Origin of the sequence: Pseudomonas zhanjiangensis (genome assembly GCF_041027545.1) — a bacterium.
GTDB lineage: Bacteria > Pseudomonadota > Gammaproteobacteria > Pseudomonadales > Pseudomonadaceae > Aquipseudomonas > Aquipseudomonas zhanjiangensis.
Window position 1 is genome coordinate 1 of record NZ_JBFTEG010000005.1, and the last position, 55,816, is coordinate 55,816.

General features: G+C 65.1%; 47 protein-coding genes, 3 tRNA genes, 1 rRNA gene and 2 pseudogenes. 39 read left to right on the forward strand and 14 right to left on the reverse strand.

Annotation, left to right across the window (positions count from 1 at the left end; translation table 11 throughout):
* Window positions 1-96: ribosomal RNA gene (gene rrf / locus AB5S05_RS08270) — 5S ribosomal RNA — on the forward strand; the annotation flags it as partial.
* A gap of 223 nt (window positions 97-319) precedes the next feature.
* On the opposite strand, the gene AB5S05_RS08275 is transcribed toward rrf, so the two are convergent.
* The 3 genes from AB5S05_RS08275 to AB5S05_RS08285 are packed head-to-tail and all read right to left on the reverse strand — an operon-like array spanning window position 320 to window position 3,516.
* Complete coding sequence (locus tag AB5S05_RS08275; protein ID WP_369287031.1) at window positions 320-664, reverse strand: YdbL family probable chaperone protein; 345 nt, start codon at window positions 662-664, stop codon at window positions 320-322.
* A gap of 11 nt (window positions 665-675) precedes the next feature.
* The gene (locus tag AB5S05_RS08280) at window positions 676-867 is read right to left on the reverse strand and encodes a YnbE family lipoprotein (protein ID WP_369287032.1); all 192 of its coding nucleotides are present in this window, start codon (window positions 865-867) and stop codon (window positions 676-678) included.
* A gap of 12 nt (window positions 868-879) precedes the next feature.
* On the reverse strand, window positions 880-3,516 hold the full coding sequence (locus AB5S05_RS08285; RefSeq protein WP_369287033.1) for an intermembrane phospholipid transport YdbH family protein: 2,637 nt from the start codon (window positions 3,514-3,516) through the stop codon (window positions 880-882).
* A gap of 131 nt (window positions 3,517-3,647) precedes the next feature.
* On the opposite strand from AB5S05_RS08285, the gene AB5S05_RS08290 reads away from it, so the two are divergent.
* The 4 genes and pseudogenes from AB5S05_RS08290 (at window position 3,648) to AB5S05_RS08305 (ending at window position 7,286) form a co-directional block, all read left to right on the forward strand.
* A complete protein-coding gene (locus AB5S05_RS08290) occupies window positions 3,648-4,016 on the forward strand; it encodes an MbcA/ParS/Xre antitoxin family protein (RefSeq protein WP_369287034.1) in 369 nt (122 codons plus the stop codon).
* 121 nt (window positions 4,017-4,137) lie between these two features.
* Window positions 4,138-4,890 (forward strand): RES family NAD+ phosphorylase, encoded by a 753-nt coding sequence (locus AB5S05_RS08295; protein ID WP_369287035.1) that lies wholly within the window; start codon window positions 4,138-4,140, stop codon window positions 4,888-4,890.
* Window positions 4,891-5,428: 538 nt separating this feature from the next.
* Window positions 5,429-5,671, forward strand: a pseudogene (locus AB5S05_RS08300) (sel1 repeat family protein); the annotation flags it as partial.
* Window positions 5,672-5,924: 253 nt separating this feature from the next.
* Window positions 5,925-7,286 (forward strand): DNA recombination protein RmuC, encoded by a 1,362-nt coding sequence (locus tag AB5S05_RS08305; protein WP_369287219.1) that lies wholly within the window; start codon window positions 5,925-5,927, stop codon window positions 7,284-7,286.
* Here the strand turns inward: AB5S05_RS08305 and AB5S05_RS08310 are convergent.
* A complete protein-coding gene (locus tag AB5S05_RS08310) occupies window positions 7,283-8,548 on the reverse strand; it encodes an MgtC/SapB family protein (RefSeq protein WP_369287036.1) in 1,266 nt (421 codons plus the stop codon). The two genes, AB5S05_RS08305 and AB5S05_RS08310, sit on opposite strands and share 4 nt — an antisense overlap.
* A gap of 103 nt (window positions 8,549-8,651) precedes the next feature.
* The gene (locus tag AB5S05_RS08315; RefSeq protein ID WP_369287037.1) at window positions 8,652-12,134 is read right to left on the reverse strand and encodes a hybrid sensor histidine kinase/response regulator; all 3,483 of its coding nucleotides are present in this window, start codon (window positions 12,132-12,134) and stop codon (window positions 8,652-8,654) included.
* 232 nt (window positions 12,135-12,366) lie between these two features.
* On the opposite strand from AB5S05_RS08315, the gene AB5S05_RS08320 reads away from it, so the two are divergent.
* The 6 genes and pseudogenes from AB5S05_RS08320 to AB5S05_RS08345 form a co-directional block, all read left to right on the forward strand.
* Window positions 12,367-12,936: a GNAT family N-acetyltransferase gene (locus AB5S05_RS08320; protein WP_369287038.1), complete on the forward strand. Its 570-nt coding sequence runs from the start codon at window positions 12,367-12,369 to the stop codon at window positions 12,934-12,936.
* Between the two features lie 3 nt (window positions 12,937-12,939).
* A complete protein-coding gene (locus AB5S05_RS08325; protein WP_369287039.1) occupies window positions 12,940-13,770 on the forward strand; it encodes an AraC family transcriptional regulator in 831 nt (276 codons plus the stop codon).
* A gap of 138 nt (window positions 13,771-13,908) precedes the next feature.
* Entirely contained in the window at window positions 13,909-14,622 is a 714-nt protein-coding gene (locus tag AB5S05_RS08330; protein WP_369287040.1) for an AzlC family ABC transporter permease, read from the forward strand.
* Complete coding sequence (locus AB5S05_RS08335; RefSeq protein ID WP_369287041.1) at window positions 14,622-14,951, forward strand: AzlD domain-containing protein; 330 nt, start codon at window positions 14,622-14,624, stop codon at window positions 14,949-14,951. The genes AB5S05_RS08330 and AB5S05_RS08335 overlap by 1 nt, the downstream gene beginning before the upstream one ends.
* 113 nt (window positions 14,952-15,064) lie before the next feature.
* Entirely contained in the window at window positions 15,065-16,942 is a 1,878-nt protein-coding gene (locus AB5S05_RS08340; protein ID WP_369287042.1) for an MFS transporter, read from the forward strand.
* Window positions 16,943-16,961: 19 nt separating this feature from the next.
* A pseudogene (locus AB5S05_RS08345) lies at window positions 16,962-17,159 on the forward strand (hypothetical protein); the annotation flags it as partial.
* On the opposite strand, the gene gspD reads toward AB5S05_RS08345, so the two are convergent.
* Both gspD and AB5S05_RS08355 read right to left on the reverse strand, forming a co-directional pair.
* Window positions 17,153-19,081, reverse strand: coding sequence for a type II secretion system secretin GspD (gene gspD / locus AB5S05_RS08350; protein ID WP_369287043.1), 1,929 nt, complete (start codon window positions 19,079-19,081; stop codon window positions 17,153-17,155). The pseudogene AB5S05_RS08345 and the gene gspD sit on opposite strands and share 7 nt — an antisense overlap.
* Window positions 19,082-19,085: 4 nt before the next feature.
* Window positions 19,086-19,730, reverse strand: a complete 645-nt coding sequence (locus AB5S05_RS08355; RefSeq protein WP_369287044.1) for a type II secretion system protein N — start codon at window positions 19,728-19,730, stop codon at window positions 19,086-19,088.
* Window positions 19,731-19,974: 244 nt separating this feature from the next.
* On the opposite strand from AB5S05_RS08355, the gene gspE reads away from it, so the two are divergent.
* The 13 genes from gspE to AB5S05_RS08420 all read left to right on the forward strand — a co-directional run bounded on the left by gspE (window position 19,975) and on the right by AB5S05_RS08420 (window position 28,094).
* Window positions 19,975-21,462, forward strand: a complete 1,488-nt coding sequence (gspE, locus tag AB5S05_RS08360; protein WP_369287045.1) for a type II secretion system ATPase GspE — start codon at window positions 19,975-19,977, stop codon at window positions 21,460-21,462.
* A gap of 12 nt (window positions 21,463-21,474) precedes the next feature.
* Window positions 21,475-22,692, forward strand: a complete 1,218-nt coding sequence (gene xcpS, locus AB5S05_RS08365; protein WP_369287046.1) for a GspF family T2SS innner membrane protein variant XcpS — start codon at window positions 21,475-21,477, stop codon at window positions 22,690-22,692.
* Between the two features lie 4 nt (window positions 22,693-22,696).
* Window positions 22,697-23,122, forward strand: coding sequence for a type II secretion system major pseudopilin GspG (gspG, locus tag AB5S05_RS08370; protein ID WP_369287047.1), 426 nt, complete (start codon window positions 22,697-22,699; stop codon window positions 23,120-23,122).
* Window positions 23,123-23,128: 6 nt separating this feature from the next.
* The gene (gene gspH, locus AB5S05_RS08375) at window positions 23,129-23,647 is read left to right on the forward strand and encodes a type II secretion system minor pseudopilin GspH (protein ID WP_369287048.1); all 519 of its coding nucleotides are present in this window, start codon (window positions 23,129-23,131) and stop codon (window positions 23,645-23,647) included.
* Window positions 23,644-24,033 carry a type II secretion system minor pseudopilin GspI gene (gene gspI, locus AB5S05_RS08380; protein ID WP_369287049.1) on the forward strand — a complete coding sequence of 130 codons (390 nt, stop codon included), beginning with the start codon at window positions 23,644-23,646 and terminating at the stop codon, window positions 24,031-24,033. Before gspH ends, gspI begins: the two co-directional genes overlap by 4 nt.
* Entirely contained in the window at window positions 24,030-24,707 is a 678-nt protein-coding gene (gene gspJ / locus AB5S05_RS08385; RefSeq protein WP_369287050.1) for a type II secretion system minor pseudopilin GspJ, read from the forward strand. The genes gspI and gspJ overlap by 4 nt, the downstream gene beginning before the upstream one ends.
* Window positions 24,704-25,672, forward strand: a complete 969-nt coding sequence (gspK, locus tag AB5S05_RS08390; RefSeq protein ID WP_369287051.1) for a type II secretion system minor pseudopilin GspK — start codon at window positions 24,704-24,706, stop codon at window positions 25,670-25,672. Before gspJ ends, gspK begins: the two co-directional genes overlap by 4 nt.
* On the forward strand, window positions 25,669-26,802 hold the full coding sequence (gspL, locus tag AB5S05_RS08395) for a type II secretion system protein GspL (protein ID WP_369287052.1): 1,134 nt from the start codon (window positions 25,669-25,671) through the stop codon (window positions 26,800-26,802). The genes gspK and gspL overlap by 4 nt, the downstream gene beginning before the upstream one ends.
* Window positions 26,803-26,804: 2 nt before the next feature.
* A complete protein-coding gene (locus tag AB5S05_RS08400; protein WP_369287053.1) occupies window positions 26,805-27,329 on the forward strand; it encodes a type II secretion system protein M in 525 nt (174 codons plus the stop codon).
* Window positions 27,330-27,476: 147 nt separating this feature from the next.
* Window positions 27,477-27,552: transfer RNA gene (locus tag AB5S05_RS08405), tRNA-Val, on the forward strand.
* Between the two features lie 35 nt (window positions 27,553-27,587).
* A tRNA-Asp gene (locus AB5S05_RS08410) sits at window positions 27,588-27,664 on the forward strand.
* Window positions 27,665-27,762: 98 nt separating this feature from the next.
* Window positions 27,763-27,839 (forward strand) — tRNA-Asp (locus AB5S05_RS08415).
* A 123-nt stretch (window positions 27,840-27,962) separates the two neighbouring features.
* Complete coding sequence (locus AB5S05_RS08420) at window positions 27,963-28,094, forward strand: hypothetical protein (RefSeq protein ID WP_369287054.1); 132 nt, start codon at window positions 27,963-27,965, stop codon at window positions 28,092-28,094.
* Here the strand turns inward: AB5S05_RS08420 and AB5S05_RS08425 are convergent.
* The gene (locus AB5S05_RS08425) at window positions 28,091-29,128 is read right to left on the reverse strand and encodes an AraC family transcriptional regulator (protein ID WP_369287055.1); all 1,038 of its coding nucleotides are present in this window, start codon (window positions 29,126-29,128) and stop codon (window positions 28,091-28,093) included. The genes AB5S05_RS08420 and AB5S05_RS08425 overlap by 4 nt on opposite strands.
* Window positions 29,125-30,069: a carbon-nitrogen hydrolase family protein gene (locus AB5S05_RS08430; protein ID WP_369287056.1), complete on the reverse strand. Its 945-nt coding sequence runs from the start codon at window positions 30,067-30,069 to the stop codon at window positions 29,125-29,127. The genes AB5S05_RS08425 and AB5S05_RS08430 overlap by 4 nt, the downstream gene beginning before the upstream one ends.
* Window positions 30,070-30,253: 184 nt before the next feature.
* Here AB5S05_RS08430 and AB5S05_RS08435 point away from each other — a divergent pair, with 184 nt between their 5' ends.
* The 5 genes from AB5S05_RS08435 to AB5S05_RS08455 all read left to right on the forward strand — a co-directional run bounded on the left by AB5S05_RS08435 (window position 30,254) and on the right by AB5S05_RS08455 (window position 36,504).
* Entirely contained in the window at window positions 30,254-32,287 is a 2,034-nt protein-coding gene (locus AB5S05_RS08435; RefSeq protein ID WP_369287057.1) for an oxidoreductase, read from the forward strand.
* Between the two features lie 63 nt (window positions 32,288-32,350).
* Window positions 32,351-32,782 carry a nuclear transport factor 2 family protein gene (locus AB5S05_RS08440; protein ID WP_369287058.1) on the forward strand — a complete coding sequence of 144 codons (432 nt, stop codon included), beginning with the start codon at window positions 32,351-32,353 and terminating at the stop codon, window positions 32,780-32,782.
* A gap of 255 nt (window positions 32,783-33,037) precedes the next feature.
* The gene (locus AB5S05_RS08445) at window positions 33,038-34,408 is read left to right on the forward strand and encodes a chromosome partitioning protein ParA (RefSeq protein ID WP_369287059.1); all 1,371 of its coding nucleotides are present in this window, start codon (window positions 33,038-33,040) and stop codon (window positions 34,406-34,408) included.
* Window positions 34,409-34,462: 54 nt separating this feature from the next.
* Window positions 34,463-35,398 carry a 1-aminocyclopropane-1-carboxylate deaminase/D-cysteine desulfhydrase gene (locus AB5S05_RS08450; protein WP_369287220.1) on the forward strand — a complete coding sequence of 312 codons (936 nt, stop codon included), beginning with the start codon at window positions 34,463-34,465 and terminating at the stop codon, window positions 35,396-35,398.
* Window positions 35,395-36,504, forward strand: coding sequence for a cyclic nucleotide-binding domain-containing protein (locus AB5S05_RS08455; RefSeq protein WP_369287060.1), 1,110 nt, complete (start codon window positions 35,395-35,397; stop codon window positions 36,502-36,504). Before AB5S05_RS08450 ends, AB5S05_RS08455 begins: the two co-directional genes overlap by 4 nt.
* Before the next feature lie 46 nt (window positions 36,505-36,550).
* Here the strand turns inward: AB5S05_RS08455 and AB5S05_RS08460 are convergent, their stop codons facing one another.
* Entirely contained in the window at window positions 36,551-37,510 is a 960-nt protein-coding gene (locus tag AB5S05_RS08460; protein WP_369287061.1) for a DUF1853 family protein, read from the reverse strand.
* A 148-nt stretch (window positions 37,511-37,658) separates the two neighbouring features.
* Here AB5S05_RS08460 and AB5S05_RS08465 point away from each other — a divergent pair, with 148 nt between their 5' ends.
* The 10 genes from AB5S05_RS08465 (at window position 37,659) to AB5S05_RS08510 (ending at window position 51,965) form a co-directional block, all read left to right on the forward strand.
* The gene (locus AB5S05_RS08465; RefSeq protein ID WP_369287062.1) at window positions 37,659-38,549 is read left to right on the forward strand and encodes an NAD(+) kinase; all 891 of its coding nucleotides are present in this window, start codon (window positions 37,659-37,661) and stop codon (window positions 38,547-38,549) included.
* A complete protein-coding gene (locus AB5S05_RS08470) occupies window positions 38,549-39,523 on the forward strand; it encodes a metallophosphoesterase (RefSeq protein ID WP_369287063.1) in 975 nt (324 codons plus the stop codon). Before AB5S05_RS08465 ends, AB5S05_RS08470 begins: the two co-directional genes overlap by 1 nt.
* Window positions 39,520-40,377, forward strand: a complete 858-nt coding sequence (locus AB5S05_RS08475) for a rhomboid family intramembrane serine protease (RefSeq protein WP_369287064.1) — start codon at window positions 39,520-39,522, stop codon at window positions 40,375-40,377. The genes AB5S05_RS08470 and AB5S05_RS08475 overlap by 4 nt, the downstream gene beginning before the upstream one ends.
* Window positions 40,378-40,416: 39 nt before the next feature.
* A complete protein-coding gene (locus AB5S05_RS08480; RefSeq protein WP_369287065.1) occupies window positions 40,417-40,683 on the forward strand; it encodes a YeaC family protein in 267 nt (88 codons plus the stop codon).
* Window positions 40,683-41,510, forward strand: a complete 828-nt coding sequence (locus AB5S05_RS08485; protein WP_369287066.1) for a DUF2797 domain-containing protein — start codon at window positions 40,683-40,685, stop codon at window positions 41,508-41,510. Before AB5S05_RS08480 ends, AB5S05_RS08485 begins: the two co-directional genes overlap by 1 nt.
* Window positions 41,511-41,586: 76 nt before the next feature.
* The gene (pepN, locus tag AB5S05_RS08490) at window positions 41,587-44,259 is read left to right on the forward strand and encodes an aminopeptidase N (protein ID WP_369287067.1); all 2,673 of its coding nucleotides are present in this window, start codon (window positions 41,587-41,589) and stop codon (window positions 44,257-44,259) included.
* A 502-nt stretch (window positions 44,260-44,761) separates the two neighbouring features.
* Window positions 44,762-46,864: a DUF1302 domain-containing protein gene (locus tag AB5S05_RS08495; protein WP_369287068.1), complete on the forward strand. Its 2,103-nt coding sequence runs from the start codon at window positions 44,762-44,764 to the stop codon at window positions 46,862-46,864.
* A gap of 69 nt (window positions 46,865-46,933) precedes the next feature.
* Window positions 46,934-48,304: a DUF1329 domain-containing protein gene (locus AB5S05_RS08500; RefSeq protein WP_369287069.1), complete on the forward strand. Its 1,371-nt coding sequence runs from the start codon at window positions 46,934-46,936 to the stop codon at window positions 48,302-48,304.
* Between the two features lie 196 nt (window positions 48,305-48,500).
* Window positions 48,501-49,592 carry a WD40/YVTN/BNR-like repeat-containing protein gene (locus AB5S05_RS08505; RefSeq protein WP_438943558.1) on the forward strand — a complete coding sequence of 364 codons (1,092 nt, stop codon included), beginning with the start codon at window positions 48,501-48,503 and terminating at the stop codon, window positions 49,590-49,592.
* A gap of 18 nt (window positions 49,593-49,610) precedes the next feature.
* Window positions 49,611-51,965: an efflux RND transporter permease subunit gene (locus AB5S05_RS08510; RefSeq protein WP_369287070.1), complete on the forward strand. Its 2,355-nt coding sequence runs from the start codon at window positions 49,611-49,613 to the stop codon at window positions 51,963-51,965.
* Between the two features lie 79 nt (window positions 51,966-52,044).
* Here AB5S05_RS08510 and lapD read toward each other — a convergent pair whose 3' ends face one another.
* Genes lapD through AB5S05_RS08530 form a run of 4 tightly spaced genes read right to left on the reverse strand, consistent with a single transcriptional unit; the run spans window position 52,045 to window position 55,779 of the window.
* On the reverse strand, window positions 52,045-53,988 hold the full coding sequence (lapD, locus tag AB5S05_RS08515) for a cyclic di-GMP receptor LapD (protein WP_369287071.1): 1,944 nt from the start codon (window positions 53,986-53,988) through the stop codon (window positions 52,045-52,047).
* 32 nt (window positions 53,989-54,020) lie between these two features.
* Window positions 54,021-54,731: a cysteine protease LapG gene (gene lapG, locus AB5S05_RS08520; protein WP_369287072.1), complete on the reverse strand. Its 711-nt coding sequence runs from the start codon at window positions 54,729-54,731 to the stop codon at window positions 54,021-54,023.
* 52 nt (window positions 54,732-54,783) lie between these two features.
* The gene (locus AB5S05_RS08525) at window positions 54,784-55,176 is read right to left on the reverse strand and encodes a YbaN family protein (protein WP_369287073.1); all 393 of its coding nucleotides are present in this window, start codon (window positions 55,174-55,176) and stop codon (window positions 54,784-54,786) included.
* Between the two features lie 15 nt (window positions 55,177-55,191).
* Window positions 55,192-55,779, reverse strand: a complete 588-nt coding sequence (locus AB5S05_RS08530) for a YecA/YgfB family protein (protein WP_369287074.1) — start codon at window positions 55,777-55,779, stop codon at window positions 55,192-55,194.
* Window positions 55,780-55,816 lie beyond the last annotated feature (37 nt).

The window sequence follows — 55,816 nt, forward strand, 5'->3', positions numbered from 1 at the left end:
GGAACCACCTGATCCCATCCCGAACTCAGTAGTGAAACGATTCATCGCCGATGGTAGTGTGGGGTCTCCCCATGTGAGAGTAGGTCATCGTCAAGCTTCTAAAACCAAACCCCCCAGCCGCTAACGCGGCTGGGGGGTTTGTCTTTGTGCCCTGAAAAATGGGTTTACCTAAAGGGTTTCGGGGCCAACCAAGCGTGGCGTTGGCAATGACCTGCATCATTTGGCTATCTCTGGGTCCGGTCAGGCGCCTCGGATGAGACATATCCGCTGGACTGCAGGGGGATTAAGGGGCGAGAGGGCCACCTTTGAAAAGGTCTCGTTACTTTCGGCGCCACTGTCCCTGCCATTGGATATATTGCCCGGGCGGAGTTTTCTCGATGGCTTTCTTACCGGCTATAGCTTCCACGTCGCTGAGTTTGATGCCGTTTTGCTCGGCCAGTCGTTGATACTCGGCGCGTCGGGCCTGGTTGATCAGGCGTGCAATCTCATCGACATTGGCTCCAGCTCTGACGACGCCGACATACCCATTGGACATTTCGCCGATTTGGCCGCTGGCCTTGGCATCCCCCAGAGCGGACATGGCTTCGTTGAGGTTAAGGGCGAGGGCTGGGAGGCTCAGGCTTAGCAGCAGTAGCAAGCTGGCGATGCTTCTATGCAGGGTCATTGTCTTGCTCCTCAAAACAGTCCGCTGGACTCACTGAACATGCTGTCCAGCGCCTTGTCCACCTTGATATAGATTTCGTGCTCGATCTTCACGTTGAGGTTGATGTTGATCGGCTCTTTGGGGGCTGCCATTTGTATTGTTGGGGTGCAGGCAGTGCTCAGCAAGGCCAGCATTAGAGCAGCTAAACAGCGTTGTGAGCACATAGGGCATCCTCCTTAGGGCTCCTCGGGCGCGGCCGGGGTGGAGCGTTGCAGCAGGCGCTGCTGGACTCGCAGCTTGATTGTCTCATTCACCTTATCGGTCAATTGCAGGCTGGCCAATAGGCTGGGGATGTCTTCCTCAAGATTGACGTTGAGATGAATGGGGCGGCCTTGTTCGATTGTTGGATTCTGGCCTTCCAGGCGAAGCGCTAGGTTCAGTTTTCCTTCTGGATGGTAGTCGACTTGGCTGCTGAGTGTCGCAAAGCGGAAGTCCTGGAGAGATTGGGCAACCAGTCGCATGGTCGGGTTGCTTTGGCCTAGTGCACGGATGCGCTCTGAGTCGAAGCGAAGCCTCCCGCCGGGAGGGCGTGCGTATACCTGGCCGTGGTCAATGGCAATCCCGTTTGCACTCAGTCGCAACGGTAGGCGACCGTCGAGGGTGCCGCTGCCGGCCAGCCCTTCGGCCGGGTAGATGTTGAAAAGTCGCGTGAGTTGAAGACCTTGCAGTTCCAGTGGAAAGAGCAGAATGGGCTCGGCGAGATCCCATTGCTTTGCGCCGAGACGGACTTTGCCGCCCAATACGGCGGCCTCGGCTTGCCGCACCAGCAACCTGCCCAGGCGCGGTCGTATAGTCGAGGCCTGATAGCGGCCATTCAGCTGTAGCGGGCCAAAGGGAATGCCGGGGTTGGCTTGTTCGAGGTCGAGTTGGGCGAGCTCAACACTCAGCCGCCTCTGATCCAGGCTGAGTCGTAGCTGAGTATTCAGGCCGCTAAATTCGGTGCGGTCATAGATCCCGCTGATGCCCTTGCCGGTTAGGTCCAGTTGGATCGCTGGCGGTTGGCCAATGGCTGCCAGATCCAAGCGAGCACTGGCGTTTAGGCGGCCATTGCTGAGGTCGAGCAGTGCTGGCCAGTTGGTGAAGGTTTGGCGCAAAGGATTGCCGGCGCGGAGGAACAGCTCTTCCAGGCGAGCGGTCACGTGCAGGCGCTGATCCATTCTCAGGTGGGCCTGCACCATCAGTTGCAGCGACGTGTCCGTCGACAGGCGACCGTCAAGCGCTACATGGTCCTGGTCAGCGTCGAACTTGCCGCGCCACTTCCAGCCTTGGGGCTGCAGCGCGGCATGTTCCAGGCGTTCAGTTCTGATGCCGGTCTGGCCCGCCGCTTGCCAGGCAATCGCGCTGCCCTCCGGCCATTGTGCGATCAGGTGAGTGCCTTGCAGTTCACCGCTCAGTCCTAGCAGGTGCAGGTCGCCGTTTTGCAGGTCGCCAGCTTCCAGCGTGGACCCCGTGGCGAGATCCAGTCTGAGTTGCTCGCTGTCCAGATGGGCACTCAGTCGCAGCTTCGCCTTCAGGTCGTGGGCTTTCCAGTCATATAGCGTTAGCTGCTCGCTGGTCGCGGTTAGCGTGGCATCCTCCAGCTCTACGGCCCAGGGGGGGGCGTTCGCCACGGCAGCTTTGCCCTGAAGATCGAAGCGGACTGGGCCAAGGCTGCTCAACTCAATGGCCAGGGGTAGGGCGCGCCCAGTGAGGCTGCTTGGTACTGCAGTGAGCGGGCCGCTCGACTGCATGCGCAACCTCAGGACGTCCGCTCGCAAGGGCGGAGGTAGGGCATTCAGCCAGGCCGTAGAAGTCGGCTGCAGCTGCAGGTCGCCTTCTAGCCGTTCCGCGAACCATTCTCCGGCGGTCGCGTGGACGGCAAGCGCCAGTTGGCCTTGCACCCGGCCAATGCCAGGGATTGACCAGGGCTCGGAAAGTGAGACGCGGGCTTCAATATCGCCGCTGGCGTTCTGCAGGTTGCCCAGGTCCAGTGAGCCGGGGGCTAGTCGCAATCGCCAGGTGGCTGCCACCGTTGCCGCGCTCGGGGCGGGGGGCGGCGGAGGACTGGTGGAGGGTAGCCATTGCTCGAGCCAGCGGTGCAGAGCCATGGCTTGGCTCAAGTCGGGGGCTGCCAGCTCTGCGAGCCACAGGGTTTCCTTCGCGCTGCTTATCAAGCTGCTGTCTAGGCGCAGTTGCTGTTGGCCATTGACGGCCAGCGTCATCTGTACAGCCAGTGCGTCTGGCGGGCCCTGAACCTGAGCGCGCCAACTCAGCTGGTCATCACCCTCCAGGTCGAGCTGCGCCTCAAGGCCTGCTGGCGTGCGGGCGTTACCGAGCATCCGCAGTGTGCCTTGCAGGGAGCAGCGACCCCTTGCGCAGGGCAACTCGGCGAGCAATTGGTCAATCTGCAGGCGTTGCGGCAGCATGCTCAGGTAGCTGCTCAGGTAGCTGCTCAGGGCCTGTAGGTCTGCCGAGATGTTGGAGGGGGCGGCAGGCTGACGTTCGGCAACGGGGCGCCAGTCCAGAGCGAGTCGAGCAATCTGCATGTCCTGCCAGAACGGCGGGGACGGCCCGAATGCGCGCCAGCCCAGCTGCAGGCCTTCGGCCTCGAGGCGCAGGCTGCCTTGAGCGTCTTGTCTCAGCAGGCTCAGGTGGGCCAGGCGAATACCATTGAGCGCGATACTCGCACCTTGCCAATCGATTTGGCGGATATGCTGCTGGGCCACTAGCCGAGTCCAGCTGAAGTAGCCGTATCCACCTAGCAGTAGCAGCAGTGCCAGCAAGCCGAGGGTTCGCAGCCAGGTTCGCCGGCCGTTCATGATGGGCGCGTCCATTGCAGGGCTTTGGGTTGTTGTTGGGACGTTACCCCATGAGCCTCCAGCTGCCAATCTGGATATTCGCTGATTTGTGTGAATGCATCGTATGGATGTATATTTGATGCAAAATCACGCTGAGGGCGCCCGTCATGAGTGCACTTGTTCGACCGCTTGCCGACGCCGATGCGGTGCTGGCCAAGGCCCTGCTCAACACCCGCGAACAGCTCGGGCTGACGCAGCAGGAACTGGCGGACATCGTCGGTGTGCATCGCACGGCGATTAGTCGCTGGGCCGACAGCGGCTTGCGTCCGCAGAGCAAGACCGGTGAGTTGGCGTTGCTGCTGATTCGCATCTATCGCGCGTTGTTCGCCTTGTTTGGCGGCAACCTGCAGGACATGCGGCATTTCTTGCGCACGGAAAACCAGCATCTGGCCGGCGTGCCATTGGTGATGATGGGGCAGGTGCAGGGCTTGGTCCATGTGCTGGAATATCTGGATGCGATCCGTGGCAAGAGCTAAGCACCGACCGGTTTTGGCCCTGACGGCTCGGGGGCAGGTTTGCATTTCGGGCGTTTTTATGGGGCGCGCGGATATTTTCCGGGCGACGACGGACGACTCAGAATAAGAAGGAGCAGCCGCCATGGATATCTGGCAAGAGTGCTGCGGTTCGCAACAGATCAAGCCGCTGCGTGGGCGCCTGGTGCGGGTGGTCGAGAGCCAGGAGCAGGTCGCCACCCTGCAGTTGGTGGATAACCTTGCCGAGCAGTCGCTGTTGGAGGAATTGCTGGAGACCAGCAAGCCGCCATTGCCGCAGAGCGCCGAGCCTCTGCATTACCTATTGAAGACCCCGTTTCGCTACCCGCCGCTGCGCTGGGGCTCGCGTTTCGGCACGCGCCTGGAGCCCAGTCTGTTCTATGCCGCCCTGCATCTGGACACGGCGATGGCAGAAGCGGCCTACTACCGTTTCGTGCTCTGGAGCGGCATGCTCAGCCCGCCGCCGAGCGGGCGCATCGTGTCCGAGCATGCGTCCTTCGAGGCGCGTTACCAGGTCGCCCGCGGCATCCAGTTGCACGCCGCACCGTTCAGCAGGTTCGAGCAGGTGTTGAGTCACCTCAGTGACTATCGGCCGACTCAGGCGCTGGGTGCGGCGATGCGCCGGGACGGGGTGGAGGCCTTCGAGTACCGCTCAGCCCGGTGCCCGCAAGGCGGCAGCAACGTGGCCCTGTATACCCCGCAGGCGCTGACGGAGAAGCGCCCGCGCAACCTGGTCCACTGGCTGTGCGAGACAACGGCCGCTTACGTGGCATTCAAGAATGCCCAGGCGCCGGACAAGCTACGGGTTTTCCATTGGGAAGCATTTCTGCAGGAAGGACAGCTGCCGCTGCCGGCCTGAGCGAGTCCGTTACCGGGTGCGTTTTGTTGTCGCAGTCGTTGTGGTAGCAGTCTCTGGCCTGCACAGCCAGGGCGGTGCAATCGCGCTTGTAAACGCTATCTGAGGCCTGTTAGACGGGGTAAATGCCCGCAATTAGGGCGATGCGGGCAGCAAGCGTGCAGACTTGTGCACAATTGCGATGCGTCATGTCAAGGCGGAATTTGTGATTGCCCTAAGCGCTTGATTCTCCGTGGTGATTTTTTAAGTCAATGAAAAATATGGTTTTTTTTAGATGGTGAAAAAAGCACCAGTTTAACTGCAGGCCCCATACCATCGACGCTAGGGCGTGTTTGACTCAGGTTGTCCACTGAGTTATCCACAGCTTCTGTGGATTGTCTCGGGCACCGCCTCTAGCTCGCCGGTGGCGGCTGGTTTCAGGGCTTTACCTGGCAAATAAAAAGAGTACAGTGGCGCGCTTTTCCGCATATCCCTATTGCTCATGCCCCGCGCCTACTCGTCCTTGTCGACCCCAAGCTCATCCCAGCAATCTCGCCTGCCGATGCGCATCGCCCTCTGGTTGCTGGATAGCCCGCGCCTGGGCCGCGCCTCCAGCGTCAAGCGCTTTGCCGGTCGCTTGCTCAAGCAGCCTGCTCGTCGCGGCGTGGTCTTGGCGCAGAGCCGCCTGGGTCAATTGCTTTGCCGCGATTGTGGCAATAATCGCGACAGGCGTATCGGTCATGAGTTGCTCCGCCAAGCTGCCCGTGCCGGCGACAGTCGGGCACAGCTGGAGTTGGCCCGGTTGGACGGCCCGGCAGGCCGCAAGCAACGCCCTCGGGCGTGACAGCAGCAGCTGCCCTGTAGCCGGCTCAGGCGTCCGCCTGGGCGGCGCCTGTCGCTATACTGGCCGCCAAAGGCCCGCGGAGCTGTTTATGCCATTTGATCTGCCTTCTTTGCTGCCAGCATTGCTGCTGGGGTTTGCTGCCTCGGGTGTCCCTCTGTCGCTGCTGGCCTGGTCTCAGCAGCGGCGTGTCGCCAGGCTGCGCCTGGAGGCCGGCCTGTTGCAGGAGCGCCTTAACGGTGCGTATCAGATGCAGACCGGTGTCGCCGAACAACTCGAGTCTTGCCGCCTGGAGCTTGCCGACATCAGCGAGATCAAGGCCGACCAGCAGGCCGAGCTGGCCGCGCTGCGGCGCGAGGCCGAGCTGCTTCAGCATGAGCGGCAGATCGCTCGCGAATCGGCGCAGGCCTGGCAGCTGCAGCGCGACCAGCAGGAGGCCGAATTGCGCCGACTGGGGGCGGAAAAGGCGGCACTGAGCGCCGAGTTGCGTGAGCAACAAGACAGTCATCAGCAACGCCTGCAAGACCTGCAAGGTTCGCGTGATGAATTGCGTGCGCAGTTCGCCGAGCTGGCCGGGAAGATCTTCGACGAGCGCGAGCAGCGATTCGCCGAAACCAGTCAGCAGCAACTCGGCCAGTTGCTCGATCCACTCAAGGAACGCATCCAGGCATTCGAGAAGCGTGTCGAGGACAGCTATCAGCAGGAGGCGCGCGAGCGCTTCTCGCTGGGCAAGGAACTGCAGCGTCTGCAGCAGCTCAACCAGCGCCTGGGCGACGAGGCGACCAACCTGACCCGCGCCCTCAAAGGCCAGAAAACCCAGGGCAACTGGGGGGAACTGGTGCTGGAACGGGTGCTGGAGCATGCCGGGCTGGAGAAAGGCCGCGAGTACCAGACCCAGGTCAGCCTGAAAAGCGCCGATGGCGAGCGATTCCAGCCGGACGTACTGATCCAGTTACCGGGGGACAAGCAGGTGGTGGTCGACGCCAAGGTCAGCCTGACCGCCTACCAGCAGTTCATCGCCGCCGAGGACGAGGCAAGCCGTCAGCAGGCCCTCAAGCAGCACGTGCTATCGCTGCGTGGTCATCTCAAGGGCTTGTCGCGCAAGGACTACCAGCGTCTGGAGGGGCTGCACAGCCTGGATTTCGTCCTGCTCTTCGTGCCGATCGAGGCGGCATTCGCCGCCGCTCTGCAAGCCGATCCGAGCCTGTTTCAGGAGGCCTTCGAGCAGCACATCGTGATTGTCAGTCCAACGACCCTGCTTGCCACGCTGCGGGTCATCGACAGCCTCTGGCGTCAGGAGCGGCAGAGCCAGAATGCGCGCGAGATCGCCGAGCGCGCCGGGGCCTTGTATGACAAGTTCGTGGCCTTCATTCAGGACCTCGACGAGGTCGGCGCGCGGCTGCAGCAGCTGGACAAGGCCTATGCCGGCGCGCGCAACAAGCTCTGCGACGGCCGCGGCAATATCGTCGGCCGGGTGGAGAATCTCAAGCTGCTCGGTGCCCGGGCCAGCAAGAGTCTGCCGGCGGACCTGCTGGAGCGGGCCGCCGGTCTGCCGGTGTTGGACGAAACGACGCCTTAGCCCGCCTGGACCAGCAGCAGGGCCGCCAGCCCGGCCAGCAGGCCCGCGACCATCACCGGCAGGGTGCGTACTGCCAGCTGACGGCCGCCGATAACCGCGATCAGCAGGCCCTTGACCAGGCTGTTGCTCAAGGCCGCGATGACGATGCCGCGCACCGCCACCTGGGCATCCATCTCGCGCTGGGCGCTGTGTGCCAGCGACAGGGTGATGGCATCGACATCGGCAAGTCCGGAAACCAGCGCCACCAGGTAGACGCCGACATCGCCCAGCCCGCGGCGTGCCGCCTCGACGACGAACAGGATGAACACCAGCAGGGCCGCGAAGCGCAGTGCCGGGCTCAGTTCGAACGGGTTTTTCAGCGGTGGCTCGGCGGCCTCCTCGGCCTTGCTGTCGGCCAGTCGCAGATACACCAGGGCCCCGCCGGCATACACCAGGGCGGCCATGCCCAGCGGCCAGAGCAGCGGTGGCAGCAGCGTGCGGTTGACCAGGCCGACCTCCAGCAGCACGCGCGGGAACATCAGCGCGGAGGTGCTCAGCAGGCCACAGGCCAGCAGATCCTGCAGCTGGTGGCGTCGACCGAGGCGGGCGAGGGTGATGGTCGTGGCCGTGGAGGAGACGATACCGCCCAGTAGCGCGGTGATCAGCAAACCGTGGCGGGTGCCGACCAGGCGAATCGCCATATAGGCGGCGAAGCCGAGGCCGGCGATCAGTACCACCATCCACCAAGTGATATAGGGATTGAATACCTGCCAGGGACCATAGGCCTGGTTGGGCAGGGCCGGCAGCATGACCAGGGAGATGAACAGCAGCTTGAGCGCGCCCAACAGTTCGCGCTCGCTGAGCTGTTGCAGCGAGCCGTGCATCGCTCGCTTGAGGCTCAGCAGCAGCGCCACCGCCACGGCGCCGGCGGCGGCCAGCGGGGTATACCCGGCCACTGCCAGGCTGCCAAGCAGGAAGGTGATCAACTGGGCCACCTTGCTGGTCATGCCCAGGTCGTTGTGCTGTTCCAGTTCGATCACATAGGAGGTGATCACCAGTGCGGCGAAGCCGGCGAAGACCACCGCCCAGGCCGTCACGCCGAAGTGCTCGCCGAGCAGTTCGGCGAAGCCGCCCAGCAGGCCGCTGAGGGCGAAGGTGCGTATGCCGGCGGCGCGGCCGCCCTCCTCGAGGTTGCGCTGCTGCCAACCGCGCTCGGTGCCGATCAGCAGGCCGACTGCCAGGGCGCTGGCGAAATTCAACAGGGTATCCAGGGCCTCGGGCATGGCACATCCTTGAGGGTAACTACTCAGCCAGTCTAGCCAGCTATGACGCCATGGCCTTGCGCCCGGTCAGCAGTTGCGGCGAATAGGCCGCTGCGCTGCCCGCTCAGCGCAGCCTCAGGTGACGGCTGAGCAGGGCGCGCAAGGCCGCGGGCTTGACCGGTTTGGCCAGGTAGTCGAGGCCGGCGGCGTGCACGGCGTCGATCAGTTCGGGGCGGCCATCGGCGCTGATTACCACGCCCGGCACCGGCTCACCCAGGCGGGTACGCAGCCAGGCCATCAGCTCGGTACCGGTTTCGCCCTCGTCCAGGTGATAGTCGACCAGGGCGACATGCGGGCGCACGTCCTCGCTGAGCAGGTGCTCGCACTCCAGCCGGTTGCGCGCGGTCCACACCTGGCAGCCCCAGCGCGACAGCAGGCTGTGCATGCCGGTGAGAATGCTGTCCTCGTTGTCGATGCACAGCACCTGGCTGCCGGCCAGCAGCTGGCCATTGAGCTCGGCAGCGGCCGCCGCGGGCTTGGCTTGCGGCGTGCGAGCCAGGGGCACGGTGACGCTGAAGACGCTGCCCTTGCCCGGCCAGGAACGTACTTCCAGCTTGTGCTCGAGCACCCGGCACAGACCGTCGGCGATCGCCAGGCCCAGCCCGAGCCCCTTTTCGGCGCGGGTCTGGTGGCTGTCCAGGCGCTTGAACTCCTCGAAGATGACCTTGCGCTTGTCCTCCGCAATGCCGGGGCCGCGGTCCCATACCTCCAGGCGCAACTGGCCGGCCTGGCGGCGCACGCCGAGCAGCACGCGGCCCTTGGCGTAGCGGAAGGCGTTGGTGAGGAAGTTCTGCAGCACCCGACGCAGCAGCTTGATGTCGCTGTCCACGCGCAGGCGGCTGCCGCGCAGGCGGAAGTCGACGCCCTGCTGGGCCGCCAGCACCTTGAACTCGGCGCCCAGGGTGTCGAACAGGCTGTCGAGGACGAAGGCGTTGCGATCCGGGGTGATGCGCCCGTTCTCCAGGCGCGAGATATCCAGCAGGTCGCTGATCAGGTCTTCCGCCGAGCGCAGCGAGCTGTCCAGGTGACGCACCAACTCCCGGGCCTCGCGCGGCAGGGCGTCGTCCTGGTGGGAGAGGGCGGCGGAGAACAGCCGGGCGGCGTTGAGCGGCTGCATCAGGTCGTGGCTGACCGCGGCGAGGAAGCGGGTCTTCGACTGGTTGGCCGCCTCGGCCACGGCCTTGGCCTCGCTCAGGGCCTGGTTCAGTTGCGACAGTTCGCGGGTGCGTTCGGCCACCCGCTGTTCCAGGCCCTCGTTGACGTCCTTGAGTGCCTGCTCGGCTTCGCGGAACTCGGTGATGTCGGTGAAACTCATGACGAAGCCGCCGCCGGGCATGGGGTTGCCGATCAGCTCGATTACCCGGCCGTTGGGAAAGGTGCGCTCGTAGGTGTGCGGCGTGCCCTGACGCATCCAGTGCAGGCGCCGGGCGACGCTCTCTTCGATATCTATATCGCCCGCACCGAGCAGGCCGCGCTGGGCATTGAAGCGGATCAGCTCGGCAATCGGCCGGCCGACGTAGATGGTGCCTTCGGGGTAGTCGAACAGTTCGACGTAACGACGGTTCCAGGCCACCAGGCGCAGCGACTGGTCGACCACGCTGATGCCCTGGGTGATGTTCTCGATCGCGCCCTGCAGCAGGGCGCGGTTGAATTGCAGCACCTCGCTGGCCTCGTCGACGATGCGCACCACATCCTCGACCTGCATCTCCCGTCCCTCGATGGCCGCCTTGACCACCACCCGGGTCGAGGAGGCGCCGAGGACGCCGGCGAGCAGGCGCTCGGTGTGGGCGATCCACTCGCTGTTGGCCGGCTGATCGGGGTCGAAGCGTTGTCCCTGGCGGGCGGCGCAACGCAGAAAGCTCTGCCGCGCGCGCTCCTCGCCGACGAAGCGGCTGGCCAGCAGCAGCAGGTCCTCGACCTGCACCGCCAGCAGGCTGCGGCTGCTCGGCTTGGCGCCGAAATCGTGGCCGATGAAGCGTCCGGCCTGCCAGTGCTCGGAGACCCGCGTGCGCGAGAAGTAGGAGACCCAGGCGAACAGGATGAAGTTGCCGGCCAGCGACAGCACCACGCCACGGGTCAGGGCGTCGACCTCGACGCCGATGGGCAGGTAGAGCAGGCCCTGCAAGCCGGGAAAGCGCTCCAGCGGCCAGCCCAGGCTGCGCGCCACCAGCGGCAGTACCAGGCTGTAGAACCACAGCAGCGAACCGACGGCAAGGCCGGCGAACACCCCGCGGCGGTTGGCCTGCTTCCACATCAGGGCGCCGAACATCGCCGGCGCCAGCTGGGCGATGGCGGCGAAGGAGACCTGGCCGATGGTCGCCAGGCTGGCGTTGGAGCCGAGCAGGCGGTAGCACACATAGGCCAGCAGCAGGATCAGCACGATGCTCACCCGGCGCGCGGTGAGCATCCAGTAACGGAACGCCTCGAACGGCCGCTCGGTGTTCTTCCGGTGGAGCAGCCAGGGCAGCAGCATGTCGTTGGAGATCATGGTCGACAGCGCCACCGAGGCGACGATGACCATGCCGGTGGCCGCCGAGGCGCCGCCGATGAAGGCCGCCAGGGCCAGCGCCGGGTGGGCCTCGGCCAGCGGCAGGCTGATGACGAAGGAGTCCGGACTGATGCCGCTCGGCAGCAGCATCTGCCCGGCCAGGGCGATGGGCACCACGAACAGGGCGGCCAGCACCAGATACAGGGGGAAGACCCAGCGCGCCAGGCGCAGGTCCTGCGGCTCGATGTTTTCCACCACGGTCACGTGGAACTGCCGCGGCAGGCAGATGATGGCGATCATGGCCATGCCGGTCAGCGCCATCATCGCCGGCCAGTTGACCGTCTGCGCCCAAAACGCCTCGAGCTGGGGAGTCTGGCGGGCCTGTTCGAACAGGTCGCCGAAGCCGTTGTACAGGCCATAGGTGACGAAGGTGCCGATGGCGAGGAAGGCCAGCAGCTTGACCAGCGACTCGAAGGCGATCGCCAGGACCATGCCGCGGTGGTGCTCGGTGACATCCAGATTGCGGGTACCGAACAGGATGCTGAACAGGGCCAGCACCAGCGACACGATCAGCGCGGTGTCCTGGGCGCGAATGCCGTTGGCGTCGGCCCCGGCACCGATCAGCAGGTTGACCCCGAGGACGATACCCTTGAGCTGCAGGGCGATATAGGGCAGCACCCCGACCAGGCAGATCAGCGCCACCACGATGGCCAGGGCCTGGGACTTGCCGTAACGCGCGGCGATGAAGTCGGCGATGGAGGTGATGTTCTCCTCCTTGCTGATCATCACCATCTTCTGCAGCACCCAGGGGGCGAACAGCATCAGCAGGATCGGGCCCAGGTAAATCGGCAGGAACGACCAGAGCTGCTCGGCGGCCTGGCCGACCGCGCCGAAGAAGGTCCAACTGGTGCAGTAGACCGCCAGCGACAGGCTGTAGACCCAGGCGCGCATGCGCGGCGGCATGGGTGTGCGACGCCGGTCGCCATAGAAGGCGATGGCAAACAGGATGGCCATATAGATCAGGGCGACCGCCGCGATCAGCCCGCTGGACAACGACATGCACACTCCGACAGCAAAACAAATGGGGCCGCTGCGCTCCCGCCCCAAGGCCGGTCGGGCGCCCGGACAGAATCCTACGATACGCCATTAGTGTCGCAGCAAAGTAGGGCGCCGTCAGGCGCGACCAAGGTCGCAAAGGCCCTGCTGGCTCGGCCCGGGCCCTCGGGAATTGAGAACGCGACCTGGCCCTGTTAGCGTGGCACTTCTGCGTTCATGTCCGAAGAGGGGCTCCATGTTCAAGCCGCAACTGATCACCCTGCAACGCGGCGCGCTGCGCCTCGAGCCGATGCTCGATGGCGATATCCCGGCGTTGGTGGCCTTGGCCGAGGCCAACCGGCAGGAGTTGCGCTATATGAACGGTACCCTGCGCCTGGACTGGTACCGCCAGGGCTTGCTCGAGCAGCGTGAGGGCAAGGCGCTGCCCTTCGTCATCCGTCTCGGCGAGCAGCTGGTCGGCACCACCCGCTTCGGCGACTTCCTGCCGGCTCTGCCGGCCACCGAGATTGGCTGGACCTGGTTGGACCGTGCCCAGCACGGCACCGGGCTGAATACCATGGTCAAGTACCTGATGCTGCGGCACGCCTTCGAGAGTTGGCGGATGGTGCGCGTGCAGCTGAAGACCGCCGCCAGCAACGAGCGCTCGCAGCGCGCCATCGAGCGGCTCGGCGCGCGGCGCGAAGGGGTGTTGCGCAACCACCGCCGGCTGGCCGACGGGCGCCTGGATGACAGCGTGCTGTACAGCATCACCGACCAGGAATGGCCCGCGATCAAGCGGCAACTGGAGGCGCGCTTCAGCGCTTGAACCATGGCCCAGGATAGCGGTGATCAGACGCGCTTCTGGCAGTCCCGCGAGCTCGGCGGGGTCGAGTTGCTGCATGCTCATTATGTGGAACAGCGCTTCTCGCCGCATAGGCACGACAGCTTCGTCCTCGCGGTGATCGAGCAGGGCGCCCATCGCTTCCGTCATCTGGGCTGCGAGCATGTGGCCAGCACCGGCGGGATGATCCTGATCAACCCGGACGAGGTGCATTCCTGCTCCAGGGCCGGCGATGCCGGCTGGCACTATCGGGCCTTCTACCCACAGGTGGCGCAGGTCAAGGGCGCGCTGTCCGAGCTGGAGCTGGACGTGGACGGCCTGCCCGGTTTCTCCAGCAGCGTGCTGCAGGATCAGCAGCTGCACCAGATGTTCTCTCATCTGCATCGCCTGCTCGAAGGCCAGGCGAGCGCCTTGCAGCAGCAGACCGCCTGGCGCGAGGCGATGCTCCTGCTGTTCCAGCGTCATGCGCGGATTCCCCGGGCGCCGGCTCCGGGCCGAGAGCCACGCGCGGTGGCCCAGGCCAAGGAGCTGCTCAGCAGCCGGCTGGGCGAGCCGCCATCGCTGGAGCAACTGGCGGCGGCGGTCAACCTCTCGCCGTTTCACTTCGCCCGGGTGTTTCGCCGCGCCACCGGCCTGCCGCCGCACGCCTGGTTGCAGCAGCGCCGCCTGGAGCAGGCGCGCAGCTTGTTGCGGGGCGGCTGTACGCCGCTGAACGTCGCCATGCAGCTGGGCTTCGCCGACCAGAGCCACCTGACTCGCCAGTTCAAGCAGGTCTATGGGGTTGGCCCCGGCGAGTACCGCAAGGCCTGTGTAGGCTGATCGGTTGGCCGCTGAAGCTGGCCCGGGGCCGTCGCGAACGCTTGCGTGCGCCTGCTGGGCCGGGCGTGGACTGCGCAAGATCGTTCAAGACCGGTCGTCGAGGCGGCGCTAGGCTGTCGGGTCAGGAGGAGACTGTTCATGACCCGTTCACAAGAATTCACCCAGGGCGCCCGCGACATGTTGCCGATGCTGCTCGGCGCCATCCCGTTCGGCATCATCTTCGGCAGCCTGGCCGGGGCGGCCGGCCTGAGTACCTGGCAGACCCTCGGCATGTCGCTGCTGGTGTTCGCCGGCTCGGCCCAGTTCATCGCCATCAGCCTGCTCGGTATCGGCACCGGTCTCACGGTGTTGCTGCTGACCACCTTCGTCGTCAACCTGCGCCATGCCCTGTACAGCGCCAGCCTGCAACCCCATGTCCGCCATCTGCCCAAGCGCTGGCGCCTGCCGCTGGCCTTCTGGCTGACCGACGAGGCCTATGCGGTGGTCCAGCACCGTTATCTCGATACGGATATCTCGTCGAACAAACACTGGTATTACCTGGGCGCGGCGCTGGCCATGTACCTCAACTGGCAGCTGTGCACTTTGGTCGGTGTGCTGTTCGGTCAGAGCGTGCCGAATCTGGCGGCCTGGGGGCTGGATTTCGCCATGCTGGCGACCTTTATCGGCATAGTCGTGCCCATGCTGCGCAGCAGTCCGCAGGTCGCCGCGGCCCTGGTGGCCGGCGCGGTGGCGCTGGCCTGCCACGGGCTGCCGTACAAGCTCGGCCTGCTCGCCGCCGCCTTCAGTGGCATCCTGGTCGGGGTGCTGCTGGAGCGCCGCCAGCTCGAGGAACTGAGCGAGGAGGTGGCCTGATGAACAACTGGATTCTGATCCTGGGCATGCTGGCGATCACCTTTGCCATTCGCTACAGCTTCTTCGCCTTCCCCCATCTGCGCTTTCCGCCCCTGGCGCGCCAGGGCCTGCACTACGTACCGACCGCGGTGCTGACCGCCATCGTGGTGCCTGGCATGGTCATGCCCGATGGCCAGGACTGGGCCCTGCGCCTGGATAACGCCTACCTGCTGGCTGGGCTGGCGGCGATCGCCATCGCCGCGCTCAGCCGCCATCTGCTGGCCACCATCGGTGGCGGCCTGTTGGCGTTCTTCGTGCTGCGCTGGGCGTTGGGCCAGCTTCCCCTGTAGCGTTTTTTTGCATGAGGTGGGGCAAATTTCGTCCGTTACTGTGGCTTTGCCAGGGCGTCTTGCAGTCCAATGCTGGACGGCCCGCTCGGTCACAGCAGACAGGTACACGGACGATGACCCCACACTCGCAATTCACCCTGCTCGGTAAAAAGCGTTTTCTGCCGTTCTTTCTCACCCAGTTGCTCGGCGCCTTCAACGACAACATCTTCAAGCAGTCGCTGATCCTGGCGATTCTCTACAAGCTCAGCTCGGACACGGACAAGAGCCTGCTGGTCAACCTCTGCGCGCTGCTGTTCATCCTGCCGTTCTTCCTGTTCTCGGCGCTCGGCGGCCAGTTCGGCGAGAAGTTCGCCAAGGACGCGCTGATCCGCGCGATCAAGTTCGCCGAGATCCTGATCATGCTCGCCGGCGCCGCCGGGGTACTGCTCGACAGCTTGCCGTTGATGCTCGCGGTGCTGTTCTGCATGGGCACCCAGTCGGCGCTGTTCGGCCCGGTGAAGTACTCGATCCTGCCGCAGCACCTGCAGGAAGATGAGCTGATCGGCGGCAACGCCCTGGTGGAGATGGGCACCTTCCTGGCCATCCTCGCCGGCACCATCGGCGCCGGAGTGATCATGGCCAGCAGCGACTACGCGCACATCGTTGCCGGTTCGGTGGTCGTGGTGGCGGTCCTTGGCTACCTGGCCAGCCGCGCCATTCCCCGCGCCCACGCGGCCGTGCCGGAGCTGCCGCTGGACTGGAACATCTTCCGTCAGTCCTGGCGGATCATGCGCCTGGGCCTGAAGGAGCAGCCGCTTTCGGTGTCCCGTTCGCTGCTCGGCAACTCCTGGTTCTGGTTCCTCGGCGCGGTCTACCTGACCCAGATCCCGGCTTATGCCAAGGAGTGGCTGCACGGTGACGAAAGCGTGGTGACCCTGATCCTCACGGTGTTCTCGCTGGGCATCGGGCTCGGTTCGATGCTGTGCGAGCGACTCAGCGGGCACAAGGTGGAGATCGGCCTGGTGCCGTTCGGCTCGCTCGGCCTGACCCTGTTCGGCGTGCTGCTCTGGTGGCACTCCGGCGGCTTCGTCGAAGGCGCCGCGCCGCACGACTGGCTGGCGGTGCTGGGGCATGGCCAGGCCTGGTGGATCCTCGGCTCGATCCTCGGCATCGGCCTGTTCGGTGGCTTCTACATCGTGCCCCTGTACGCGCTGATCCAGGCGCGCACCGTGGAGACGGAGCGGGCGCGGGTGATCGCCGCCAACAACATCCTCAACGCGCTGTTCATGGTGATCTCGGCGATCGCCTCGATCCTCTTTCTCAGCGTCGCCGGACTGTCGATCCCGCAGCTGTTCCTGGTCGTCTCGCTGATGAACGTCGCGGTCAACAGCTACATCTTCAAGATCGTCCCCGAGTTCAGCATGCGCTTCCTAATCTGGTTGCTCGGTCACTCGATGTACCGGGTCGAACACAAGGGGCTGGACGCCATCCCCGAGCAGGGCGCGGCAGTGCTGGTGTGCAACCACGTGTCCTTCGTCGATGCCCTGCTGATCGGCGGCGCGGTACGCCGGCCGGTACGCTTCGTCATGTACTACAAGATCTACCGGCTGCCGGTGCTCAATTTCATCTTCCGCACCGCCGGGACAGTGCCGATTGCCGGGCGCAACGAGGACCTGCTGGTCTACGACGCGGCCTTCAAGAAGATCGCCGAGTACCTGCGCAACGGCGAGCTGGTGTGCATCTTCCCGGAGGGCAAGCTGACCACCGATGGCGAGATCAACGAGTTCAAGAATGGCATCGAGCGCATCCTCAAGGAAAACCCGGTGCCGGTGATTCCCATGGCGCTGCAGGGGTTGTGGGGCAGCTTCTTCAGTCGCGACCCGAACAAGGGGCTGTTCCGCCGGCTATGGTCGCGGATCGAGTTGGTGGCCGGGCAGCCGCTGAATCCTGAATGCGCCGATCGCCACGCCCTGCAGGCGCAGGTCGCCGAGCTGCGCGGCGACTGCCGCTGAAAGCGGCTGCAGCCGATTTCCAGCAACAGGAAGACGATTGTCGGAGTAGAGAAGCGCAATCGCCAGGTTGTTTCTGGATCACCGTCCAAGGCCATCAAGACCGAGGACGGTGAAGATCTCAACGACCTGCCACCCAGTGGATCGCAAGGCCGCTTCATCTAAGTGGACAGTAGTACGGCGCATGCCGGGGCTTTTTAGTTTCTCCCCTGGCTACTGACGCAGATCCACGGCCGGCGCCGCGGCGCGATCGAACAGATCGAGCGGCTCGCGCGGCAGGATGCCGGGGCGGTGGTCGTCGCCGGCGTCGCCGAGACGGCGGATATCGCTGTATTTCCTGCCCGACAGGACCGCCAGCCCAGCGCCGTCGCGAACCACGGTGGGGCGCAGGAAGACCATCAGGTTGCGCTTGATGTGGCTGTCCTTGCTCGAGCGGAACAGGCGACCAAGCAGGGGGATATCGCCGAGCAGCGGCACCTTGGAATCGGTCTGGGTGACATCGTCCTGGATCAGGCCGCCGAGCACGATGACCTGGCCGTCCTCGGCGAGAATGGTGCTCTTGATCGAGCGCTTGTTGGTGATCAGGTCGACCGCATTGACCCCCTGGCTGGTGGGGGCGATGGAGGATATCTCCTGCTCGATTTCCAGGCGCAGGCTGGCGCCCTCGTTGATATGCGGGGTGACCTTGAGGGTGACGCCGATGTCCTTGCGTTCGATGGTGGTGAAGGGGTTGTCGGCGCCCGAGGCGCTGGTGGTGAAGGAGCCGGTCTGGAAGGGCACGTTCTGGCCCACCAGAATTTCGGCTTTCTGGTTGTCCAGGGTCAGCAGACTGGGGGTCGACAGCAGGTTGCTGCGGGTGTTGGCCGACAGGGCGGTGATCAGCATGCCGAAGCTGTCGCTGCCCAGGCCGATGATGGCGCCGTCGGGCAGGCTGGCGGGCAGTTTGTCGTCCTGGATGGCCTGCAGCACCGTGCCGACCGACAGGCCGGTGCCGGCGAAATTGACTCCGCCGGCGCCACCCTTGCCGCCGCGGGCATCGATCGCCCACTGCACCCCCAGGGCGTCGCTGATGTCACCGGAAACTTCGACGATGGCGGCCTCGACCATGACCTGCGCGCGCGGCACATCGAGCTGGCGGACGATGTCTTCCAGGGTCGCCACCAGATCGGGTTCGGCCAGCAGCACCAGGGCGTTGAGGCTCTCGTCGGCGCGGATCAGGATGTTCTGCGGCTTGCCACTGGCCTCGCCGCCTTCCTGGGTCTTCAAGCCTTCGGAGATTTCCCCGAGGGTCTCGGCCAGGGCCTTGGCATCGTTATGGCGCAGGCGGATCACCCGGGTGTTGGCCGAGCGGCTGGTGGGGGTGTCCAGTGACTTGGCCAGGGCCATCAAGCGGGCGCGGGCCGCAGCCGGGCCGAGCAGAATCAGGCGATTGGTGCGCGCGTCGGCGATCACCTGGGTGCCGCTGCTGCCTTTGGCCTGGCCGCGGGTCTGGGCGCTGTTGAGAACTTCGGCGGCGTCCATGACCCAGGCGTGCTGCAGGTCGAGCACGCTGTAGTCGCGCTCGCCCTTCTGGTCGAGCTGGCGCAGCAGATCTTCGATACGCGCGATATTGGCACTGCGGTCGCTGATGATGATGGCGTTGGCCGAGGCCACGGCGGCCAGGTGGCCGTACTGCGGCACCAGTGGCCGGATCAGCGGGATCAGTTCGTTGGCCGAACCGTGCTGCACCTGGATCAGGCGGGTTTCCAGGCGATCGCCGCCTTGGCCCTGGCCGGCTTCGGCCTTGGCCTCGGCATTGGGCACGATGCGCGCCTGTTCGCCCTGGGTGATGACGCTGAAGCCGTGGGTGGCCATCACCGAGAGAAACAGCTGATAGACCTCGCTCAGGCTCAGTGGCGTGCTCGACACCACGCTAACCTGGCCCTTGACCCGCGGATCGACGACGAAGGTTTCGCCGGTGATCTGCGCGATTTGGTCGATGAAGTCGCGGATCTCCGCGCCCTTGAGGTTGATGGTCCAGCTTGCCTCCTGCTGCTGGGCGCTGGCGGCGGGGCTCGAGGGGGTGGCGTTGACAGGCAGCGGACCCAAGGTCAGGCCGGCTGCAAGCAGGGCGAGCGTGAAGCGCGAGAGGATCGGGGGCATTGGTTCAGTTGCTTTCCGTGAGCGGTTCGGTGGGCTCGGCGTCTGTCGGCAAGGCACCGACGGAGGCCATCTGGTCGCGCAGCGCTGCCATGCGCTCGCGCAGTTGCGCGAGGTTGTCGGCGTGCGCTTCGCCCTGGGTGTTCAGGGCGTCCGGGGTGAGGGTGGCGTCGGTATAGCTCGTGGCCTGAGCCTGGCTGGCGTTGTGCGCAAAGCCCAGGCTCAGGCGTTGTCCATTGCGTCGCAGTTCCACGTGATCGGCATAAACCGCCTCCAGGCGGATGGCGCCGGCCAGGGAGCTGCCGACCGGGTAGCGCTGGGCCTTGTGCTCCTGGCTGCGGATGATTGCGCTGGACTGAGCGGGATCGGCATGCACGAAGCTGCCCAGCAGCAGCAGGCCAAGATCGTCGGCAGGCGCCAACCGTTGTTCGGCGTGACTATCGCTTCCAAACAGGGTGGCCAGATGCTGGCCGGAGGTCGTTGGCAGCGACTGCGGGCTGTCTACCTGATCGATGCTGGCAGGGGCGCGCAGCAGGCGTAGCCAGTCTGCCGTTTGCCAGGCCAGGCTGAGGCTCATCGCCAGCAGCAGTGCGGCCCCGAGCAGGGCGATGGCGTATTGCTGCATCCAGCGTCGAACTGGCGAAAGGGGCACAGGCGTCACTCCAGTTCTTCTTGTTCTGCGGTGTGGGTCGCGCGCCGATCATAGGGGCTCGTTCGGCGTTTGCCAGTCACCCATTAGGGTGGTGCCCCTGCCTCGCCGCCGTGCTAAAGATGGCGCCGCTATTGCGAACGATGGCGGCACGCCGGTCTCCGGCAAGCGCGACTGCCATGGACAAGAAACGAGGCCGGACAGGCCTGCGTGCATGCGCCAACCCACTGTTTCAGGGCCAACCGGAATGAACGCTCCACTGCTGCAATTGCCATCGCGGCGCTTGCCCTTCGGCTTTGCCAAGCGCCACGGCGTGGTCTTGTTGAGCGACGCCGTGCCGCCCTGCCTGGCCCATCGGCCGTCGGTGGAGCTGGTGGCTTTGGCCGAGGCCCAGCGCTTTCTCGGTCAGCGCCTGGCGCTGCAGGAGTTGTCCCTGGAAGCTTTCGAGCAGGCCCTGGCCAAGGCCTATCAGCATGAGTCGGGGGCAATGCAGTTGGCCGAAGGCCTGGGCGGCAGCCTGGATCTGGCGGCCCTGGCCGAGCAGGTACCGGAAACCGAAGACCTGCTGGAGCAGGAGGACGACGCGCCTATCATTCGCCTGATCAACGCCATTCTTGGCGAGGCGATCAAGGAGGATGCCTCGGACATCCACCTGGAAACCTTCGAGAAGCGCCTGGTCGTGCGCTTTCGCGTCGACGGCATCTTGCGCGAGGTGCTCGAGCCCAAGCGCGAGCTGGCGGCGCTGCTGGTGTCGCGGATCAAGGTCATGGCGCGTCTGGACATCGCCGAGAAGCGCGTGCCCCAGGATGGGCGCATTTCCCTCAAGGTCGGCGGTCGCGAGGTGGACGTGCGGGTTTCCACCTTGCCCTCGGCCAACGGCGAGCGGGTGGTGCTACGCCTGCTCGACAAGCAGGCCGGGCGCCTGTCGCTGCAGCATCTGGGCATGTGCGCCCGCGACCGCCAGCTGATGGAGGCGACCGTGCGCAAGCCGCACGGCATCCTGCTGGTCACCGGCCCCACCGGTTCGGGCAAGACCACCACGCTGTACGCCAGCCTGGTCAGCCTCAACGACCGCACTCGCAATATCCTCACCGTCGAGGACCCGATCGAATACCACCTCGAGGGTATCGGCCAGACCCAGGTCAACCCCAAGGTCGACATGACCTTCGCCCGCGGCCTGCGCGCCATCCTGCGCCAGGACCCGGACGTGGTGATGGTCGGCGAGATCCGCGACAAGGAAACCGCCGAGATCGCCGTGCAGGCTTCCCTGACCGGCCACCTGGTGCTCTCGACCCTGCATACCAACAGTGCCATCGGTGCCATCACCCGCCTGGTCGACATGGGTGTCGAGCCCTTTCTGCTGTCGTCCTCCCTGCTCGGGGTGCTGGCCCAGCGCCTGGTGCGGGTGCTTTGCCCGAAGTGCAAGGAGGCCTACCGCGCCGATGCGGCCGAATGCGCCTTGCTCGGCGTGCCCCTCGCGCAGGCGCCGACCCTCTACCACGCGCGTGGTTGTGCCGAGTGCCATCAGCAGGGCTATCGCGGTCGCACCGGCATCTACGAGCTGGTGGTGTTCGATGAGCCGATGCGCGGCCTGATCCACAATGCCGCCTCCGAGCAGGAACTGACCCGCCATGCCCGCTCGCTCGGCCCCGGAATCCGCGCCGATGGCATGCGCAAGGTGCTGGAAGGCGCGACAACCGTCGAAGAAGTGCTGCGCGTGACCCGGGAAGAGTGAGTTAGGACGATCATGGCCGCCTTCGAATACCTTGCCCTCGATACCAAGGGCCGCCAGTGCAAAGGCGCGCTCGAGGCCGACAGCGCCCGTCAGGTCCGCCAGTTGCTGCGCGAGAGGCAACTGGCGCCGCTCGCGGTCAAGGCCACGCGCAGCCGTGAGCAGGCCGGCACCGACGGTCGCCTGGGGTTCGTTCGCGGGCTCGGCGCGCGCGACCTGGCACTGCTCACCCGGCAACTGGCGACCCTGATCCAGGCGGCCCTGCCGATCGAGGAGGCGCTGCGTGCGGCGGCGGCCCAGGCGCGCCTGCCACGCATCCAGAGCATGCTCCTGGCGGTGCGCGCGCGGGTGCTCGAGGGGCATGGCCTGGCCAGCAGCCTGCAGGCCTTTCCCGCCGCCTTTCCCGAGCTGTACCGCGCCACGGTAGCCGCCGGCGAGCATGCCGGGCACCTGGGGCCGGTGCTGGAGCAACTGGCCGACTACACCGAGCAGCGTCAGCAGTCGCGGCAGAAGATCCAGCTGGCGCTGCTCTATCCGCTGATCCTGATGTGCGCGTCCTTGCTGATCGTCGGCTTTCTCCTCGGCTATGTGGTGCCGGATGTGGTGCGGGTGTTCGTCGACTCCGGGCAGACCCTGCCGGCACTGACCCGCGGCTTGATCGTCCTCAGCGATTGGGTCAAGGGCTGGGGCTGGCTGGCGCTGCTGATTCTGCTGCTGGGCCCCGTCGCACTTCGCTGGGCATTGCGCGATGAGGCGTTCAGGCGCCGCTGGCATGGCCTGCTGCTGCGCCTGCCGTTGTTCGGCGGCCTGATCCGCGCCACCGATTGCGCCCGTTTCGCCTCGACCCTGGCGATCCTCACCCGCAGCGGGGTGCCGCTGGTGGAGGCGCTGGGCATCGGCGCCGAGGTGATCGCCAATCGGCTGATTCGTGACGAGGTGGTGGTGGTCGCGCGCAAGGTGCGCGAGGGCGGCAGCCTGACCCGCGCCTTGGAGGCCAGCGGGCAGTTCCCGCCGATGATGCTGCACATGATCGCCAGCGGCGAGCGCTCCGGCGAGCTGGACCAGATGCTGGCGCGCACGGCGCGCAATCAGGAAAACGATCTGGGCGCCCAGGTGGCCCTGCTGGTCGGCCTGTTCGAGCCGTTCATGTTGGTGTTCATGGGGGCAGTGGTGCTGGTCATCGTCCTGGCCATTCTGTTGCCGATACTTTCGTTGAACCAATTGGTGGGGTAGCTAGGTGAACAAGCGTCAGTCAGGTTTTACGCTGATCGAGATCATGGTGGTGGTGGTGATTCTCGGCATCCTCGCCGCGCTGGTGGTGCCGCAGATCATGAGTCGGCCCGATCAGGCCAAGCTCACAGTGGCCAAGGGGGATATCAAGGCGGTCGCCGCGGCCCTGGATATGTACAAGCTGGACAACCACAGCTACCCGAGTACCCAGCAGGGCCTCGAGGCTTTGGTGCAGAAACCTTCGGGCAACCCGCCGGCGAAGAACTGGAACCGTGACGGCTACCTCAAGCGTCTGCCGGTCGATCCCTGGGGCAACGTCTATCAGTACCTGGCACCGGGAGCCAAGGGGCCATTCGACCTCTACTCGCTCGGCGCCGATGGCAAACCGGGCGGCAGCGAGCTGGATGCCGATATCGGCAACTGGGACCTCTAGCCCGGCATGGGTCGGACGCGCGGCTTTACCCTGATCGAACTGCTGGTGGTGCTGGTGATCCTTGGCTGCCTGGTCGGTCTGGCCGTGCTCGGCGGCGGTTTCGCCGGCCCGGCCCGCGAGCTGCGCGGCGAGGCCGAGCGTCTGTGCGGATTGATCGGCGTGCTGGCCGAGGAGGCGGTGCTGGACAATCGCGAATACGGCCTGCAGCTGAGTCCTGACGGCTATCGGGTGCTGGGCTACGACTCGCGTTCTGGCCGTTGGCATGCCGTCGACGACAAGCCCCACCGGCTGCCGGCGTGGGCCGAGCTGAGCTTCGAACTCGAAGGCCAGCCCCTGCGCCTGGCGGGTGGCGCCGACGAGCCGGACCTGGCTCCGCAGCTGTTGATCCTGTCCAGTGGCGAACTCAGCCCGTTTCGTCTGCGCCTGGGCGAGCGGCGCCGCGATGGCCTGCGTCTGCAGCTTTCCAGTGATGGCTTCGGCCTGCCCAGGGTCGAGAGCGACAGCCGCGAGGCGCCTGCTGGATGAGGCGCCCGGCCGGCTTTACCTTGCTCGAAGTGCTGGTGGCCTTGGCCATTTTCGCCGTGGTGGCCGCCAGCGTCCTGAGCGCCACTGCGCGCAGCCTGCAAACCGCCGCCAGCCTGGAAGACAAGACCCTGGCGATGTGGGTCGCGGACAACCGCCTGAGCGAGTTGCAGTTGGGCCAGGCGCCGGCGGCCGAGGGGCGCGACCAGGGTGAGCTGACGTTCGCCGGGCGTCTCTGGCAGTGGCAGAGCGAGATACAGGCGACCAGCGAGCCGAGCATGCGCCGGGTCACCCTGTGGGTCGCGCCGAGCCCCGAGCGCGGCCTGGGCGGCGATCTGCGCGAACGCGCAGTGGTCAGTCTCAGCGGCTTTGTCGGTGAACCTCGATGAACCGTTCGGCGGGTTTCACCCTGCTCGAGCTGCTGATCGCCATTGCCATCTTCGCCCTGTTGGGCTTGGCCACCTACCGCATGCTCGACAGTGTGCTAAGCACCGATAGCCGCACTCGCGAGCACGAGCAGCAGTTGCGTGAACTGGTGCGGGCCATGGCCGCCTTCGAGCGCGATTTGCTGCAGGTCGCGCCGCGCGCGATACGCGATCCCTTCGGCGAGGCGCGACCGGCCATGCTGGGGGGGGAGGGCGAGCGCCCGGCGCTGGAGTTCAGTCGGCTCGGCTGGCGCAATCCGCTCGGCCAGGCGCGCGCCAGCATCCAGCGGGTGCGCTGGCAGCTGAGCGGTGAGCAGTGGCAGCGCCACTACTGGACGGTGCTCGATCAGGCCCAGGACAGCCAGCCCCGGGTGCAGCAGGCACTGGCGGGGGTCACCGGCCTGCAGCTGCGCTATCTGAATGCCGAGGGTGGCTGGCGCGACAGTTGGCCGCCCGAGGGGGCGGGTGAGGAGTCCCTGCAGATGCTGCCCCAGGCCCTCGAACTGGTGCTTGAACACCGCCGCTATGGCCAGCTGCGTCGCCTCCTGCGATTGCCCGAGGCGCTGCCCGAACAGCTGCGCCAGGCGGGCAAGGCCGATCAGGCGGGTGCCCACGGGGCGGTCGAGGTGAAGCCATGAGGCGCCAGCAAGGTGTCGCCTTGATAACCGTGCTGCTGGTGGTGGCGCTGGTCAGCGTGGTCAGCGCGGCAATAGTCGCCCGCCAGCAGCTGGCCATTCGCAGCAGTGCCAATCAGTTTCACGTGCGCCAGGCCTGGCACTACGCCCTGGGTGGCGAGACGCTGGCCAAGGCGGTGTTGCGCCGCGACCTGCAGCAGGGTGACCCACGCGCGCCGGTGGACCACCCGGCGGAGGCCTGGGCACGGCCGCTGGCACCCTTCGCCCTGGATGAAGGCGGCGAGTTGCACGTGCGTATCGAGGATCCGACCGGGCGTTTCAACCTCAACAGCCTGATGCGCCAGGGCCAGGTCAACCAGGCGGCGCTGCAGCAGTTTCGTCGCCTGCTGCGCAGTCTGCAGATCGACAAGCCCTATGCCGAGCGCCTGCTCGACTGGTTGGACGCCGATCAGGAGGTCTCAGGCGGTACGGGTGCCGAGGACAATCAATACCTGCTGGCGCAGCCGGCCTACCGCGCGGGCAATCGCGCGCTGGTCGACGTCTCGGAGCTGCGCCTTCTGCTGGAGATGGACGAGGCCGACTACCGCCGCCTGTTGCCGCTGGTCACGGCCTTGCCGGCCGAGGCGACCCTCAACGTCAACACCGCCGGTGCCTGGGTGCTGGCCAGTCTGGCCGAAGGGCTGCCGCTGAGCAGTGCCGAGGGCCTGGTGGCCCGGCGCGGTAATCAGGGCTATGCCGATCTGCCGAGTTTTCTCGCTCAGCTGCCCGGCCTGCAGGTGCAGAGTCAGGAGCTGGCGGTCGGCAGCGAGTACTTTCAGGTGACCAGCGAGGTCAGTGTCGGTGATCGCCGTCAGGTCTTACGCAGCACACTGAGGCGCACCAGCGACGGTCGCTCCTATGTGCTGACCCGTGATCTGGGCCAGGATGCCGTATCGGCTCCGGTGCCCACCGAGGAAGTCGAACCATGAATCACCCCTGTGTGTTCCTGCCGCCCGCCGCCTGCGCCGACGTCGCGGCCGACCTGCCGGTACGGCTGGTGCAAGACGAACGTAACGAGTGCCTGCCGTTCGCCGAGGCGGTGGCGCAGGCGCAGGCCTTCTGGACCCTGGTGTTGCCGGTCGAGGCGGTCACCGCCTGCGCCGTTCAGTTGCCGACCCAGAAAGCCCGCTGGCTGCGCCAGGCGTTGCCGTTTGCGGTGGAGGAGTTGCTGGCCGAGGATGTCGAGCAGTTGCACCTGGCGCTGGGCGAGCCGCTGGCCGATGGCCGGCATCGGGTGTTCGCCGTGCGCCGCAGCTGGCTGGCGGGCTGGCTGGCGTTGTGTCCCAGCGTACCCCAGCGAATCCTGGTGGATGCCGATATGTTGCCCCGCGAGGGCACGCCGCTGCTGTATCTGGAGTCGCGCTGGCTACTTGGCGGCGCCGGCGTGGCGCGTCTGGCCCTGGATGGCGCGACCTGGCCGGCGCTGGCGCAGTGCTGTCCTCATCCGCATGTTGCCCATCACCAGCCCGGTCAGGAGGCTCTGGCGCCGGTGGATGACCGCTCGCCGGTGGTCGATGGCTATCGCTGGCTGGCGCAGCAGGCGATGGCGACCAACCTGGCCCAGGGCGAGTTCGCCCCTCGCCAGAGTGCCGACCATTGGCAGCGCTGGCGACCGCTGGTGGGGCTGCTCGGCCTCTGGCTGGTGTTGCAATGGGGGGTGAACCTGGCGCAGGGCTGGTATTTGCAGCGCCAGGCCGATGCCTATGCGGCCAGCAGCGAAGCCCTGTACCGGCAGCTGTTTCCCGAAGACCACAAGCTGATCAACCTGCGCGCGCAGCTGGATCAGCACCTGGCGGAAGCGGAGGGGGGCGCAGGACAGCTGCTGGGGTTGCTCGCTCAGGTGAGTCAGGCCATGGCGGACGACGAACAGCGCTTGAGCGTGCAGCAAGTGGATTTCAGCGACAGTCGCGGCGACCTGGCGCTGCAGGTCCAGGCGCCGGGGTTCGCTGAGCTGGAGCGGCTGCGCGAGCGCCTGCAGGAGTTCGGTCTGCCTGTACAGCTGGGCTCTGCCAGTCGCGAGTCGGCCGGTGTGAGCGCGCGTTTGGTGATAGGGGGATGAACATGGATTCTCTGCATGGTGTTCAGCGTTCGCTCGGTGCACGGCTGGAGGCGTCGCCATTGCCGCAACGCTGGCGCGCGCTGGCGCCCAGTGATCGGCTGGCGCTCGGCGGCCTGGCGGTATTCCTCGCGGCGCTGAGCCTGTATCTGTTGGTCTGGCAGCCGACACAGCAGGGGTTGGCCCGCGCGCGCGAGGCGTTCGAGCAACAGCGTGCGCTACACACCTATCTGCAGGCCCAGGCGCCGCGTGCGCGCAGCCTGGCCGGCAGGTCCCAGGCGCCGGTCGATCCGGCACGCCTGCAAGGCCTGGTCACGGCCAGTGCCGCGCAGCAGGGGCTGGCGGTCGAGCGGCTCGACAGCGATGCCAACGGCGCTCTGCAAGTCGCCCTGCAGCCCGCGCCGTTTGGTCAGTTGCTGCGCTGGTTCGCAGTGCTGGAGGAACAGGGGGTGCGTATCGCCGAGGCAGGGCTGGATCGGAGCGAGGCCGATGGGGTCGGTGCGCGCCTGACCTTGCGCGTGGGCCCCTGAGCGCAGGGCCAAGCGGCGCAGGCCGGCTGGGCGCTGTGCGTCGGCCTCGGGCAGAGCGCCGGATTGACCGGGCGTGTGAGAAAAACTTTAAGCGGGGTATTGACTTAGGTGCGGCTGGGCCTTAAATTGCGCGCCTCGCAAAGCAACGGGTGATTAGCTCAGCTGGGAGAGCATCTGCCTTACAAGCAGAGGGTCGGCGGTTCGATCCCGTCATCACCCACCACTCTTTGCGAATTCGGACGCAAGTCCGGCCGACGCGCAGCGGTAGTTCAGTCGGTTAGAATACCGGCCTGTCACGCCGGGGGTCGCGGGTTCGAGTCCCGTCCGCTGCGCCATATTTTCCATGTCGGGTTCGCTCGGCATGAGGTGGAAAGGTTAAAAGCCGATTCGCCAGACGAAGCAAGAGTTCTCTGGACGCAAGTCCATCCGACACGCAGCGGTAGTTCAGTCGGTTAGAATACCGGCCTGTCACGCCGGGGGTCGCGGGTTCGAGTCCCGTCCGCTGCGCCATATATGAAACCCTCAGGTAGCGATACCTGAGGGTTTTTTATTGTCCGCGACAGGCTGTCCGCGACACGCCGTCTGCGACAAGCTGTCATCTTGTGTTCATCACCCTGCTCTAGCTTGATTGGCATGTCATGGGTACATGTTCAAGGCATCAAGCGGGAGGAGGCGAAAATGGACGATTATCAAGAAGAGCTGCTCGAGTCGCGTGGCCTGGAGTGGGATCTGCCCGAGTGGGAAGAAGACGCCACCGAACTCTAGTCGGCTTTGCGCTGGGTGCGGCGGAACTCGCCCGGGGTCTGCTGGTTCCAGCGCTTGAAGGCGCGCTGAAAGGCTTCGGCCGAGGCGAAACCGAGCAGGTAGGCGATTTCGCCGAACGCCAGTTCGGTATCGCGGATATAGGCCATGGCCAGGTCGCGCCGCGTTTCATTGAGGATGGCGCGAAACTGCGTGCCTTCCTCGGCCAGTTTGCGCCGCAACGTCCAGCTGGGCAGTTGCAGGCGCGCGGCCACCTCTTGCAGGTCGGGCTCGCGGCCATGCAGCAGAGGGCCGAGCAATTGGGCGATGCGCTCGCGCAGGCTGCGGGTGCGAGTCAGCTGCTCCAGTGCTTCTTCGCAGAGGTTCAGCAGCTGCCGCCAGGTGCTCGGGCAGTGCTCGGGGTTGCGCAGCTTGAGGCTGGCCTGGCTCAAACGTAGCTGGTTGTGCTGGGCGGCGAACTCCAGCGGGTAGTCGAGCAGCCCCGCATAGCTGGCCACGTAGCTGGGTGTCGGGAATTCGATCTGGATCTTTTCAACCGGCAGGGGTTGGCCGGCCAGCTGGCCCAGCTGCTGAATCCAGCTGGCCAGCACCGAGTCGACGACAAAGCGGTTGTAGTCGTTGTAGGGGCTGATCGAGTAGAAGCGCAGCCAGGCGCCGCGAGCGTCTTCGACCAGGCTCGACTGGCCGCGGTAGTTGGACGCGTACAAGGGTTCGAAACGGGTCAGCGCCCGGGCCGCCTCGCGCACCGTGGGTGCCTGGGCGGCGGTGACGCCAGCCAGGCCGGCCTGGCTCAGCCTGCTCAGGCGGCCCATATGCAGGCCGAGCGCAGGCTCGGCGCACAGCTGGATCGCGGCGTGGCCCAGGCGCATGTAGCGCGGGATGGATACGCGTGCGCCGGGCTCGGCCAGTCTCGCGGCGTCCAGGCCGTACTGTTCGAGCAGTGGCCGCGGGTCCTGGCCGAGATGCTGCACGGCATCGGCGAGGTTGTTGATGAAGCCGACCGAGAGATCGCCGAGGCGCACGCGTTGCGGTTTCATTCCGGCGTTATCCAGAGATTGAGCAGGTGGCTACCTGGCGCGGAGCTGGCCTGCTCGACGTCCTCGGGGGTCAGGCGGACATCCCGCGGCGCGCCGCCGATGGGCCAGCCGAGTTTGCCGCGCAGGAACAGCGGCGGACTGGGTTGGCCGCCATCAACCGGCTGCAGGCTGCTCTGCGGGTAACCCGCGCGCCAGTCGCGCACGACCCGGTACTGCAGCGAGCCTGCCTCGACGAGTTGCGCCGCACCGCTGTCGGCGCGCCATGGCCAGGGTTCGTCGTAGCCTTGGCCCTGAATCTCGCCCTGTGGCGAGAACACCAGGCTGAGGTTGCGCAGGGCGCCGCTACCGCTGCGCAGTTGGCCGTTTCGTATGGAAGGCTCGGGCAGCAGAATCGAGCCTGCCAGCAGGGTGACGCGGTACTCGCGGGCCAGTCCGCCGAACAGCTGTTGATAGTCCTCGGCCATCTGCGTGGCTTTCATTCGCAGCAGGGCTTCATCCAGGCGATCGGCGTCCAGATTCAGCAGCAGGGCCTTGATGGCCAGCAGCGGGTTGCCGAGCAGCAGCCAGTCCCGTACCTCCTGGCGGTTGCGCGCCTGGTAGAACTCGACCTTTTCACCACGAGCCAGCAACCAGGTGCCGATGTGCTCGGGCAGCGCCACTAGGGTGTCTGGGGTGAGCAGGTCGGCCTGCTGAGCGTGGTCCAGGGCGGCGCGCAGCTTCAGGCGCAGGTGGTCCGGGCTGCGATAGTCCAGCGGATAGAGCTGAGGGCGAATCAGCAGCAGGTTGCCCCGTCGATGCGGCGGGGCGGCCTCGCTGCTGATCACGCTGCGCAGATCGGACAGGTAGTGGTCGCTCGGGCGCCGTTCGGCCCAGATCAGGAAAGCTGTCAGGCAGCTGGCGGTGGCCAGGGCGGCGAGAAGTATCGGGAGTTTACGCGTCATGTCGCACAGGGTAGGTGGCTGGGTGGGGCATTGCCAAGGGGCGCAGTTAATTTTGATCAATAACTTGTAAGTTTGGGTCATTGAGGGGGCGGGGCCGGCTCTTTATCGTCTAGTCCATACCGACCCTGGTCCGGCTGAGACCACGGCATCCCGTGAATTGCACCTGCTCGATGTGGAGACTTCCATGACTGCTCGCTATCCGAACCTGCTGGCCCCGCTGGATCTGGGCTTCACTACCCTGAAGAACCGCGCCCTGATGGGGTCCATGCACACGGGCCTGGAAGAGAAGCCCAACGGCTTCGAGCGCATGGCGGCCTACTTCGCCGAGCGTGCCCGTGGCGGCGTCGGCCTGATGGTGACCGGTGGCATAGGGCCGAACGAGGAGGGCGGCGTCTATGCCGGCGCGGCCAAGCTGACCACCGCCGAAGAAGCCGAGAAGCACAAGATCGTCACCCGCGCGGTGCACGAGGCGGACGGCAAGATCTGCATGCAGATCCTGCATGCCGGCCGCTATGCCTACAGCCCCAAGTCGGTGGCGCCGAGCGCCATTCAGGCGCCGATCAATCCGTTCAAGCCCAAGGAGCTGGACGAGGAAGGCATCGAGAAGCAGATTCAGGACTTCGTCAATTGCTCGCTGCTGGCCCAGCAGGCCGAGTACGACGGCGTCGAAATCATGGGGTCCGAGGGCTACTTCATCAATCAGTTCCTGGTCGCCCATACCAACCATCGCACCGACCGCTGGGGCGGTAGCTACGAGAATCGCATGCGCCTGCCGGTGGAGATCGTCCGCCGTGTGCGTGAGGCGGTGGGGCCGAACTTCATCATCATCTACCGCCTGTCGATGCTCGACCTGGTCGAGGGCGGCAGCACCTGGGACGAGATCGTCACCCTAGCCAAGGCCATCGAAGCGGCTGGCGCCACCTTGATCAATACCGGTATCGGCTGGCACGAGGCGCGTATCCCGACCATCGCCACCAAGGTGCCGCGTGCGGCCTTCACCAAGGTCACCGCCAAGCTGCGTGGCGAGGTACAGATCCCGCTGATCACCACCAACCGCATCAACACCCCGGAAATCGCCGAGCAGGTGTTGGCCGAGGGCGATGCCGACATGGTCTCCATGGCCCGTCCGTTCCTCGCCGATCCGGACTTCGTCAACAAGGCCGCCGAAGGTCGCAGCAATGAGATCAACACCTGCATCGGCTGCAACCAGGCCTGCCTGGATCATACCTTCGGTGGCAAGTTGACCAGCTGCCTGGTCAACCCGCGCGCCTGTCACGAGACCGAGCTGAACTACCTTCCGACGGTTCAGGTGAAGCGGATCGCGGTGGTGGGCGCCGGCCCAGCCGGGCTGTCCGCCGCCACCGTGGCGGCCGAGCGTGGTCACAGCGTGACCCTGTTCGATGCCGCCGGCGAGGTTGGCGGTCAGTTCAACGTGGCCAAGCGCGTGCCGGGCAAGGAGGAGTTCTTCGAGACCCTGCGTTATTTCAAGCGCAAGCTGGAAACCACCGGGGTGGACCTGCGCCTGAATACCCGGGTATCGGCCGCCGAGCTGGCCGAGGGGGGCTTCGATGAGATCATTCTGGCCACCGGGATCGCGCCGCGCACCCCGGACATTCCGGGCGTGGACCATCCCAAGGTGATCGGCTATCTGGATGCGATCCTGCAGCGCAAGCCGGTCGGCCAGCGGGTCGCGGTGATCGGTGCCGGTGGTATCGGCTTCGATGTGTCCGAATTCATCACTCACCAGGGCGAGGCCACCAGCCTCGATCGCGTGGCGTTCTGGAAGGAGTGGGGCATCGATACCCGGCTCGAAGCGCGAGGCGGCGTCGCCGGTGTCACGGCCGAGCCGCACGCGCCGGCCCGGCAGGTGTTCCTCCTGCAGCGCAAGAAGTCCAAGGTCGGCGACGGCCTGGGCAAGACCACCGGCTGGATCCACCGCACCGGCCTGAAGAACAAGCAGGTGCAGATGCTCAACTCGGTGGAGTACCTGCAGGTCGACGACGCCGGCCTGCACATCCGCGTCGCCGGCGGCGAGCCGCAGGTGCTGCCGGTGGACACAGTGATCCTCTGCGCCGGTCAGGATCCGCTGCGCGAGCTGCATGAGGGGCTGGTCGCCGCGGGGCAGAGCGTGCACCTGATCGGTGGCGCCGATGTGGCGGCCGAGCTGGATGCCAAGCGTGCGATCAACCAGGGTTCGCGCCTGGCGGCCGAGCTCTGATCGACAGCGCCCCGCCCAGTGCGGGGCATTTGCCATGTGGCCCACAAGCACAGGGACAAGTTCATGACTTCGCATCTCCGGTTGCAGCCGGCGGCTGCCGAATCCCTGCAGCGCTGGCACCAGTTGCTGCTCGGCAACGACCTCGGGCGCCTGCCCGAGCTGCTGCACGCGCAGGCGCTGTTTCGCTCGCCGATGGCCTACAAGCCTTATGTCGGGGCGCCGCTGGTTTCGCTGATTCTCAATACCGTCAGCCAGGTATTCGAAGACTTCGTCTATCACCGCGAACTGGCCAGTGCGGATGGGCTCAGTGTGGTGCTGGAGTTCAGTGCCAGGGTGGCCGACCGCGAGCTCAGGGGCATCGACCTGATTCGCTTCGACGAGGCGGGTAAGATCGTCGAATTCGAAGTGATGATCAGGCCCATGAGCGGCTTGCAGGCCTTGGGTGAGGAGATGGCCCGGCGCTTGGAGCCCTTGCTGCCGAACAAGGCCTCCTAGGTTCATAGCACCAATCCCGTCACAGATTTGCCCCGCAGTCGGCCAGTCCTTGGCCGCTGGCGGGGCGACTGCCAACCCAGTCACATTGCTGGCGTGGGTTTTTCCCCTAGACTTGTTTGCATTGAGCGCTGGCGTCTGGAGTGCGGGCCTCACCGTGCCTGTCAAAATGCTTGCCCGCTGGTTGGGAAACGTGGTTATTTCCAAGGCGGTGCTGCGCCTGGGCGGGTGTCGCCGTGTTGGCCTTGAGGGAATCCGATGAGCATGCAGAACAAAGCGCAGATGGTCGAGGCCGTGATGTTCTTCGGTGAGCGCGGCGGCGTCTGCAAGCAAATGCTGTTTGCCGAGTTCGAGGCGTTGCTCGATGGCGTGGTCAACATGCCCGAGTTTGCCGATCAGCAGGTACGTATCGCCTACGTGGTGATCAACCCACGCCTGCTGATCAAGGCTGCAGTGTTCTTCTACCTGGATTTCGACGAGAAGGGGGCGCCCGACAGCGGTTGGAACATCCCCCTACAGCATCTGTCGGAAAAGGCCGGACGCGGACCGGACCTGGGTGCGGGGCCCATTCGCCTGGCCTGCCGCAGCCAGTGCCCGGTCTCCTGGCACCAGATGCACCTGTGGGACCCGAGCCTGGCGCCTGGGCACAACGATCTGATCCTGATACGTGATGCGGTCAAGCGCAACAGCCTTGGGCTGTTGGTCGAGGACGACAAGGCCCAGGCCGTGGCGCCGGAGCGGCTGCAGATGGCATCGGAAGACAACTGGTATGCGCCCGAAGCCTCTCGGGAGGCGGCGGACAGGCAGGCGGAGAAGCTCGATCAGGAGCATCGCCTGAAAACCGCTCAGTTGATCAAGCAGCAGCGCCTGCGGATCACCAGCCTGAGCCAGCAGCATGAGGAGGAGTTGGCCAAGTTCAAGCTGGCCAGCCAGGAGCAGGCCAAGTCGTTGCAGGCGCAGATCCAGGGATTGCGCCTGGCTCTGAGCCAGCAGCAGGAGCTGAACGCCAGCCTGAAAACTGAACTGGAGACCCAGGCCGCGAGCTTCCAGGCCGCGCGCGAGGCATTGGCCGAGCAGTTGCGCGCCCAGGAGCAGCACGGCCGCTCCGAGAGCGATATTCTGCGTCGTCAGTTTGAGGGCGAGCTGCAGGCGAAGGTTGCAGCGGCGGTGGCCGATTACAAGGAGCGAGTCGCCATTCGCGACGTCGAGCTGGCCTATCGCGCCGAGCAGGAGGGGCAGCTGCGCGAGGAGCTCGAGCGCCTCAAGGGCGAGCGCGAGCAGCAGGCAGGCCAGAGTGGCGAGCAGGTTCTCGAGCGTCTGGCCAAGCTCGGAGTGATCTTCGTGGTCTATCATCCGGCCGCCGGGCATCTGACCATCCCCTTGCAGGATGTCGCGCGTTACCAGGACAACCCCATGGCCTATGCCGCGGCCAAATGTTTCGTGTCCGAGGCTCAGTATCGTCAGTGGCTGGCGCACTACCAGCAGCCCACCTGCGAGGCCCTGCTACCCAGTGGCGAGCGCTGCGCCATCCCGATCGACCGGGTCGACAGCCCCAGCCGCTTCGCCATCGGCGACTCCAACTGCTGTGCGCGGCACAAGGCCAGTCATCGTCTGCGCACCGTCAGTTAAGCCTTGTTGCGCATCGATCCCGACTGGACGCCGCGCGCGCCACTGCAACCGCTGATGCTGGAGTGGGCGGCGCGAGCCGGCATCGAACTGGCGGTTCTGCGCCTGGATCTCATCGACCCGCTGATCAGCGGCAACAAATGGTTCAAGCTGGCTCCCCACCTGCAGGCCGCGGCGGCCGCAGGGGCCACGGGGCTGATCAGCCTGGGGGGCGCACACTCCAATCACCTGCATGCGCTGGCGGCCGCCGGCCAGCGCTTTCATTTCACCACAGTCGGTTTGCTGCGTGGCCATGCGCAAGATACGCCGACTGTGCGCGATCTGCAGCGCTTCGGCATGCGCCTGCATTGGCTCGGCTATGGCGGCTATCGGGCGCGTCACCAGGAAGGCTTCTGGGCGCCATGGCGGCAGCGCTATCGCGACTGCCATGTGGTGCCGGAGGGCGGCGGCGGGCTGCCTGGGGCGATGGGCTGTGCGTCTCTGGTGGCATTGTTGCGCGGGCAGCTGGCGGGGCTTGGCTGGACCGACTACGACGCACTCTGGCTGGCTGCGGGGACCGGCACGACCCTGGCGGGCCTGGTGCTGGGCGAGGCTGGCGGTCATCCCGTCTACGGCGCCATGGCGGTGCCGGCCGACCACGGCGTAGCGGCGCAGGTGCAGACGATCCTGCACGAGGCCGGGGCGGCCGATGCCTGTTACCAGTTGCTGGACGCCTGTCGCGGTGGCTTTGCACGCGTCGATGCGCAGCTGGAAGCCTTTCTGCATGCCAGCGAGGCGGCGACGGGGCTGCCGCTGGAACCGCTGTATACCGCCAAGGCGCTCATGGCGTTGCGTCAGCGGGTCGAAGCCGGTTACTTTGCCCGCGGTAGCCGCCTGGTGTTCGTCCATACCGGTGGTCTGCAGGGGCGGGGTGCGGCATTGCGCGACGCCTGCCAGGCGCACGAAGCTGCACCCGGCACATCCATCGACCAGCGGAGCCTGGAGCCGTCATGAGCGACCCTCTGAATCCCGAACAGCTGCGCAGCCTGACGCCGCTCAATGTGTTGTCGGAGCAACAGTGGCGCGAGCTGCGCAGTCAGCTGGTGCCGCAGCCCTTGCTGACCGGCCAGCTGCTGTTTCGCCGGGGCGATCAGGCGCGTCTGACCTATTACCTGCTGGCCGGTGAGTTGTCGCTGGTCGACCAGGAGGGCCGCCAGCAACGCATCGGCGCGGGCAGCGATCTCAGCTGTCATCCGCTGTCGCCGAGTCTTCCCCGTTTGCACGAAGTGCGGGCCCTGAGCGATTCCAGCGTACTGGTCCTCGACAGCGCGACCCTGGACCGGCTGGTGACCTGGCGCCTGGCGTATCAGGACCTGCTGCTGGACCTGGGGCAGGAGCATGACGAGTTGGAGTGGCTCGAGCGGCTGCTGGATAACCCCTTGTTCGCCAAGGTGCCGCCATCCAACGTGCGCGCCATGCTCGCTCGCCTGCAGCGCATCGAGCTGGCGGCGGGCAGCACGGTGCTGCGCGAGGGCGAAAGCGGCGACTGCTGCTACTTCCTCTACAGTGGTCGCGCCGAGGTCATGCGTGGCGCCGATAGCGACCAGCAGATACTGGCCGAGTTGGAGGTGGGCGCCTGTTTCGGCGAGGAGGCCTTGCTCGCCGACCGGCCGCGCAACGCTACTGTGACCCTGCTGGAGGACGGCGTGGTGCTGCGTCTGGATCGCCAGGACTTCTTTGCCCTGCTCAAGGCGCCGGTGGTGAATGAGGTTTCGCTCGGCGAGGCGGCCCGCTTGCTCAGCGATGGCGGGCAGTGGCTGGACGTGCGTCTGCAGGAGGAATACGAGTGCGGTCACGCACTGCAGTCGTTGCATATGCCCCTGCAGCTGCTGCGCCTGAAGGCGCGGCTGCTGGATAAGGCGCGGACTTACCTGTGCTATTGCGACAGTGGCAAGCGCAGCGCCAGTGCGGTGTTCCTGCTGTCGCAGCTGGGCTTCAGCGCCTGCTCCTTGCGTAACGGCCTGGACGCCCTGCCGGCTGTGCAGCGGGCCAGCCTGCTGTGTGAAAGGGGTTCAGGTTATCTGGCGCGCAGTGGCGGACGCACCGAGCGCAGTCGCTGAGACCCAGTCGCTGAGCCCCTGTCGTTGCAAACCACTCGCGGTCTCTTCAGGGCTCGATGGGGGCGGGCGTGAGCAGGGGCCAGCGGTCATGGACCAGAAACAGCCGTTCCGCTTCGTACCAGTGCCGTTGCTGGCCGGCCTCGAGTCTGACCATCAGTTGGGCGTTGGCCTGGGCGGGCAGTGCGGCGAGCCAGTCCTGCAGCCGCTGGCGCGACCAGCGCTGGTCTGGCGCGACCCGGGCGCTGGCCAGCCAGGCGCCGCGGGGCAGCGGCTGCCAGCAGCCGTCTGCGGCCTGGGCGACATAGGCTGCAAAGTCACGTCGATGCAGCCAGCGCCCGCGCAGGTGGTGCGCATTGGCGCCTCGTGGCGCCCGGCAGGCCGCGGGCCAGGGGTAGAACAGATAGCCGCCCAGCCAGAATGCCGCCTGCACATGGGTCAGATCCAGTTCGGCCAGTGCCGGCAGCGCCTCGCCGCGTGCGGACATGGGCAGTTGATGCTGGCTCAGGTGGTCGAGCTTGATATCCAGGCGATCATGGGTACCGGGGCCGAGCCAGTCTGCCGGTTGTGCGCCGCTGGCGCCTTCGGGGCCGAGGTAGAACTTGATCGCCAGTTCCAGATGGTGCACGCCTTCTGCATCGCGCAGCAGCAGGTCCAGTTCGCCCAGGGTATGGCCATTGTCACGGATGGGCAGGTTGGCGGCCAGCACTTCGACGCCGGGGGCGGCGTGCAGGGCGAACTGCCACAGCCGTTCGTAGTACAGGCCCAGGCGCCTGACCGAGCTGCGGGCCAGCCAGTCGAGCAGTGCCTGGCAGTCGCCATCGAGCTTGAGCAGCCAGTCGGCCAGCGCAGCGGGGTGGCGCCCCCAGGGGCAGGCGCTGAGCGGGTGGCGCTGGGGCCAGGGGGCGTCGCCGAGCAGGGGCGGTGACAGCAGCACCCAGGCCAGGTCGCGTACGGCGGGCTGGCCCAGGCGCTGGTGCAGGTCGGCGAGCGAGGCAAATGGCGTCATGTTGCGAGCATAGCGCCTTCTGCTGACTGGGCGGTTGGCCGGGTGTGCCAGGGCCGACCCGTGCGCGGATGAGCCTGCCCGGGTTTGCCGCTGTTGCCGGCTTTCGCCCATAATCGGGGCCCCAGACTCACAGCTTCGCGGGAGCACCATGGAGCAATTCCGGAATATCGGCATCATCGGTCGCCTGGGCAGTACTCAGGTGCTCGACACCATTCGCCGGCTGAAGCGGTTTCTGCTCGACCGTCACCTGCATGTGATCCTCGAGGACACCATCGCCGAAGTGTTGCCGGGGCATGGTCTGCAGACCTCCTCGCGCAAGATCCTCGGCGAGGTGTGCGACCTGGTCATCGTCGTCGGCGGTGACGGCAGCATGCTCGGCGCCGCCCGTGCCCTGGCACGGCACAAGGTGCCGGTGCTGGGCGTCAACCGCGGCAGCCTGGGTTTTCTCACCGACATCCGTCCCGACGAGCTGGAGCTCAAGGTCGCCGAGGTACTGGAGGGCAATTTCCTGACCGAAAGCCGCTTCCTGCTCGAGGCGGAAGTGCGCCGTCATGGCGAGGCCATCGGTCAGGGCGATGCGCTCAATGATGTGGTCCTGCATCCCGGCAAGTCGACCCGGATGATCGAGTTCGAGCTGTACATCGACGGCCAGTTCGTCTGCAGCCAGAAGTCCGATGGACTGATCGTCGCCACGCCGACCGGCTCTACGGCGTATTCGCTGTCCGCCGGCGGACCGATCATGCATCCCAAGCTGGACGCGATGGTGATAGTGCCGATGTACCCGCATACCCTGTCCAGCCGCCCGATCGTGGTCGATGGCAACAGCGAGCTGAAGATCGTCGTGTCCAAGGACCTGCAGATCTATCCGCAGGTTTCCTGCGATGGCCAGAATCACTTCACCTGCGCCCCGGGCGATACCATCACGGTCGCCAAGCGGCCGCAGAAGCTGCGCCTGATTCACCCGCTCGATCACAACTACTACGAAGTCTGCCGGACCAAGTTGGGTTGGGGCAGTCGCCTCGGGGGCGGGGGGGGCTGATGCTGCTCGATCCGAGCCGCGGTTACGACCTGATCGGCGATATCCACGGTTGTGCCCATACCCTCGAGACCCTGCTCGAGCGCCTGGGCTATCGCCAGCAGGCCGGGGTCTGGCGTCATCCGCGGCGCATGGCGATCTTTCTCGGCGACCTGGTCGATCGTGGTCCGCGCATTCGCGAGGCGCTGCACCTGGTACATGCCATGGTCGAGGCGGGCCAGGCGCTGTGCATCATGGGCAACCACGAGTTCAATGCGCTTGGCTGGAGCACGCCGGCGGCGCCGGGCAGTGGCAGGCACTATGTGCGTGAGCACACGCCGCGGCATGCTCGCCTGATCAATGAAACCCTCGAACAGTTCGTCGCCTATCCCCAGGAGTGGCGCGAGTTTCTCGCCTGGTTCTACGAGTTGCCGTTGTTCATCGACGCCGGGCACTTTCGCGTCGTGCACGCCTGCTGGGATGCCGGCCTGATCGAACCGTTGCGCGCGCAGTTCCCCGACGCCCGTATCGACGAACACTTCCTGCAGGCCTCGGCTGTGCCGGGGAGTTTTGCCAATACCGCACTGGATCGGCTGTTGCGGGGGACCGATATGCGCCTGCCCCATGGCTTGACCCTGACCAGCGACGAGGGCTTCACCCGCGCGCATTTTCGCACCAAGTTCTGGGAGGAAGATCCGCAGACTTACGGCGATATCGTCTTCCAGCCCGACGCACTGCCGGAGGCGGCCGCGCAAACCCCGCTCAGCGAGCTGCAGAAGACCGAGCTGCTGAAGTACGGTGCCGACCAGCCGCTGCTGTTCGTCGGCCATTACTGGCGCCGCGGCAAGCCGGCGCCGATTCGCCCCAACCTGGCCTGCCTGGACTACAGCGCCGTGATGTACGGCAAGCTGGTGGCTTACCGGCTGGACCAGGAGTCTCGTCTCGATGCGCACAAGTTCGTCTGGGTCGAGGTCGAGCGCCAGGAGAGTCCGCAATGACCCCGGTGGCCGTGCTGCGCCTGCCGGTGCAGATCGATCTCGGCGGTTTCATCGCCTTGCTGCAGCGTCTGCGGGTGCCCTTTCGGGTGTCGGAGGAGGCCGGCGAACAGGTGCTCTGGGTGCCCAGCGAGCAGCTGGCCGAACAGGTACGCGAACTCTATCGCCGCTACCCGCAGGGTGACCCGGCGGCGCCGCAGATGGCGGCGCCGCTGGCGGGCGGAGGGTACCTGCAGCCGCTCAAGAACAGCCCGCTGACCAGCGCGATGCTGGCGCTGACGCTGCTGGTCGCCCTGCTGAGCTGGTTCGGCGACAACTTCGCGCTGATCCGCTGGCTGAGCTTCGTCGATTTTCGCATCCAGGGCGACTTCATCTACTTCGCCTACCTGAACGATACGCTCGCCAGCGGCCAGTGGTGGCGGCTGCTGACGCCCATGCTGATCCACTTCGGCGTCCTCCACCTGACCATGAACACCCTGTGGTACTGGATCCTGGGGCGTCGCATCGAGGCTCATCAGGGCGCCTGGATGTTGCTCGGGCTGACCCTGGCATTCAGCCTGGCGGCGAATCTTGCCCAGTACCTGTATGCCGGCCCGTCCTTGTTTGGAGGGCTGTCCGGGGTGTTGTACGGCCTGCTCGGGCATTGCTGGATCTACCAGCGGCTGGCGCCGAACCTCGATTACCGCTTGCCGCCGGGCGTGGTGGTCATGCTGCTGGGCTGGTTGCTGATCTGCATGACCGGGATCTTCGAGCTGCTGCAATTTGCCGCGATAGCCAACGCCGCCCACGTCGGCGGCTTGCTCGCCGGCTGCCTTAGCGGGCTGCTCGGTGGCGCCGTGGCGCGCCGGCGGCGCTGACAGCCTGTTAAACTCGCGCTTCGTCCTTCGGAGGTATCCATGTCGTCGTCCTTTCTCGAGCTGATCGAAAATATCACCCCGCAGATCTACCAGAGCCTCAAGCTGGCGGTGGAGATCGGTAAATGGCCCGACGGCCGCAGGCTGACTCAGGAGCAGAAGGAGCTCAGCCTGCAGGCGTTGATCGCCTGGGAACTGCAGAACCTTCCGGAAGACCAGCGCATCGGCTACATGGGCGCGCAGGAGTGCGGCTCCAAGTCCGAGCCGGTGCCGAACCTGCTGTTCAAGTCCTCGGATACCCTGCACTGATGAATGAGCTGGCACGGGGTTCGTTGAGCAAGATGGCGGCGCGCCTGGGCGCGCCGGTGCAGTACGCCTTTCGCCTGGACGAGCAGGAGGTGCCGGTCAATCGACTGATCGGCAGCCATCTGCGCCTGGAATACCTGGGGGCGATCCACTGCACCCACTGCGGGCGCAAGACCAAGACCAGTTTCAGCCAGGGCTATTGCTATCCTTGCATGCAGAAGCTGGCGCAGTGCGACATCTGCATCATGAGTCCGGAGCGTTGCCATTACCACGCCGGCACCTGCCGCGAACCGAGCTGGGGCGAGCAGTTCTGCATGACCGATCATGTGGTCTATCTGGCCAATTCCTCCGGGGTCAAGGTGGGTATCACCCGCGCCACCCAGGTGCCGACGCGCTGGCTTGATCAGGGGGCGAGCCAGGCGTTGCCGATCCTGCGGGTCGCCACCCGCCAGCAGTCCGGTTTCGTCGAGGACCTGCTGCGCAGTCAGGTGGCGGACAAGACCAACTGGCGCGCACTGCTCAAGGGCGATGCAGCACCGGTCGATCTGGCGGCGGTCCGCGATCAGCTGTTCGACAGCTGTGCGGCAGGCCTGCAGGGGCTGCAGGAGCGCTTCGGCATCCAGGCAATTCAGCCGCTCGCCGATGCCCAGCCGCTGGAGATCGCCTACCCGATCGAGGCCTACCCGGCCAAGATCAGCAGCTTCAACCTGGACAAGAACCCGATCGCCGAGGGCACCCTGATCGGGGTCAAGGGCCAGTACCTGATGTTCGACAGCGGGGTGATCAACATCCGCAAGTACACCGGCTACCAGTTGGCCGTGGCGCAATAAGTCATTCGTCGAGCAGTCCAGACCCAAATAGCACAGCGGGCCCAACCCAGGCCCAGAACAGGAAGGGCCACAAGCCATGCGTACCGAACAACCGAAGATGATCTACCTCAAGGACTACCAGGCGCCGGACTACCTGATCGACGAGACGCACCTGACCTTCGAGTTGTTCGAGGATCACAGCCTGGTCCATGCGCAACTGGTGATGCGCCGCAACCCCGAGCGCGCGGCCGCCGATCCGGGTGCAGGATTACCGCCACTGGTGCTCGACGGCCAGCAGCTCGAGTTGCTCTCGCTGTCCGTGGATGGCCGGGAGCTGACGCCAGGCGACTACCAGCTGGACGACAGCCACTTGAGCCTGCAGCCCGAAGCCGCCAGCTTCGTGATCGACAGCAGCGTGCGCATACATCCGGAGAGCAATACCGCGCTCGAGGGCCTGTACAAGTCCGGCAGCATGTTCTGTACCCAGTGCGAGGCCGAGGGCTTCCGCAAGATCACCTACTACCTCGATCGTCCGGACGTGATGAGCAAGTTCACCACCACGCTCAGCGCCGAACAGCACCGCTACCCGGTATTGCTGTCCAACGGCAACCCGATCGCCAGCGGCCCGGATGAGGGGGGGCGGCACTGGGTGACCTGGGAGGATCCGTTCAAGAAGCCGGCCTACCTGTTCGCCTTGGTCGCCGGCGACCTCTGGTGTGTGGAAGACAGTTTCACCACCATGACCCAGCGCGAGGTGGCGCTGCGCATCTATGTCGAGCCTGAGAACATCGACAAGTGCCAGCACGCCATGGACAGCCTGAAGAAGTCGATGCGCTGGGACGAGGAGGTCTACGGCCGCGAGTACGACCTGGACATCTTCATGATCGTCGCGGTCAACGACTTCAACATGGGCGCCATGGAGAACAAGGGCCTCAACATCTTCAACTCCAGCTGCGTGCTGGCCCGTGCCGAGACCGCCACCGACGCCGCCCACCAGCGGGTCGAGGCGGTGGTCGCCCATGAGTACTTCCACAACTGGTCGGGCAACCGGGTGACCTGTCGCGACTGGTTCCAGCTGTCGCTCAAGGAAGGCTTCACGGTGTTCCGCGATGCCGAGTTCAGTGCCGACATGAACTCGCGCACGGTCAAGCGTATCGAGGACGTGGCCTACCTGCGCACCCACCAGTTCGCCGAGGATGCCGGGCCCATGGCCCATCCGGTGCGCCCGGACGCCTTCATCGAGATCTCCAACTTCTACACCCTGACGGTCTACGAGAAGGGCTCGGAAGTGGTGCGGATGATCCACACCCTGGTCGGCGCCGAGGGCTTTCGCCAGGGCACCGATCTGTATTTTGCCCGCCACGACGGCCAGGCCGTGACCTGCGACGACTTCATCAAGGCGATGGAGGATGCCAACGGCATCGACCTGAGCCAGTTCAAGCGCTGGTACAGCCAGGGCGGCACACCCCGCCTGGCAGTCGGCGAAGCCTACGACGCGCAGGCCAAGACCTACAGCCTGAGCTTCCGGCAGAGCTGCCCGGCGACGCCAGGACAGCAGGACAAGCAGCCCTTCGTGATCCCGGTGGCCATGGGCCTTCTCGACGGCCAAGGCCGTGAGATGCCCCTGCGCCTGGCAGACGAGGCAGCCGCTGTCGGTACCAGTCGCGTGCTTTCGATTACCGAGGCGGAGCAGAGCTTCACCTTCGTCGATGTCGCCGAGCAGCCGCTGCCGTCCCTGCTGCGCGGCTTCAGCGCACCGGTCAAGTTGAGCTTCCCCTACAGCCGCGACCAGCTGATGTACCTGATGCAGCACGACAGCGACGGCTTCAACCGCTGGGAAGCCGGCCAGCAGCTGTCAGTGCAGGTGCTGCAGGAATTGATCGGCCAGCACCGGCGCGGCGAGACCATGGTGCTCGATCAGCGCCTGGTCAAGGCCCTGGGCAGTCTGCTGGACAATGCGACCCTGGATCAGGCCATGGTTGCCGAGATGCTCTCGTTGCCGGGCGAGGCCTACCTCACCGAAATCAGTGAGGTCGCCGATGTCGACGCCATTCATGCTGCCCGCGAGTTCGCTCGCGGACAACTGGCCGAGGCGCTGTTCGAGCCCCTGTGGCAGCGCTACCAGGCCAACCGCGAGGTCTCCCGCAGCAGCGCCTATGTCGCCGAGGCCGCACACTTCGCCCGGCGCAGCCTGCAGAACATCGCCCTGTCGTACCTGATGCTGAGCACCAGGCCGGAGGTGCTGGCCGCCTGCCTGGAGCAGTTCGAGGTGTGCGACAACATGACCGAGCGCCTCGCCGCCCTGGCTGTGCTGGTCAATTCACCCTTCGAGGAGGAGAAGGCCAAGGCCCTGGCAACCTTCGCCGACTTCTTCAAGGACAATCCGCTGGTGATGGATCAGTGGTTCAGCGTCCAGGCCGCCTGCAGCCTGCCCGGTGGGCTGCGGCGGGTTCAACAGTTGATGGGGCATCCTGCCTTCACCCTGAAGAACCCGAACAAGGTGCGCGCCCTGATCGGTGCGTTCAGCGGGCAGAATCCGGTCAATTTCCACGCCACTGACGGCAGCGGTTACCGCTTTCTCGCCGATCAGATCATCACCCTCAATGCCCTCAATCCGCAGATCGCCGCGCGCCTGCTGGCGCCGCTGACCCGTTGGGGCAAGTACGACGCGGCACGCCAGGCGCTGATGAAAGGCGAACTCGAACGGATTCTGGCCTCCGGCGAGCTGTCCAGCGACGTGTTCGAAGTGGTCAGCAAGAGCCTGGTTTAGGCCGAGCTGCTCCGCAAAAGTGTTACCGGCGCCTGTTCGGTAACACTTTTTTTGTTACCTGGGGGAGTCCAAGTACATTTTCTAATGCGCAATCTCGTTTGAGAGATTGGCGCCTGGCTTGACTGTGCCCGCTATTCGTGGGTCGCGCGGTTCGCTCGGCGCAGCCAGGTTCGAATGGCTTGTCGGATCGTCCGACAGGATCGGAGCGGTGCAAGCTTGAAATGAGTGGATTTGTTCAGTGAATGATCAGTCATAAAGAATCCCGGTGGTCCCGTTTTTCGCTGGCGGAACTTTTTTATACGGTCGTTTGAATTGGCACCATGGTTGCAATATCCGTCGACGATTAGGCCCCGAAATGGTGCGCGCCTGACGGGGAGCCATCGCCGGTGCTGGAGTTGCTTCCGGTTCCATCAAGGTCGTCGCCAGTACGGCCTCATCGCACCGCGGAAGTCCGCGGCGCAACAAATAAAGAAGAACGATCTGTCCACGGAGTGAAGTCTCGATGGAAATTAAGTCCCGTAAACCCGTATTGCGCTTTGCGCCGGCCATGGCCGGATTCGCCTTGGCGGGCGTCTTGCCGCTGTTGGTGGCCGCCCAGGTCCAGGCCGTCGAATTCAGCTTCGCCGACAACGAGGTCAGTGGCTCCATCGATACCACCCTGTCCTACGGCCAGCTGTGGCGCGTGCAGGGCCAGGACAAGAGCAACAACGACATCAACACCAACGACGGCAATCGCAATTTCGATACCGGCTTGGTCTCCGAGGTCTTCAAGATCACCACTGATCTGGGGGTGAGTTACCAGAACTATGGTGCCTTCATCCGTGGTACCGCCTTCTATGACACCCAGATCATGGACAAGCGTAACGACTACTACAGTGCCAACGATCCGGTGCAGCCGAGCCAGAGCTTCCCGAACGACGACCACTTCACCCACGAGACCCGCCACAAGGCCGGCCGCGATGCACAGATCCTCGACGCCTATATCTATGGCAACTGGGACCTGGCCGAGATGCCGGTGACCGCGCGCCTGGGCAAGCAGGTCTTCAACTGGGGTGAGGGCATCTTCTACCGCGGTGGCATCAATACCACCAACCCGGTGGATGCGGCCAAGTTCCGCCTGCCAGGCTCGGAACTGAAGGAAGTACTGGTGCCGGTCGAGGCGCTGAACTTCAGCATCGGCCTGACCGACAACCTGTCGATGGAGACCTTCTATCAGTTCAACTGGAAGGAAACCGCCATCGACCCGGTGGGTACCTATTTCTCCGAGACCGACCTGTTCGCCGATGGCGGCAATACGGCTTATAGCGAGCAGACTGCGTTGGCGTCCGTGCGACCGCTTTATCAGGGGCTGAGCGGGTTTGGCGTGGGTGGTTTGCAGGGCAACAGTTACTTCGACAGCAATGGCACCATCAAGGTGGCCAGTATCCAGTCGGACCTGAACGCCAAGAACGACGGTCAGTTTGGCGTAGCCTTCCGCTATATCGCCGAAGAGCTGAACTCCACCGAATTCGGCTTCTACTTCGTCAACTACCACAGCAAAGAGCCGACCATCTATGCGGACCTGAATAGCTCCTATGCGGGGCTCGACCTGGCCGCAATCGCCGGTGCAGCTGGTGCTCAGTTGGACCCGCTGGTCAAGGCTGGCGTTGTTTCCAATGTTCAGCAGAATGTGAATCCAGCGTTCAGTTCGGCAATGTTGGATAACATCATCGCCACCGCCGGCAACGGCTCGACCCTGGGTAGTGCCGCGCTTGAACAGGTTATTCTTCAGGGTTACCAAAACTCGCTGACCAGTACCGTAAACGGTGCGGTCGGTGGCATTGCTGCGGTCGATGTGGCCAATCAGGTCAACGGTCGCCGTGAGTATGCCGAAGACATTCGCATGTACGGCATGAGCTTCAATACCACCGTTGGCGAAGCCTCGGTATTCGGTGAGCTGTCCTACCGGCCGAACCTGCCGATCGGCATCGCCGCTACCAACGACATGTTGGGCGACCTGTTGTCCCAGGCCGCATCACTGGCTAGTGGTGGGGGAGCCACCATCGCTGGGCAAGATGTTGTTATCACCGATCAGATCCATAATTCTGAGCGCGTCGAAGCCTTCAATGCCTCCTTGGGCAGCATCTATAACTTCGGTCCGACTCTTGGTTTCGACTCGCTGTTCGGCGTGGCCGAACTGGCGTCCGAGCATATTCGCGGCAGCGATCTCAAGTATGTCGGCATGGATCCGGTGACTAGGACGCTGACCCAGGAGCGCTCCTATGCCGGCCGTCCAAATGGCTCCTACTGGTCTGGCTTCGATCGCGACGACCAGATCAACAAGAATGCCTACGGCTATACCCTGTTGCTTAACGGTACCTGGAACGATGTCTATGCGGGGGTCAACCTCTCGCCGTTCGCCGTGTTCAAGCACGACTTCGAGGGCAACTCGCACCAGACCGGCAACTTCATCGAGGGGCGCAAGGCCTATACGGTTGGCCTCAAGGCCAACTACCTGAACAGCCTGGAAGCCGAACTGCAGTACACCGAGTTCTATGGCGCCGGGCAGAACAATAGCACCCGCGACCGCGACAACATCGGGGTCAACGTCAAGTACTCGTTCTAAGTTCCTATTAGCGAAATGCCGGGTGCCCTGCGGGGTGCCACGGTCGATGATTGAACACGGAGAATCAAGATGCTCAAGAAGCACACGCTGATCGGTGCGGCCATTGCGCTGGCACTTTCTGCCGGCGGCGCGCTGGCCGCTGTCTCGCCGCTCGAGGCGGCCAAGCTGGGCACCAGCCTGACCCCCTTCGGTGCCGAAAAGGCCGGTAACGCCGCGGGCACCATCCCCGAGTGGACCGGCGGGATCACCCAGGTGCCGGCCGGCTACAAGACGCCCGGCCAGCACCATGTCGATCCCTTTGCCGCTGACAAGCCGCTGTTCACCATCACCAAGGCCAACCTGGAGCAGTACAAGGACAACCTGACCCCGGGGCAGGTGGCGATGTTCAACACCTACCCGAACAGCTACCAGATGCCGGTCTATCAGACCCGGCGTTCCGGCTCGGCGCCGCAGTGGGTGTATGACAACACGATCAAGAACGCCACCTCCGCCAAGCTGCTCGATGGCGGCAACGGTTTTGCCGATGCCTATGGCGCCATCCCGTTCCCGATTCCGCAGAATGGTGTCGAGGCCCTGTGGAACCACGTCGCGCGCTACCGCGGCAGCTATATCGTGCGTCGCGCCTCGGAAGTGGCCGTGCAGCGCAACGGCGACTACTCGCTGGTGACCTCGCAGCAGGAGGCCATGTTCAAGTACTACGAACCGAAAGGCTCGTTCGCCGACATGAACAACATCATGTTCTACTACCTGTCCTTCACCAAGAGCCCGGCACGCCTGGCTGGCGGTGCGGTGCTGGTGCACGAGACCCTGGATCAGGTCAAGGAGCCGCGCCAGGCCTGGGGCTATAACGCCGGTCAGCGCCGCGTGCGGCGTGCGCCGAACCTGGCCTACGACACGCCGATTGCGGCGGCCGATGGCCTGCGTACCGCCGATGACACCGACATGTTCAACGGTGCACCGGATCGTTACGACTGGAAGTTGGTGGGCAAGAAGGAAATCTACATTCCCTACAACAACTACAAGGTCACCAGCCCCGAGGTCAAGTACAAGGACCTGCTGCAGGTCGGTCACCTGAATCCGGCGTTAACCCGCAATGAGCTGCACCGTGTGTGGGTGGTCGAGGGTACGCTGAAGTCCGGTGCGCGGCACATCTACTCCAAGCGCACCCTGTTCCTCGACGAGGACAGCTGGCAGGCGGCGGTGGTCGATCAGTACGACGGCCGTGGCGAGCTGTGGCGTGTATCGCTCGCCTACCTGAAGAACTACTACGACCTGCCGACCACCTGGTCTGCGCTGGACACCTTCCACGATCTGCAGGCGCGCCGCTACCACGTGCAGAACCTGGACAACGAAGAGGAGAGCACCATCGACTTCAGTCAGCCGATTCCGGACGACGGCTACTTCAAGCCGGCGGCCCTGCGTCGCCGCGGCACGCGCTGATCTTCGTGTAGTGCTGGGCAAAGGCCGCTACAGTAGTAGCGGCCTTTTGCATTGGTCGGTCGAATAGAGCGTCAATCACGCGGGTTTGCCTTAACAAAACATAACGTCGCGGCGATTGTCAGGTCTTTCCAAAGCTCAGTAGCATAAGCGGCCTGCTATCAGGCAGTGCCACCTATAAGAACAAGGGGGAAGGTATATGAGTGAGCCCGTCATGCGGCGCACCCAGTCCGGTCATGCTGCAGGAGCCATGCGTGCGCTGGCGTTTCGCGATTACTCGCCGCTGGCTAGAGCGCTCTCGCTGTGCAGTGTGCTGTCCATTCTGTTTCTTGCTGGCGCACCGCTGCAGGTGCAGGCGGCCGATGAGGCTGCCGCTCGTTACTCGATCGAATCGTCCAAGGCTCAGCACAGTCTGCTGCTGGATGTCGTGAGCCTGGGCAAGCGCCTGGTGGCCGTGGGCGACCGTGGCCACATCCTCTACTCCGATGACAACGCCGCCAGTTGGGCCCAGGCCAAGGTGCCGACCCGGCAGATGCTGACCGCGGTGTTCTTCGTCGACGACCAGCATGGCTGGGCGGTCGGCCATGATGCTCTGATTCTCGCCAGCAGCGATGGCGGCGCCACCTGGACCAAGCAGTTCGAGGAGCGCGAGCGTGAAGCGCCGCTGCTCGATGTCTGGTTCAAGGACCGCGATAACGGTTATGCCGTGGGCGCCTACGGCGCGCTGCTGGAAACCACCGATGGTGGGGCGAACTGGGAAGACGTCAGCGACCGCCTGGACAACGAAGATGGTTATCACCTCAACGCCATAGTCGCGGTCAAGGATGCCGGGCTGTTCATCGTCGGCGAACTGGGGGCCATGTTCCGTTCCGCCGACTGGGGACAAACCTGGGAGGCGGTGCAGGGCCCCTATGAAGGCTCACTGTTCGGCGCCCTGGGTACCGACGAAGCGGGCAACCTGCTTGCCTACGGCCTGCGTGGTCATCTTTTCCGTTCGAGCGATTTCGGCGACAGCTGGCAGCGAATCGAACTGAATACGCCCAGCAACGGCCCGCTGGAGTTCGGCCTGGCCGACGGCAACCTGTTGGCCGATGGCTCGATCGTGGTGGTCGGGCATGGCGGCAGCGTGCTGAAGAGCAGCGACGGTGGCCGCAGCTTCAGCCTGTTCAATCGCGCCGACCGGATCTCGTTGGCGGGCATCACTGCACTGGATAACGGCAATCTGATTCTGGTGGGGCAGGGCGGCGTGCATACCGCCTCGCCGACTGGCGCCGATCTGGGCCAACAATAATAAGCCGGGAGAGTTTGCATGAGTAAGCATCAACAACAACCTGCGTCTTTCCTCGAACGGTTGATCTTCAACAACCGTCCGGCAGTTATCCTGCTGTGCCTGTTGATCAGCATTTTCCTGTTCTACCAGGCCGCTCAGGTGCGCCCGCAAACCAGCTTCGAAAAGATGATTCCGCTGGGGCACCCCTACATCCAGAAGATGCTCGAGCACCGCAATGACCTGGCGAACCTGGGCAACACCGTGCGTATCTCGGTGGAAGCGGTGGAAGGGGACATCTTCAGCAAGGAGTACATGGATACGCTGCGGCAGATCCATGACGAGGTGTTCTATATTCCCGGCGTCGATCGCTCCGGCCTGAAGTCGCTGTGGAGCCCGAGCGTACGCTGGACCGAGGTGACCGAAGAGGGCTTCGCCGGTGGCGAGGTGATCCCGCAGACCTACGACGGTTCGTCCGAGAGCCTGGAGGCGCTGCGCAGCAACATCCTCAAGTCGGGCCAGGTCGGTCGTCTGGTGGCGAACAATTTCAAGTCGAGCATCGTCGACGTGCCGCTGCTGGAGTCCTATCCGGACCCGGACGACCAGAGCAAGCTGGTGCCGCTGAACTACCAGCAGTTCTCCCATGAGCTGGAAGAGAAGATTCGCGAGAAGTACCAGGCACAGAATCCCAATGTGAAGGTGCACATCATCGGTTTCGCCAAGAAGGTCGGCGATCTGATCGATGGCCTGATCGGTGTGGCGCTGTTCTTCGCGGTGGCCATCGGCATCACCTTTGTCCTGCTGCTGTGGTTTACCCGCTGCTTCAAGAGCGCCATGGCGGTGGTGTTGACCACCCTGGTGGCGGTGGTCTGGCAGCTTGGCTTGCTGCATACCCTGGGCTTTGGCCTGGACCCTTACTCGATGCTGGTGCCGTTCCTGGTGTTCGCCATCGGTATTTCCCATGGGGTGCAGAAGATCAACGGCATCGCCATGGCCTCGGGCGAGGCGACCGATGCGCTGTCCGCCGCGCGCATGGCGTTCCGTCAGCTGTTCATTCCAGGCTTGGTGGCGCTGCTCTCCGATGCCGTCGGCTTCGTGACCCTGCTGCTGATCGATATCGGCGTGATCCGCGAGCTGGCCATAGGCGCGTCCATGGGTGTGGCGGTGATCATCCTGACCAACCTGATCCTGCTGCCGGTGATGATTTCCTACATCGGCATCAGCAAGAAGGCGGTCAAGCGCAGCCGTGAAGAGGCGGCCAAGGACCACCCGCTGTGGCGCCTGATTTCCAACTTCGCCCATCCGATGGTCGCACCGATTTCCGTGGTGGTTGCCCTGGGCGCGCTGGGCGGCGGCATCTGGTATGGCCAGAATCTGAAGATCGGCGACCTCGACGCTGGCGCCCCGGAACTGCACCCGGACTCGCGCTACAACCTGGATAACGACTTCGTCATCCGCAACTATTCGACCAGCTCGGATGTGCTGGTGGTGATGGTCAAGACCGCCACCGAGCGTTGCTCGTCCTACCCGGCGCTGGCGGCCATGGACGAACTGATGTGGACCATGGAGAACACCCCGGGGGTGCAGTCGGCCATCTCCATGGTCACGGTGTCGCGTCAGGTGATCAAGGGCATGAACGAGGGCAACCTCAAGTGGGAAACCCTGTCGCGTAACCAGGACGTGCTGAACAACTCCATCGCCCGTGCCGATGGCCTGTACAACAGCGACTGTTCCCTGGCGCCGGTACTGGTGTTCCTTAACGACCACAAGGCCGAGACCCTGGAGCGCGCCGTCAAGGTCGCCGAAGACTTCGCCAAGGAAAACAATCGCGATGGCTTGCAGTTCCTCCTCGCCGCCGGTAATGCCGGCATCGAGGCGGCGACCAACGAGGTGATCGCCGAGTCGGAAAACACCATGCTGGTGGCTGTGTATGCGGCGGTGAGCATCATGTGCCTGCTGACCTTCCGCTCCATCGCCGCCACCCTGTGCGTGATCCTGCCGCTGGTGTTGACCTCGGTGCTGGGCAACGCGCTGATGGCCTACATGGGCATCGGGGTGAAGGTGGCGACCCTGCCGGTGATCGCCCTGGGCGTGGGCATCGGCGTCGACTACGGCATCTATATCTACAGCCGGCTGGAAACCTACCTGCGCCAGGGGCTGTCGTTGCAGGAAGCCTACTACGAGACCCTCAAGTCGACCGGCAAGGCGGTGCTGTTCACCGGTGTCTGCCTGGCGATCGGCGTGGCCACCTGGATCTTCTCGGCGATCAAGTTTCAGGCCGACATGGGCCTGATGCTGACCTTCATGTTCCTCTGGAACATGATCGGCGCTATCTGGCTGCTGCCGGCCCTGGCGCGTTTCCTGATCAACCCGGAGAAGCTGCGCAACAAGGCCTGAACGGCCCCTGCGCCATTAAAAGCCGCGGCCCCTGGGCCGCGGTTTTTTTTGCCCGGCGGCGAGCGAAGGTGACGTCGGCTTACTGCCCCGGGGCCGGCGGGCCGACCAGGCGGCCCATGGCGCCATGCAGGCCCAGTTCGTTGAGCGCGTCGAGCTCGCCTTGCGTCTCCACCATCTCGGCGATCACCGGCAGGTCGATGCTGTTGGCCGCTCGCTGGATCGCCTCGATGAACAGGCGCTTGTCGCTTTCGTGGTCGATCGCGCGAATGTAGCTGCCGTCTATCTTCAGGTAGGCCAGGCCCAGGTGGGCGAGGTTGCCGATCAGGCTGAAGCGTCCACCGAAGTGCTGCAGGCCGAGTTGGCAGCCGCGCGCGCGTACCTCCCGGCACAGCACTTCCAGCTCGGCAGGCGGCGGCAGGTAGCGCTCGTCGATCTCCAGGGTCAGCAGCGTCGCCTGTTGGGGATGCTGGGCGAGAATAACGAGCAGTTGCGCCAGGCTTTCAGGTTCATGCAGGGTTGCCGCCGACAGGCTCAGGGCCAGCGGCCGCGGGCGGGCGGCAAGGGCGGCCAGGCTGTGTTCGAGCATGCTCCGGTCGAAGCGCGCGGCCCAGCCCAGGCGTTCGATCCAGGGCAGGAAGTGACCGGCCACAATGGCTTGTCCTTGCGGGTCGTGCAGCCGCGCCAGAACTTTTTCGTGCAGCACCTGGCTCAGGTCGGCGCAGCGCGCCACCGGCTGGAAGTACAGCTGTAACCTGTCCAGCTGCAGCGCCTGATCGATCCAGCCGCGCCAGTCGTGCAGGCTCTGGCTGGGGCGCGGATGGTAGTCGTCGAGACGTTGCCAGGGCTGGCTTGGATTGCTCTGGGCCTGGGCCAGGGCCTGGTCGGCACGGGCCAGCACGGCCGGGATGGTCTCGCCGGGCTTGTAGGCGGCGATCCCCAGGTGCGCGACCGGCATGCAGTCGCTGGCACCGGTCTGGCGCAGATTGTCCAGGCCTTCTTGCAGGGTCAGGGCGAGCAGGTCGGCATCCTCGCCGGTCAGGCCTGGTGCCAGCAGGCTGAATTCGCCGCCGCGGGTGCGCGCCGCCAGCCAGTCGTGGCCGCTGTGTTGCGCCTGCAGGCGCTGGAGCAGGCCGCCGATCGCGCCGATCAGGCTGTCGGCGCGTTGGCCGCCTAAGCGCTGGTTCAGGCCGGCCAGGTCATTGACCCTCAGCAGCAGCAGATAGCCGGCGGCGTTCTGTTCGACCTCGTTGAGCTGGCTGGCCAGGGTCAGCTCGAACAGACGGCGATTGGCCAGGCCGGTGAGGCTGTCCTGATAGGCCTGTTCGCGCAGTTTCTCGCTGCGCGCGGCTTCTTCGGCGAACAGCTGCCTGAGCTTCTCGACCATCTGGTTCAGCGCCAGCACCACCCGCCGCAATTCGGGCGTTCGGGGTATGCGCGGCAGGCTGAGGAACTCGCGGCGGGAAATCGCCTGGGCCTGTTGCACCATGCTGTCCAGTGGGCGCAACTGGGTACGCAGCAGCCAGCCGCCGAGTACCGCGCTGACCAGGCCGCACAGCAGCAGCCAGAGCAGGCTGGCGACGGCGCTGTCCCACAGCTTGGCGATGGCGAATTGCGGGTGGCTGACCACCTCGACCCGCGCCGCCTGCTCCCAGCCGCGCATGACCAGGGCATCGCCGCCCTGGGCCTGGAGGTCGACCAGCTTGGCGAACCAGCTCGGTACCTGGCCGCCGTCGACCTCGGCCTGGCGTTCGACGATCACTTGATTGTCCGGGATGCTGAGCACGCGGATACGGCTGAAGTAGCCGCTGTCGAAGATCGAACTGACCATCAGTTCGATCATCGTCGGGTCGTCGACGTGTGGGGTCATCGACAGGCCGAGTGCGGTGGCCGCGTCCTGGGCGTGGGAGCGCAACTGCTCGATCAACTGGCTGCGCGAGCTTTCCACGCCGGCGATGAAGCTGCCGGTGAAGGCCACCACCAGAAACAGGCAGATGGCGAGAAACAGCTGTTTGAGTAGGGACATGGACGTTCTCCTGCAACCCCGTTCAACAGAGCCTAGCCGTCGCCGATGGCGAAGCCCTCGGCGCGCATCTTTTTCAGTAGATCCTGCCAGCGCGACAGCTTCTTGCTATCGCCCTTGGACTGCCTGGCTCCTGGCAGGTACAGCCCCTCGGCATTGAAGGCGTAGACCGGAAGCAGGTCGCGGCGCTGCGAGGCCGGACGGATGTCATCGATCAGGTTGTCCAGCACCAGGGGCTCGGCGCCTGGGCTGGCGTAGTAGGTCAGCACCATATGGGCCTGGTTGAGCCTGAGCGCCTTGACATAGGTGATGCGCAGTTTGGCGCTGGGAACGCCAAGCTGGCGCAGACTGAAGTACTTGGCGATCGCGTAGTCCTCGCAGTCGCCGGCCCCTCGTACCAGCGATTCGACGGGAGTGGCCCAATAGTCGACCTGGTGCCAGAGGGCGTTGTCGTCGGTGAAGCGCAACTGGCGGTTGAAGAAGTGGTTGACCTGCGCCAGGCGTTCCATTTCCGGCAGCTGCCTACTGCCGGCGGTCAGGGCTTGCCAGGCCAGGAGGCGGTCTCTGGCACTGCCGAGCGGACCGTAGCGCTGCTCGGCCCGGCCGATGATCAGGGTGAAGTCCCAGTCGGCCCAGGCGCTGCCCAGCGCGAGCAGGGCGGCGAGCGATCCGCTGATGGTGAGACGCGACCAGTGGCGGACCACTTGCCATCCTGCAAGCCGCTGCCATGGCCGCATCTTTCGCATCTCCTGCCGGGATGGAGAGAGTCTAGGCGCTCTGTGCGGGGGCGGCGTCCGCTCAGCGACGGGTCTTCTGCTTGAGGATATAGAGGCTCACCAGCACCGCACTGGTCAGCATGAAGGCCCGGGCCCACGGCAGCGGGACCAGGTAGCAGGACAGGGCGATGCTGCTCCACATCAGGCCGAGCGCATAGACCTTGGCCTTGCGCGGCAGGCCCTGGCCCTCGAGGTAGTCGCGGATCCAGGGGCCGAGGCGCGGATGCAGCACCAGCCACAGGTAGAAGCGCCGCGAGCTGCGCACGAAGCAGGCGGCGGCCAGCAACAGGAAGGGAGTGGTCGGCAGCACCGGGAGGAAGATACCGATCACGCCGAGTGCGACGCTCAGCCAGCCGATTGCCAGGAGCGCAAAGCGGATGGCCGGGTTGCGCTTTATCTCTACTTCATACGCCATGGGCCTGGCGCGGGCTCAGTGGTGGCGGGGCTTGAGCAGCGCAGGCTTCTCTTCCGGGGCGTTGAACAGCAGGAACAGCGCCGTCAGCAGTTCGGGGATCTGCTCGACCATGCTGTCGACCAGGTCGCGGTCGTTGGCGATCTCGGCAAATTCGGCTTGCTCCTCAAACAGGCCGGAGCCGACCATGATTGGCAGCAGCAGTTCGCTGACCTCGTCTTCGGCGTCGTCGAACCAGGCCGCCTCGCGCAGGAACACCCCTTCCATGAAGCCGATGCACCAGCCGCGCAGGTCGGAGTCGTCGGGGTCGTCGCCCAGGTCCAGGGCGCAGGGCAGTTCGGGGTCGTCATCGCTGGCCAGTTGTCGGGCAATATGCGCCTGTAGCTGCACCAGGGTGGCTTCGATCTCCTCGCGTTCGGCGTCGCTGCGATAGTGCGGCGGCTCGGCGAACAGCGCATCGATCCATTCGCGCTCGGGTACCCGGTCCGGGCAGATCGACAGCGCGGTCAGGTAGCCATGGGCGGCGACATAGTCCAAGGCCTCATCGTGCAGCTCATCGGCGTCGAGGAAGGCTTGCAGGTGGGACAGTTGCTCGGCGAAGGACATCGTGGGACTACCTTGAGGGGGGAACGATGATGAATTC

Excerpts from the sequence above, each read along its gene's own strand:
- pepN (WP_369287067.1), top strand. The coding sequence starts at position 41,587 with ATGCGTACCGAACAACCGAAGATGATCTACCTCAAGGACTACCAGGCG.
- gspD (WP_369287043.1), bottom strand. The coding sequence starts at position 19,081 with ATGCCCCCGATCCTCTCGCGCTTCACGCTCGCCCTGCTTGCAGCCGGC.
- AB5S05_RS08450 (WP_369287220.1), top strand. The coding sequence starts at position 34,463 with ATGCTGGAGTGGGCGGCGCGAGCCGGCATCGAACTGGCGGTTCTGCGC.
- gspI (WP_369287049.1), top strand. The coding sequence starts at position 23,644 with ATGAGGCGCCCGGCCGGCTTTACCTTGCTCGAAGTGCTGGTGGCCTTG.
- AB5S05_RS08430 (WP_369287056.1), bottom strand. The coding sequence starts at position 30,069 with ATGACGCGTAAACTCCCGATACTTCTCGCCGCCCTGGCCACCGCCAGC.
- AB5S05_RS08435 (WP_369287057.1), top strand. The coding sequence starts at position 30,254 with ATGACTGCTCGCTATCCGAACCTGCTGGCCCCGCTGGATCTGGGCTTC.
- AB5S05_RS08480 (WP_369287065.1), top strand. The coding sequence starts at position 40,417 with ATGTCGTCGTCCTTTCTCGAGCTGATCGAAAATATCACCCCGCAGATC.
- AB5S05_RS08425 (WP_369287055.1), bottom strand. The coding sequence starts at position 29,128 with ATGAAACCGCAACGCGTGCGCCTCGGCGATCTCTCGGTCGGCTTCATC.
- AB5S05_RS08530 (WP_369287074.1), bottom strand. The coding sequence starts at position 55,779 with ATGTCCTTCGCCGAGCAACTGTCCCACCTGCAAGCCTTCCTCGACGCC.
- AB5S05_RS08465 (WP_369287062.1), top strand. The coding sequence starts at position 37,659 with ATGGAGCAATTCCGGAATATCGGCATCATCGGTCGCCTGGGCAGTACT.
- AB5S05_RS08400 (WP_369287053.1), top strand. The coding sequence starts at position 26,805 with ATGGATTCTCTGCATGGTGTTCAGCGTTCGCTCGGTGCACGGCTGGAG.
- AB5S05_RS08310 (WP_369287036.1), bottom strand. The coding sequence starts at position 8,548 with ATGCCCGAGGCCCTGGATACCCTGTTGAATTTCGCCAGCGCCCTGGCA.
- gspE (WP_369287045.1), top strand. The coding sequence starts at position 19,975 with ATGAACGCTCCACTGCTGCAATTGCCATCGCGGCGCTTGCCCTTCGGC.
- AB5S05_RS08445 (WP_369287059.1), top strand. The coding sequence starts at position 33,038 with ATGAGCATGCAGAACAAAGCGCAGATGGTCGAGGCCGTGATGTTCTTC.
- AB5S05_RS08330 (WP_369287040.1), top strand. The coding sequence starts at position 13,909 with ATGACCCGTTCACAAGAATTCACCCAGGGCGCCCGCGACATGTTGCCG.
- gspJ (WP_369287050.1), top strand. The coding sequence starts at position 24,030 with ATGAACCGTTCGGCGGGTTTCACCCTGCTCGAGCTGCTGATCGCCATT.
- AB5S05_RS08275 (WP_369287031.1), bottom strand. The coding sequence starts at position 664 with ATGACCCTGCATAGAAGCATCGCCAGCTTGCTACTGCTGCTAAGCCTG.
- AB5S05_RS08500 (WP_369287069.1), top strand. The coding sequence starts at position 46,934 with ATGCTCAAGAAGCACACGCTGATCGGTGCGGCCATTGCGCTGGCACTT.
- gspL (WP_369287052.1), top strand. The coding sequence starts at position 25,669 with ATGAATCACCCCTGTGTGTTCCTGCCGCCCGCCGCCTGCGCCGACGTC.
- AB5S05_RS08485 (WP_369287066.1), top strand. The coding sequence starts at position 40,683 with ATGAATGAGCTGGCACGGGGTTCGTTGAGCAAGATGGCGGCGCGCCTG.
- lapG (WP_369287072.1), bottom strand. The coding sequence starts at position 54,731 with ATGCGAAAGATGCGGCCATGGCAGCGGCTTGCAGGATGGCAAGTGGTC.
- AB5S05_RS08495 (WP_369287068.1), top strand. The coding sequence starts at position 44,762 with ATGGAAATTAAGTCCCGTAAACCCGTATTGCGCTTTGCGCCGGCCATG.
- AB5S05_RS08295 (WP_369287035.1), top strand. The coding sequence starts at position 4,138 with ATGGATATCTGGCAAGAGTGCTGCGGTTCGCAACAGATCAAGCCGCTG.
- gspH (WP_369287048.1), top strand. The coding sequence starts at position 23,129 with ATGGGTCGGACGCGCGGCTTTACCCTGATCGAACTGCTGGTGGTGCTG.
- AB5S05_RS08460 (WP_369287061.1), bottom strand. The coding sequence starts at position 37,510 with ATGACGCCATTTGCCTCGCTCGCCGACCTGCACCAGCGCCTGGGCCAG.
- lapD (WP_369287071.1), bottom strand. The coding sequence starts at position 53,988 with ATGTCCCTACTCAAACAGCTGTTTCTCGCCATCTGCCTGTTTCTGGTG.
- AB5S05_RS08285 (WP_369287033.1), bottom strand. The coding sequence starts at position 3,516 with ATGGACGCGCCCATCATGAACGGCCGGCGAACCTGGCTGCGAACCCTC.
- AB5S05_RS08420 (WP_369287054.1), top strand. The coding sequence starts at position 27,963 with ATGTCATGGGTACATGTTCAAGGCATCAAGCGGGAGGAGGCGAAAATG.
- AB5S05_RS08320 (WP_369287038.1), top strand. The coding sequence starts at position 12,367 with ATGTTCAAGCCGCAACTGATCACCCTGCAACGCGGCGCGCTGCGCCTC.
- xcpS (WP_369287046.1), top strand. The coding sequence starts at position 21,475 with ATGGCCGCCTTCGAATACCTTGCCCTCGATACCAAGGGCCGCCAGTGC.
- AB5S05_RS08475 (WP_369287064.1), top strand. The coding sequence starts at position 39,520 with ATGACCCCGGTGGCCGTGCTGCGCCTGCCGGTGCAGATCGATCTCGGC.
- AB5S05_RS08455 (WP_369287060.1), top strand. The coding sequence starts at position 35,395 with ATGAGCGACCCTCTGAATCCCGAACAGCTGCGCAGCCTGACGCCGCTC.
- AB5S05_RS08280 (WP_369287032.1), bottom strand. The coding sequence starts at position 867 with ATGTGCTCACAACGCTGTTTAGCTGCTCTAATGCTGGCCTTGCTGAGC.
- AB5S05_RS08525 (WP_369287073.1), bottom strand. The coding sequence starts at position 55,176 with ATGGCGTATGAAGTAGAGATAAAGCGCAACCCGGCCATCCGCTTTGCG.
- gspK (WP_369287051.1), top strand. The coding sequence starts at position 24,704 with ATGAGGCGCCAGCAAGGTGTCGCCTTGATAACCGTGCTGCTGGTGGTG.
- AB5S05_RS08470 (WP_369287063.1), top strand. The coding sequence starts at position 38,549 with ATGCTGCTCGATCCGAGCCGCGGTTACGACCTGATCGGCGATATCCAC.
- AB5S05_RS08290 (WP_369287034.1), top strand. The coding sequence starts at position 3,648 with ATGAGTGCACTTGTTCGACCGCTTGCCGACGCCGATGCGGTGCTGGCC.
- AB5S05_RS08440 (WP_369287058.1), top strand. The coding sequence starts at position 32,351 with ATGACTTCGCATCTCCGGTTGCAGCCGGCGGCTGCCGAATCCCTGCAG.
- AB5S05_RS08335 (WP_369287041.1), top strand. The coding sequence starts at position 14,622 with ATGAACAACTGGATTCTGATCCTGGGCATGCTGGCGATCACCTTTGCC.
- AB5S05_RS08340 (WP_369287042.1), top strand. The coding sequence starts at position 15,065 with ATGACCCCACACTCGCAATTCACCCTGCTCGGTAAAAAGCGTTTTCTG.
- AB5S05_RS08325 (WP_369287039.1), top strand. The coding sequence starts at position 12,940 with ATGGCCCAGGATAGCGGTGATCAGACGCGCTTCTGGCAGTCCCGCGAG.
- AB5S05_RS08315 (WP_369287037.1), bottom strand. The coding sequence starts at position 12,134 with ATGTCGTTGTCCAGCGGGCTGATCGCGGCGGTCGCCCTGATCTATATG.
- AB5S05_RS08510 (WP_369287070.1), top strand. The coding sequence starts at position 49,611 with ATGAGTAAGCATCAACAACAACCTGCGTCTTTCCTCGAACGGTTGATC.
- AB5S05_RS08505 (WP_438943558.1), top strand. The coding sequence starts at position 48,501 with ATGAGTGAGCCCGTCATGCGGCGCACCCAGTCCGGTCATGCTGCAGGA.